Below are 40747 nucleotides of genomic sequence, written 5' to 3' on the forward strand. Positions count from 1 at the left end.
CTACAAAACCTCTAACAAGACAGTCTCCACCACCGGGAGTCGAAACATGCAGCGTTCCATTGCCACCGTGTCCTTGAGCGGTACCCTGCCGGAAAAACTCGAAGCCATTGCCGCCGCCGGTTTCGACGGGGTGGAGATTTTCGAGAACGACCTGCTCTATTACGACGGCAGTCCTCGGGAAATTAAACAGATGTGCGCCGATCTCGGGATCGCCATCACGCTGTTTCAACCGTTCCGCGATTTCGAAGGCTGCCGCCGCGACCGCCTGCCGCGCAATCTGGAGCGGGCCGAGCGCAAGTTCGACCTGATGCAGGAACTGGGCACTGACTTGGTGCTGGTGTGCAGCAACGCTTCCGCCGATTCCGTGGGTGATGAGCAAATCCTCGTCGACGACTTGCGCCTGCTGGCCGAGCACGCCGGTGCGCGTGGTCTGCGAATCGGTTACGAGGCGTTGGCCTGGGGCCGGCACGTCAACACCTGGCAACAGGTATGGAACATCGTTCGCCAGGCGGACCACCCAAGTCTGGGCGTGTTGCTGGACAGTTTCCACACGTTGTCGCTCAAGGGCGATCCGAGTGCCATCGCCGACATTCCCGGCGACAAAATCTTCTTCGTGCAAATGGCCGACGCGCCGATCCTGGCCATGGACGTGCTGGAATGGAGCCGGCATTTCCGCTGCTTCCCGGGCCAGGGCGAATTCGATTTGCCGGGGTTCCTCGCACCGATCATCAAAAGTGGCTACACCGGGCCGTTGTCGCTCGAGATCTTCAACGACGGCTTCCGCGCCGTACCGCCACGGGCCAACGCCGCCGACGGTTTACGTTCGTTGCTGTACCTGGAAGAGAAGACCCGCGAGCGGCTGGCGCAGGAAACCAAACCTGCGGCCAGCCCGGACATTCTGTTCGAGACGCCGAAGGCCAGTGAATACAACGGCATCGAATTTCTTGAGTTCGCCGTGGACGAAAGCCTCGGCGCCAGACTTTCTCATTGGCTGGAGCGGCTGGGCTTCGTCAAGGCCGGTCAACACCGTTCAAAAAGCGTGAGCCTGATGCGTCAGGGCGACATCAACCTGATTCTCAACTCCGAGCCCTACTCGTTTGCCCACAGCTTTTTCGAAGCTCATGGCCCGTCGCTTTGCGCCACTGCGGTGCGGGTCAACGACAGCGCCAGCGCGCTGGCCCGGGCCGTGGCTTACAAAGGTCAGCCTTATCGCGGACTGGTCGGCCCCAATGAGCTGGAACTGGCTGCGGTGCGCGCGCCGGATGGCAGCCTGATTTACCTAGTGGACCAGGACGCCGACGTCTACGGCACCGACTTCAATCTGCAACCGACGGAAACGGCCAGCGGTGGCCTCAAGCGCATCGACCACATGGCCATGGCGCTGCCGGCCGACAGCCTCGACAGTTGGGTGCTGTTCTACAAGAGCCTGCTGGATTTCGAGGCCGATGACGAAGTGGTGCTGCCCGATCCGTATGGTCTGGTAAAGAGCCGGGCACTGCGTAGCCGCGACAGTTCGATCCGCTTGCCGCTGAACATTTCCGAGAACCGCAACACCGCGATCTCACACGCGCTGTCGAGTTATCGCGGCTCCGGTGTGCATCACATCGCGTTTGACTGCGACGATATCTTTGCCGAAGTCCGTCGGGCCAAGGAGGCGGGCGTACCGCTGCTGGATATCCCGCTCAACTATTACGATGACCTGGCGGCACGGTTCGATTTCGACGACGAATTCCTCAGCGAACTGGCTTATTACAACGTGCTGTACGACCGTGATGCCCAGGGCGGTGAGCTGTTCCACGTTTACACCGAGCCGTTCGAAGGGCGGTTCTTCTTTGAAATCATCCAGCGCAAGAACGGCTATGCCGGTTACGGCGCGGCCAACGTGGCGGTGCGGCTGGCGGCGATGGCCAAATCCCGCAGCGGCGCCATTCGTCAGGCGAAGTTGTAGCAATTTCGTAAACGCGAGGTTAAACCGCTGCCGCGCGGCTTCCTTCACTGTGCCGTGCGGCTCATAATCGCCAGCCTGTGCAGTGATGGCCGTGAGCCCGCAATGACAATGACATCAGAACTCTCCGTAGCGCCCGACGAACCCTTGGCCGAGCCACGCAAGAGTCGCAAGAACAACCCGGAAAAGACCCGCGAGAACATTCTTCAAGAGGCCATTGTAGAGTTCGTCCAGCAGGGGCTTTCCGGCGCTCGCGTCGATGCGATCGCCGAGCGTATCCACACCTCAAAACGCATGATCTATTACTACTTCGGCAGTAAGGAACAGCTCTACATCGAGGTGCTGGAGAAGCTCTACGGCGATATCCGCAGCACCGAAAACCGCCTGCACCTGGCCGAACTGGCGCCGGTGGAGGCGATTCGGCGGCTGGTGGAATTCACCTTCGATCACCATGATCGCAATGTCGATTTCGTGCGCATCGTCAGCATCGAGAACATTCACAATGCCGAATTCGTGAAGCGCTCCGATGCGATCAAGGCGATGAACAACACCATTCTTGATTCACTGGGCGTGATATTGCGTCGCGGGGTTGAAGAGGGTGTGTTCCGGGCGGGGCTTGAGCCCTTGGATGTGCATCTGTTGATCAGTTCGTTCTGCTTCTATCGCGTGTCGAACCGCCATACTTTTGGTGAGATTTTTCAGATCGACCTGCCGGACGAAAGCATCAAGCAGCGTCATCGAGAGATGATTTGCGAGTCGGTGTTGCGATACCTGCAGGCCTGACGCCTTCGCGGGCGAGCCTCGCTCCTACAGGTTTTGCGTTGATCTGTAGGAGCGAGGCTTGGTCTGGGCGGCATTCCGACGAAGCTTTTCAGCTATTCATGCTTTGAAAATGCGCCAGCATTCGCTGTGCATCCGGCACCACGCCGCTGAACAATTCAAACGCCTTCACCGCCTGAAACACCGCCATGTTGCCGCCATCCAGTGTCCGGCATCCCAAGGCGCGGGCGTTGCGCAGCAGTTCGGTTTCCAGCGGGAAGTACACGATCTCTGCCACCCACAACTGTGGCCTTAGCAACTCCACCGGGACCGGCATGCCAGGCAGTTTTTTCATGCCCATGGGCGTGGTGTTTACCAGGCCGTCAGCCTGAGCCAGCGTGTTCGGCAAATCATGACCCGCCACGGCTCGACCAGCGCCGAAATGCTGATTGAGATTGTCCGCCAGACTCTGCGCGCGACTGATTTCCACATCGAAAATGCTCAGCCGCTGTACGCCTTCGCTCAACAGCGCGTGGGCCACTGCCGCCCCGGCACCACCGGCGCCCATCTGGACGACACGCTCAAGGGCAACGCCCTGCAAGCCACGGCGAAAACCTTCGGCAAAACCCAGGCAATCGGTGTTATGGCCGATGCGTCTGCCGTCCTTCAGCACCACCGTGTTCACCGCGCCGATACCGCGGGCTTCCGGCGACAATTCGTCGAGTAGGGGGATGATCGACTGCTTGCACGGAAAGGTGATGTTCAGGCCGGTGAAGTTCATACGTTCCGCCGCCATCAACAGGTCGGGCAGGGCGCTGCTGTCGAGTTTCAACTGATCGAGATCGATCAGGCGGTAGAGGTAACGCACACCCTGGGCGTCGCCTTCATGTTCATGCAGTGCGGGCGTACGGGACGCCTGAATGCCGGCGCCGATCAGCCCGGCCAGTACCGCGTTGTTCTGAGTCACGGCGTTCACCCTTTCAAGCGCAGGCTGAAATGCTCCAGCGCCAGGCGATAGCCGTGGCTGCCGAAACCGGCCATTACTGCGGTGGCAATGGCTGAAACAAAGGAGTGGTGGCGGAAAGGTTCACGAGCATGGACGTTGGACAGGTGGACTTCGATCACCGGCAATTCGCTGGCGACCAGGGCATCACGAATGGCGACCGAGGTGTGAGTCCAGGCGGCGGGGTTGATGACGATCCCGGCGCAACGACCGCGGGCGGCGTGAATCCAGTCGAGCAGTTCGCCTTCATGGTTGGTCTGGCGAAACTCCACCGCCAGGCCGAACTCTTCGGCGGCCCGGCCGCACAACGCTGCGATATCCGCCAGGGTTTCGTGGCCGTAGGTTGCCGGTTCACGGGTGCCAAGCAAGTTCAGGTTCGGGCCGTTGAGCACCAGAACGATAGGGTTCATCAGGGTCTCTCCACATATTATTTTTGGCATGGGCTGATGTTCCAGCCTGTGGAGATAAATTGTACTAGATGGTTAATTTGGTCAATTGAACAGGCGCCAAGACGGAGGTTAGTGTGCGGTGATCGGACGGTTTCGGCATCTCAACGCGGCAAATGCTCGATCAGAAAATCAATAAACGCCCGTAATCGCAGAGGCACATGGCGGCTTTGCGGGTAAAGCAGGGTGAATGGTCGTGACCGTCCGCCGTAAGGTTTGAGGATTTCCACCAGCGAGCCATCGGCCAGCTCTTTTTCGACGATAAAACGATAAGTCTGGAAGAGCCCCGCCCCATGTTTGGCCAGGGTCACACCGCCCAGCACGTCGTCGGAACAACTGAGATCGCCCTCGGCGAGGATTTCGCGCTGCACGCCATCGTCGTTGAACAGCCAGGCAATCCGCCGACCGCTGCTGGGCAAATCGTACTGGATGCATTCATGATTTTTCAGGTCATCCAGGGTTTGCGGCGTGCCCGCGCGCTTCAGGTAGTCGGGGCTGGCGATCATCACCAATTGCGCGTCCTCCAGTTGCCGGGCGATCAGCCCGGAATCCGGAATCGCCCGCACGCGGATGGCCAGGTCATAGCCTTCACCGACGAAATCGATGTTGCGATTGCTGATGTGCGACTCGACTTTCACCTGCGGAAAACGCTCCCGAAACGCCGGCAGCAACGGCAGGATCCGGTGATGCGCATACGTCGTGGGAATACTGATGCGCAAGGTGCCTGAAGGCTCTTGCTGCTGGCCCATCACTTCGCGCTGAGCCTCGACCAATTGCGCCAGCGCCTGACGACATTCTTCGTAATACCGGCGCCCGCTATCCGTCAGTTTGACACTGCGAGTGGTGCGCGCGAACAGCCGCACGCCCAGGCGTTCCTCCATGCGCGACACGGACCGACTCACCGCTGCCGGCGTCACGCCAGCGACCAGCGCGGCGGCGGTAAAGCTGCCCGCTTCGGCGGCGAGGCAAAACAGTTCGATGCTGCCGAGCTGAAGATCGTCGAATGTTCGCTGCATGATTGATTACACCGGGGATCAAATGGAGGGCCTGATGCAGTGTTTATCAAATTGCGGAAAGGATTGCTTACCATTTTTGCTCCTGGGTGCCGCTGGAAGCCTTGCTGGTCCGCGCATGCCATATCTCACCGAATGAGCACGCACAAAAAAGCCGTCGAAATGACGGCTGTTTTGTATTGCTCAGCAGCAATCAACGACGGGTCAACAACACCCCGGATTCCATGTGGTGAGTCCACGGGAACTGGTCGAACATTGCGCATTGGGTAATGCGGTGGGTGTCGTGCAACTGGGCGATGTTGGCCGCGAGGGTTTCCGGGTTGCAGGAGATGTACAGGATATTGTCGAAGCGTCGGGTCAACTCGCAGGTGTCCGGGTCCATGCCGGCGCGAGGCGGGTCGACGAAGACGCTGCCGAACTCGTAGCTCTTGAGGTCGATGCCATGCAGGCGACGGAACGGGCGAACCTCGTTCAGGGCTTCGGTCAGCTCTTCAGCGGACAGGCGCACCAGCGTGACGTTATCCACCGCGTTTTCGCTGAGGTTGCTCAGCGCCGCGTTGACCGAGGTCTTGCTGATCTCGGTGGCCAGCACTTTGCGTACGCGGGTCGCGAGCGGCAGAGTGAAGTTGCCGTTACCGCAATACAGTTCCAGCAAATCGTCCGGGCGGTCGCCGAGTGCGTCGTAAGCCCAGTTCAACATCTTCTGGTTCACGGTGCCGTTGGGCTGGGTGAACGCGCCTTCCGGCTGGCGGTAGCTGAACGTGCGGCCACCGACTTCCAGTTTTTCGACCACGTAATCATGGCCGATCACTTCGCGTTTGCCTTTCGAGCGACCGATCACGCTGACGTTCAAGTCGGCTGCCAGCTTCGATGCCGCCGCGTGCCAGTGTTCATCCAGCGGGCGGTGATAGCACAGGGTAATCATCGCATCGCCGGCCAGGGTGGTCAGGAACTCCACCTGAAACAGCTTGTGGCTCAGGGCCGCACTGGCTTTCCACGCGGCCTTGAGCTGCGGCATCAGTTGATTGATGCGCAGGCTGGCAATCGGGAACTCTTCGATCAGGATCGGCGTGCGTTTGTCTTCCTGGGAAAACATCGCGTAGTGACGCTCGCCGGCTTCACGCCACAGGCGGAATTCGGCACGCAGGCGGAAGTTCTTCAGCGGCGAATCGAACACTGCCGGCTCCGGTGCATCGAACGGGGCCAGCAGGTCGCGCAGGCGCGAGACCTTTTCTTCGAGCTGAACGGTGTAAGCCTGGGAATCAAAAGTCATGCGTTGAACCAACCCAACTTGATCACAAACAGAATCGACAGAATCACCAGCGCCGGGTTCAGCTCACGGCCGCGACCGGACAGCAGCTTGATGGCGGTCCAGGAAATGAAACCGAAGGCGATGCCGTTGGCGATGGAGTAAGTGAATGGCATGGCCAGCGCAGTGACCACGACCGGTGCGGCAACGGTGATGTCGTCCCAGTCTATTTCGGCCAGGCCGGAAGTCATCAGGACTGCGACGAACAGCAGTGCCGGCGCCGTGGCAAATGCCGGAACACTGGCGGCCAGTGGCGAGAAGAACAGCGCCAGCAGGAACAGGATCGCCACCACAATGGCCGTCAGACCGGTGCGGCCACCGGCGCTCACGCCTGCTGCGGATTCGATGTAGCTGGTGGTGGTCGACGTACCCAGCAACGAACCGGCCATGGCCGCGGTGCTGTCCGCGATCAGCGCGCGGCCCATTTTCGGCATGTGGCCGTCCTTGCCCATCAGGCCGGCGCGCTTGGCGACGCCGATCAGGGTGCCGGAGTTGTCGAACAGGTCGACGAACAGGAAGGCGAAGATCACGCTGACCAGACCGATGTCCAGTGCACCCTTGATGTCCAGTTGCAGGAAGGTCGGCGCCAGCGATGGCGGCATCGACATCACGCCGCCGAACGGGGTGAAACCGAGGGCAATCGACGCAATGGTCACGACCAGAATCCCGATCAGCACCGCACCACGCACGGCGAGGGCTTCAAGGGCAACGATCAGGGCAAAACCCAGGGTGGCGAGGATCGGTGCCGGTTGTTTCAGGTCACCGAGGCCGACCATGGTCGCCGGATTGCTGACCACGATGCCGGCGTTGTGCAGGGCGATCAGCGCCAGGAACAGGCCGATACCGGCAGCAATCGCCGAACGCAGCGGCAGCGGGATGCTGTTGATGATCCATTCCCGGATGCGGAAGATCGACAGCAGGAAGAAGCACACTGCCGAGATGAACACCGCGCCCAGTGCCACTTGCCAGGTGTGGCCCATGTGCAGGACCACGGTGTAGGTAAAGAAGGCGTTCAGGCCCATGCCCGGTGCGAGGGCGATCGGGTAGTTGGCGATCAGGCCCATGGTCGTGGAGCCGATGGCGGCTGCCAGACAGGTGGCGACAAACACCGCACCTTTGTCCATGCCGGTCTCGCCGAGGATGCTCGGGTTGACGAACAGAATGTAGGCCATGGCCAGGAAGGTCGTGACGCCCGCAAGAATCTCGGTCCGCACGTTGGTGTTGTGTGCCTTGAGTTGAAACAGCCTTTCCAGCATGTCTGCTCCCCGTGGCGCGCCCGGCGCCGTGAATGTATCGACCTCAACAGCAAAGCACAGACCGCTGCAGGCGCCTGGTAATTTTCTGTGGGTCGGAAAAAGCCGCGCATCATACCAGCCGCGTGGGGTTGTGGCTGCTTATGGTGGTGATCGTCGTCGATGTTTTGCGTTAAAGCCAAGTGCGCCATACTGCGCGCTGGTTTTGGGGGACATGGGGATTGCATGAAAAAGCGTCTGGTTAACGTATTTGGAGTATTGATTGCCTTGATGCTGGGGGCGCAAACCGCTTCGGCTGCCTCGGCGGCGCCGTTGAGCCAGGTCAAGGTGCTCAAGGTCGAGTCGCCGGCCTGTGGGTTTGAGGACATTGGCGAGGGGCAGGAGGCAACACGCTGCGATCACAGCGGGCCGAACATCAAGATCTACGTGCTGGAAGTCGGCTATGGCCGCAAGGCGCAAGTCGGGCTGGACGGTTTTGATGTGGACGGCACCCGAACCCCGATCTGCGCCTTTGATAACGGCAACCTGACCGATTGCACCGTCGGCAGAAAAACCGTGGGCTATCTGTATGTCTTCGATCTGGCCGGCAAGCAAGAAGGCACGTTCACCTTCAGCAACACGTCCATCAATGCGCCGGGCAACACGCTGTCGACGCAGCTTTACATCAAGTAACGGCCGGCTCGAACAAGGGGCAGGAAAGCTGACTACGCTTTAAAGATCATTCTGTGGATTGCGCCCATGACCTTTAGAGCCCTGATTACCCTCGCCGAGGGCATCGATGACCTGCAAACCGTGACGCTGATCGATGTGCTGCGCCGCGCCAAGGTTGAAGTGGTGGTGGCCAGCATCGAGGGCCGGCGCATGCTCACCTGTGCCCGCGGCACCCGCGTGACGGCCGATGCAATGCTGGTGGATTTGCTGGCCCAGCCGTTCGACCTGGTCGCGCTGCCTGGCGGTGCCGTCGGCGCGCAACATCTGGCCGGCCATCAACCTTTGCAGCAATTGATCAAGGATCAGGCGGCAGCCGGCCGTCTGTTCGCCGGCATCGCCGAAGCCCCGGCCCTGGCACTTCAGGCCTTTGGCGTCCTGCGTCAACGGCGGATGACGTGCCTGCCGACTGCCAGCCATCAACTGTCGGGTTGCAACTTCGTCGATCAACCGGTGGTGGTCGACGGCAACTGCGTGACCGCTCAAGGTTCCGGGGGCGCACTGGAGTTTGCCCTGACACTGGTGGAACAACTTTGCGGCAAGGCCATGCGTGCGACGGTGGCGGGGGAGTTGGTGGTTTAGAACGTGTCAGGCGTGAACGGCGAGGGGTTTGATGACCGGTTGCTCCCGCTGCTCTGCTTGCCAGAGATCGTAGTCGGTCTGAACCCCTAGCCATATCCGCGCCTTACCAATTCCGGCCCGCTCCAGACGGACTGCCAGGTCTGGACTGATCGGCGCATGGCCATGCAGCACCCGCGAAAGGTGAGGGCGTGCAAACCCCAAATGCCGGGCAAGTTCCGTCACGCTGATGCCCAGTTCGGGCAGGACGTCCATCAACAGTGTTTCGCCAGGGTGTGGCGGGTTGTGCATGGGCATGTCCTGCCTCCTGTCAGTGGTAGTCCAGATAGTCGACCAACTCGATATCCGAACCGATAAAACGAAAAATAACCCGCCAGTTTCCTGAAACGCTCAGTGACCAGAACTCGGCCAATTCGCCCCTGAGCGGGTGTAATCGCCATCCCGGTAAATCGAGGTCACCCGGTGCCATTGCGCGGTCCATGAATTGCAGCATCCGAGACAGACGCTTTGCATGGTCTGCCCGGATTCCACGCGTCGAACCTGTTTCATAGAAACCGCGAAGGCCTTTGTGCTGAAAGGATTTGATCATGGGTTGAGTGTAAGGCGTTACATTACACTCAATGCACTATCTATGTATTGCACCTGGTCGGCAAATTTGTGCTCTGCCTCAGTATTTCAAACCTTGGCTTCTTCCACTGGCACATGCATGCGATCCCGGTTGGCCAGGGTCGGAAACAGTTTGATCCAGACCCCGGTCACCACCAGCGTGCCGATGCCGCCCATGACCACCGCCGGCACGGTGCCGAACCAATGGGCGGTGAGACCGGATTCGAATTCGCCCAGCTGGTTCGAAGCGCCGATAAACAGGCCGTTGACGGCGCTGACCCGGCCACGCATTTCATCCGGGGTTTCCAGTTGCACGAAGGACGCGCGGATCACCATGCTGATCATGTCTGCTGCGCCCAATACGACCAGCACCGCCAGCGAGAACCAGAATGAAGTGGACAGGCCGAACGCAATGGTCGCGACGCCGAATACACCGACGGCGGTAAACATCACCCGACCGACCTTGCGATCCACGGAGAACCGCGCCAGCCACAGCGACATCAGCAACGCGCCCACTGCCGGAGCCGAGCGCAACAAGCCCAGGCCCCATGGCCCGGTCAGCAGAATGTCCTTGGCAAACACCGGCAGCAAGGCCGTCGCGCCGCCGAGCAGCACGGCAAACAGATCCAGAGAAATCGCCCCGAGAATGTCCGGTCGGCTGCGAATGAAGCGGATACCCGCCAGCAGCGAATCCAGGGTGGCCTTGCCTTTGTTCAATGGCGTTTGCCGCGCGGGCAGGTTGAGCATCAGCAGGCAGGCGATCACATAGAGAATCACGGTCGGGCCGTAGACCCAGACGCTGCCAAAGGCATACAGCAAGCCGCCGAGGGCCGGCGCGACGATGGTCGCCGATTGTTGGGCGGACTGTGCAGCGGCAACGGCGCGGGGGAACAGCGCGGAGGGAACGATACTTGGCAGCAGTGCCTGGGTGGTCGGCATCTCGAAAGAACGCGCGGCGCCGAGCAGAAACGCGAGGATGAAGATCATTTCCCGGGTGACATGGCCGGTGGCGCCGCCAATCGCCAACGTCAAGGCAATCAAGGCTTGCAGCGACTGACAGATCGCCGCGACTTTACGCCGGTCGTAGCGGTCGGCGACATGCCCGGTGTGCAACATGAACAGCACGCGCGGGGCAAACTCCACCAGGCCGACCAGGCCCAGATCCAGCACGTTGCCGGTCAGTTGATAGAGGTTCCAGCCGATGGCCACGGTGAGCATCTGAAAGCCGCTGGCGGTAAACACCCGGGCCAGCCAGAACGCGATGAAAGGGCGGTGATGACGTAACAGCAAAGGCGCTTGGCTGGGCATCGGAGGCAGATCTTGAGCGAGGGGAGGCCCGAGATTATCACCAACCTGTAACCAGAAGTTGCAGAGACGGGAAATTTAGTTAGCTAGACACCGATCCCGAAATCCCTGAAATCCCCTGTGGGAGCGAGCCTGCTCGCGATGGCGGCGTATCAGTCGATACCCATGTCGCCTGACACACCTCTTCGCGAGCAGGCTCGCTCCCACAGGAATGTGTTGCCAGCTATGACTGTGGCTATGAGGCAACCTGTCACGCGGCAAAAGACCACACCGTCCATCGCCAAAAACCGGACTACTCTTTTACCCATGCTTGATCCAGATCAAGGCCTTTGCGGAATTGATCTGGTGGCCAGATGGCCAGACTCCCTACGTGTGATGTTTGTAAAAAGAAGAACGAATTCAAATTCGCCACACTCCTATTCGTGGGGGCCGTGGGTGTAGGCCGCAAGCCTTCAGCCGGTATTACCTGACAGAGGAAGACTTATGTTCGGTTTGGAGGCGCTTGATCTCGCCCGAATTCAGTTCGCGTTCACCATCTCGTTCCACATCCTGTTCCCGGCCATCACCATTGGTCTGGCGAGTTACCTGGCGGTACTCGAAGGCCTGTGGCTGAAAACCAATAACGACACCTACCGCGATCTGTACCACTTCTGGTCGAAGATCTTTGCCGTCAACTTCGGCATGGGCGTGGTCTCCGGGCTGGTCATGGCCTATCAGTTCGGCACCAACTGGAGCCGCTTTTCGGACTTCGCCGGTTCCGTCACCGGGCCGTTGCTGACGTACGAAGTACTGACCGCGTTCTTCCTTGAAGCCGGTTTCCTTGGGGTCATGCTGTTCGGCTGGAACAAGGTCGGGCGCAATCTGCACTTCTTCGCCACGGTCATGGTCGCCATCGGCACGCTGATCTCGACCTTCTGGATTCTCGCGTCCAACAGCTGGATGCAGACCCCGCAGGGCTTCGAAATCGTCAACGGCCAGGTCATTCCAACCGACTGGCTGGCGGTGATCTTCAACCCGTCGTTCCCGTACCGCCTGATGCACATGGCGACGGCCGCGTTTGTCGCGACCGCATTCTTCGTCGGTTCCTCGGCGGCCTGGCATTTACTGCGCGGCAAAGACAACCCGGCGATCCGTACCATGCTTTCGATGGCCATGTGGATGGCCTTGATCGTCGCGCCGATTCAGGCGGTCATCGGTGACTTCCACGGTCTCAATACGTTGAAGCATCAGCCGGCGAAAATTGCCGCGATTGAAGGCCACTGGGAAAACCACGGCGATGAACCGACCCCGCTGATCCTGTTCGGCTGGCCGGACATGAAAGAAGAGAGGACCAAGTTCGCCGTCGAGATTCCGTACCTGGGCAGCCTGATCCTCACGCACTCGCTGGACAAACAGGTGCCGGCGCTCAAGGAGTTCCCGCCGGAAGACCGGCCGAATTCGACCATCGTGTTCTGGTCGTTCCGGATCATGGTCGGCTTGGGCATGCTGATGATCTTTACCGGTCTGTGGAGCCTGTGGCTGCGCAAAAGCGACAAGCTGTATACCTCGCGACCGTTCCTGTACCTGGCATTGTGGATGGGGCCGTCCGGCCTGATCGCGATCCTCGCCGGTTGGTTTACCACTGAAATCGGTCGTCAGCCTTGGGTCGTCTACGGCCTGATGCGCACGGCGGACGCGTCCTCCAATCACAGCTTCATGCAGATGAGCATCACGCTGATCCTGTTCGTCGTGGTCTATTTCGCGCTGTTCGGTGCCGGTCTGGGCTACATGATGCGCCTGGTGCGCAAAGGGCCGAAGATCGACGAAGGCAAGGAAACCAACGACGGTGGTCCCGGCCAGAAACGCACACCGGCGCGTCCCCTGTCTGCGGCTGACGATGATGGCGCCGAAAACGACCACAGCCCCAGCCTGACCAAGGAGATTTGAGTCATGGGTATTGATCTTCCGCTGATCTGGGCCGTGATCATCATCTTCGGCATCATGATGTACGTGGTCATGGACGGCTTCGACCTGGGGATCGGGATTCTCTTCCCGTTCATCCCGGGCAAGACCGACCGTGACGTAATGATGAACACCGTCGCACCGGTCTGGGACGGCAATGAGACCTGGCTGGTGCTGGGCGGTGCGGCGCTGTTCGGCGCCTTCCCGCTGGCGTATTCGGTGGTGCTCTCGGCGCTGTACCTGCCGCTGATTTTCATGCTGATCGGGCTGATCTTTCGCGGCGTGGCGTTCGAGTTCCGCTTCAAGGCCAAGGACGACAAGCGCCACCTCTGGGACAAGGCGTTCATTGGTGGCTCCATCGCCGCGACTTTCTTCCAGGGCGTCGCGTTGGGTGCGTTCATCGATGGGCTGCCGGTGGTCAACCGCCAGTTTGCCGGCGGGTCACTGGACTGGCTGACACCGTTCACGATGTTCTGCGGCGTGGCGTTGGTGGTGGCTTATGCGCTGCTCGGTTGCACTTGGCTGATCATGAAAACCGAAGGCAAGTTGCAGGAACAGATGCACAACCTGGCGCGGCCGCTGGCGTTCGTGGTGCTGGCGGTGATTGGTATCGTCAGCATCTGGACGCCGCTGGCTCACGCGGAAATCGCCGCGCGCTGGTTCACGTTGCCGAATCTGTTCTGGTTCCTGCCGGTGCCGATTCTGGTGTTGGTGACCATGTACGGCTTGATCCGCGCCGTGGCTCGCAATGCGCACTACACGCCGTTCCTGCTGACGCTGGTGCTGATCTTCCTCGGCTACAGCGGTCTGGGCATCAGCCTGTGGCCGAACATCGTGCCGCCGTCGATCTCGATCTGGGACGCCGCCGCACCGCCGCAAAGCCAGGGCTTCATGTTGGTCGGCACCTTGTTCATCATCCCGTTCATCCTGGGTTACACCTTCTGGAGCTACTACGTGTTCCGCGGCAAGGTCACCCATGAAGATGGTTACCACTAATCCTGTAGGAGCAAGCTTGCTCGCGATGGCGTCATCACTGACGCCATCAACCTTGAAGAGGAGGGTTGGAACGCCATGACTGGTAAACACACTTTGGAAGAAATCCAGGCGGCAGAGAAAAAGCCGCTCTGGCAGCGGCTCGGCTGGCTGGCGATGATCTGGACTGGCAGTGTGGTGGCGCTGTTCATCGTTGCGAGCCTGATGCGCATGTTCATGAATGCCGCAGGCCTGTCGACCCACTGAATTCGCAAAATCCCATCCCGATGCCTTGCGGCACGGATTTACAACCCTCCTGCGCTGGAGGGTTTTTTTTGTCCGGGATTATTTTCGGGCTTTGAGGATCACGAACTTCGGTGTGGCCGCCACTTGTTCGACGCCACGGAACAACCGCGCCAGTTTGCTGTGATAACCCAGATGACGGTTGCCGACGATGTACAGCGCGCCGCCCACCACCAGCGCTTCGCGCGCTTGCTGGAACATCCGCCAGGCGAGGAAATCGCCCACGACTTGTTGCTGGTGAAACGGGGGGTTGCACAGCACCACGTCCAGTGACTGCGGTTCCTGTCCGGCCAGACCATCCCCGGCACGCACGATCACGTCCCGGTCACCCAGCGCCGCGCGCCAGTTTTCGGCGGCCGATTGCACGGCCATGAAGGATTCGTCCACCAGCGTGTAGTGTGCCTGCGGGTTTTGCAGAGCGCTGGCAATGGCCAAAACGCCGTTACCGCAGCCCAGATCCGCGACCCGTGCCGCGCCGAGGTTTGTCGGCAAGTGCGGCAAAAAGGCTCGGGTACCGATATCCAGCCCTTCGCGACAGAACACATTGGCGTGGTTGAGCAGTTCAATCGCCGGCGCATCGAGCTGATAGCGAGTCGGGTAGGGCGACGTCGCGGGGGCTTTCGCTTCAGCGGTGGCCATTAACAGTCGAGCCTTTTTCACCGCCAGCGAGGCTTGAACCGGGCCGATGTAGCGCTCCAGCAAATCTCCGGCGGCGCGTGGCAGATGCTTGATCATCGCGCCGGCAATCACTTGGGCGCCGGGCGCCAGTTGGCTTTGCAGACGGATCAGTTGTTCTTCCAGCAAGGCCAGGGTTTTCGGTACGCGGATCAGGACCCGATCAAACGGGCCGCTAAACGCTTCGCTGGCAGGCACGCGAGGCACGGCATCAAATGCCTGAGCGTTACGGATCAGGTTTTTTTCCAGGCCCTGAAAGGCCAGGAACGAGTCGCCGCTGCTGGTCACTTGAACCTTGCCCGCGAGGCTGGCAGCCAATGCGCCAAAGCTGTCGTTGAGCACCAACACTCGAGTGTTCGCGCCCGGTTGTTGGTCGGCCAGATGATTGAGCAGGTATTCGTCGGCGGCATCAAACGCTTGCAGCGGTTCGTTCTGCTGTTCTGGCTGGCGGATCAGGTCGAGGCGGGCGAAGGTTGTTTCGAGCAAAGGCATGGGGCGGGGCTCTGGGTAAATCAACGGGTATCCCGCGGCCCAGGGGCGTTGTAGCGGGCGAGACCATCCGAGTGTACTGCGTCGTGGAGGTTCACACGTCATCACTCAGGAGGAGTCGCAAATGGTACGTTACTCGCAGGTTTTAATCGATCAACGTATCGAGGTGCTGTTGAGGTAGCCGGCCTTGATTGCAGCGATGATTGCCGCAATCTTGTTGCTGACCCCGAGTTTCAAAATCACGCTTTGAATGTGGAAATGGATGGTCCGTGCGCTCAGGTTGAGAATTCGCGCGCTTTCTTCAGCCGTCTTGCCGGCTGCCGCCAGTTCCAATACGTCGATTTCCCGTGGAGATAAATGCGCAGCGGGTGCTTTCAGCATTTTTTTGGGCAGCGATTGCGCGATCAGCGCATGAAGATGACGGCACATGAATACCGAGAAACCGAGGTTTTCATACAGCTCCAGGGCCGTGATCGGGCAATGGCTCCTTGCCAGGCTCAGAATGCTGCACAGGCCGCTCTCTTCGTCATGCAGCGATTGTGACCAGCCGTGCTGCAAACCATGCGTTTCCAGGGCCTCCCACAGGGAGGGAACCTTGGAGAAAAGAGTTTCGCTCCACATAATCGGCAACATTGAGTGATTGCAATGAGCCACTACCGGGTCCACCGAGCTTAAGTTTTTCTGTTCATAATATTTGTTCCAGATGGCTGGGTAATTGTTGTGCCGGATAGTGTTGAGCTGGTTGTTTTTTGTTTGATAAGTAGTTGAAAAAGCGAAAAATTTAAACCCGATGTTTTTCGTGAATTCAAGTGCGATCGGGTACGCGGCATCAATATGCTTCGTGCTCGATAGTTGGTTGAGTTGTGATTCCTTCCACCGCTCCATCATGTATCTCCATTTTACAATCTGCCGGGGTGCTGATTGGATCCAAAATCCTGCACGAGCCGAGTGTAGGATGAATCCTACTTAAAGGTGAGATTTTTTGGCTTTACTACGCTTTAAAAAATAAATATCAAGTTCTAATGGGGTTTTTAAAAATGCGGCGGGTTTTGAATGTTGAGTTTAATTTCATTAACCGTTTTATTAACTGAATGGTACGTCTAAAAGGATCAAGTACTATTTGTAATGTTCAGGTTGATAATAAAAGGCACTACAAATCGTCGGTGTTTGTTTTCCCCGCTTTGCGGGACACTGGATGCTATCTGTTGAATGGAGCGCCCCATGACCGCCAGTGCAGAAAAATTCACGCGCCAGACCCTGCTCGACGTCAAGCCGTTGACCCCGAGCCTGTTCACCCTGCGCACGACGCGGGATCCGGGTTTTCGTTTTCGTGCGGGGCAATTCGCCCGTCTGGGCGTGACCAAGGCTGACGGCAGCGTTGTTTGGCGCGCCTATTCCATGGTTTCTTCGCCTTATGACGAGTTCCTCGAATTCTTTTCCATCGTGGTGCCGGGGGGCGAGTTCACCAGTGAGCTGAGTCGGCTGGGCGTCGGCGATACGCTGCTGGTTGACCGCCAGGCCTTTGGATACCTGACGCTTGATCGCTTCATCGACGGGCGGGATCTCTGGTTGTTATCCACAGGTACGGGCGTTGCGCCGTTTCTGTCGATCCTGCAGGACTTCGAGGTCTGGGAGAGATTCGAGCGAATCATCCTGGTCTACAGCGTGCGCGAAGCCCGGGAGCTGGCGTATCAGGAACTGATCGCGGAATTGACGCAGCGTGACTATCTGGCCGAGTACGCGCACAAGTTTCAGTACATTGCCACCGTCACCCGCGAGCAGCATCCCGGTGCCTTGAATGGCCGGATCACCACCTTGATAGAAAGTGGCGAACTGGAGCGGGCAGCTGGCGTGGCACTGACGGCCGAGCATTCAAGGGGCATGCTGTGTGGCAACCCGCAGATGATCGATGACACGCGAAAACTGCTGAAACAGCGTGACATGCACTTGAGTCTCAGCCGACGCCCCGGGCACGTGGCGGTGGAAAATTACTGGTAAAAAAAACGGCGCCACGAAGGCGCCGTTTTTTTATCCGCATCGGATCATTAAGGCCGATTGTTCTGGGCCTTCAACAGATCGCGAATCTCACCCAACAGCTCTTCTTCCTTGGTCGGAACCGGCGGCAGGGTGGGCGCAACGGCTTCTTCGCGCTTCAAGCGATTGATGGCTTTGACGCCCATGAAAATCGCGAACGCGACGATGATGAAGTCGATCATGCTCTGGATGAATTTGCCATACGCCAGCACCACTGCGGGGGCGTCGCCGCTGGCGGCCTTGAGCGTAATGGCAAGATCACTGAAATCCACCCCACCGATCAGCAGGCCGATTGGCGGCATGACCACGTCGCCGACAAACGACGAAACGATCTTGCCGAAGGCGGCACCGATGATGATACCGACGGCCATGTCGACCACGTTGCCTTTTACCGCGAAGGCCTTGAACTCATTTAGCACGCCCATAGGTTATTTCCTTGTTACAGATGAGGTTGGTAACGCAGTGTAAATCAGCCAAATGGTTCTTGCCCGAAACAACTGCTTACAGCGCTTGCCTGCTATCGACCGGGGCAACGGTAAAAAGTTTTCAAAATGCCATCATTGGTGCATTGATCTGCGTTTTTCAGGTGTGTGCCCGCTATCCATCTGAAGGGGGGTGTTCATCATTCAGTCGCTTGCGCTGATCAGCGATGGAGGTGGTGGCAGTCATCAAAAGTGCGTGCGTCGCAGGAGCGACTTGTTGAGCGTAATGGGAAGTGCGCTATAAGTTTTACAGTGGTTAACTTCAAGTATAAGTTCTTGGCTCGCAAAATAGTGGCTGGAAAAACACAGGGTGCGTGATGCCGTAAAGCCATCGGTTTGATTGTCAGCATTAAACTCTTGGATTGTTGGGTGATGTTGTACGTTAAATTTACAGAGTGTTAAGAGTTGTACAGCTTTGTGAGTTTTGGATTTAACGTTGGTCGAGTTAATTTGGCTGCGCGTTGTACAAGTTATGAAAGTTGCAACGCTGTCGTTGTCTCGAGAATCGAACAAGTTGCCGCACAATTCCATTGGGCAACTCCGTCGCACTGATCCAGCCCAGCTGAGCTATCATCGCGGTTTTTGCCGGGAGTTCAGATGGCCAAGGCCAAGCGCATGTACGGCTGCACCGAGTGCGGCTCAACCTTCCCCAAGTGGGCCGGCCAGTGCGGCGAGTGCGGGGCCTGGAACACCTTGACCGAAACCATGGTCGAGAGCGGCGGTGCCGCAGCCCCCAGCGGCCGCACCGGCTGGACCGGCCAACAGGCACAGATCAAGACCCTGGCCGAAGTCAGCGTCGAAGAAATACCGCGCTTTTCCACCGCCTCCAGTGAGCTCGATCGCGTCCTGGGTGGCGGGCTGGTGGACGGTTCGGTGGTTTTGATCGGCGGTGATCCGGGCATCGGCAAATCAACCATCCTCTTGCAAACCTTGTGCAACCTCGCCAAGAGCATGCCGGCGTTGTACGTCACGGGCGAAGAGTCCCAGCAGCAAGTGGCCATGCGCGCCCGACGCCTGGGATTGCCGCAGGATCAACTGCGGGTCATGACCGAAACCTGCATCGAAACCATCATAGCCACCGCCCGGGTCGAAAAGCCCAAGGTCATGGTGATCGACTCGATTCAGACGATTTTCACTGAACAGCTGCAATCGGCACCGGGAGGCGTGTCCCAGGTGCGGGAGAGCGCAGCCTTGCTGGTGCGTTATGCCAAACAGAGTGGCACAGCCATTTTCCTGGTTGGCCACGTGACGAAAGAAGGTGCGCTGGCCGGACCGCGCGTGCTGGAGCACATGGTCGATACCGTGCTGTATTTCGAGGGCGAATCCGACGGTCGCTTGCGCTTGCTGCGGGCGGTGAAGAACCGTTTTGGCGCGGTCAACGAACTGGGCGTGTTCGGCATGACCGACAAGGGTTTGAAAGAAGTCTCCAATCCTTCGGCGATTTTTCTTACTCGTGCACAGGAAGAAGTCCCGGGCAGTGTGGTCATGGCAACGTGGGAAGGCACCCGACCGATGCTGGTGGAGGTTCAGGCGTTGGTGGATGACAGCCATCTGGCCAACCCGCGTCGGGTCACGTTGGGGCTGGATCAGAACCGACTGGCGATGTTGCTGGCGGTTCTGCATCGACACGGCGGCATTCCGACCCACGACCAGGACGTGTTCCTCAACGTGGTGGGCGGCGTGAAGGTGTTGGAAACCGCTTCCGACCTGGCGCTGATGGCGGCGGTCATGTCCAGCTTGCGTAACCGGCCATTGCCCCATGACCTGCTGGTGTTCGGCGAAGTCGGTTTGTCTGGCGAAGTGCGTCCGGTGCCGAGCGGGCAGGAACGCTTGAAAGAAGCGGCCAAGCACGGCTTCAAACGGGCCATCGTGCCCAAGGGCAATGCGCCGAAGGAGTCTCCGCCGGGATTGCAGATTATTGCCGTGACCCGCCTCGAACAGGCCCTCGACGCCCTGTTCGAATAACCCCAATCCTTGTAGGAGCCAGCTTGCTGGCGAAGGGGCCTTGAGTTGTTCTTGAGGCCGCCTTCGCCAGCAAGCTGGCTCCTACAAAGGGAGGGTCACACCTCTATAAGTGCGCCCAACTCGCGCTCCAGCTCCTGCGGATCCCCCAGATTGAGCTCGATCAATCGCCGCAGCCGCTCGATGGATTCCAGGCTGATGTATCGGCAAACGAATCCCAAATGGCGAGGATCGTCGTGCGTCAGTTGCACATCCATCTTGATGTCAAAGTCCTTGCTGAGATGAATGTCGACAGAAAACATCTTTTTCGGGTCGCCCAGCCACGGCTCGGGTCGCTCGATCAGTATTCCCTTGAGCGACAAGTCAATCAGCTTCACTGGCCAGATGAATTCCCCTTGGCAAAGCTCGGTTCGGGCATCGAACGCAATACGTTTGAAGCGGCGGCGATTGGCAGGGTGTTCGCTCATGTCTTATTCCTCTTAATGTCCGCTGACTATAGACCCGCATTGTCAAAGCCTGCCAGCTGACACGGGCGTCTAGACCAATGTCGGGTATGGCCTTTGCCGTCAGGAGAGCTAAACTCGGGGTGGCTGTCTTTCTTGTCCACCCTGGCTGGAATAAAAAAATGAAAAATAATAATAGCCCGCTACGCCACCTACCCTGGCTGCTGCTGGCAATCGTAGGAGCGTGCGCCCTTGGCGTAGTGGCATTGCGTCGAGGCGAGGCAATCAACGCCTTGTGGATTGTGGTCGCTGCCGTGGCCATTTATCTGGTTGCGTACCGTTATTACAGTCTGTTCATCGCTAACAACGTGATGCAACTCGATTCACGACGGGCCACCCCCGCTGTGCTCAACAATGATGGTCTGGACTACGTCCCGACCAACAAACACATTCTCTTCGGTCACCACTTCGCGGCCATCGCTGGCGCGGGGCCGTTGGTCGGTCCGGTGTTGGCGGCGCAGATGGGTTACTTGCCCGGCACGCTGTGGCTGATTGCCGGTGTGGTGCTGGCCGGTGCGGTTCAGGACTTCATGGTCCTGTTCATGTCCACCCGCCGCAACGGCCGCTCCCTGGGCGACATGGTCCGTGAAGAAATGGGCCGCATCCCCGGTACCATCGCGCTGTTCGGCTGCTTCCTGATCATGATCATCATCCTCGCGGTGCTGGCGCTGATCGTCGTAAAAGCCCTGGCCGAAAGCCCATGGGGTATTTTCACGGTGATGGCGACCATCCCGATCGCGATGTTCATGGGCATCTACATGCGCTACATCCGCCCGGGCCGCATCGGTGAGATCTCCATCGTCGGCGTGCTGTTGCTGCTCGGTTCGATCTGGCTCGGCGGGCAGATTGCCGCGGACCCGGTCTGGGCCAAAGCCTTCACCTTCACTGGCGTGCAGATCACCTGGATGCTGGTCGGTTACGGTTTCGTGGCCGCCTCGTTGCCGGTGTGGCTGATTCTGGCGCCGCGTGACTACCTGTCGACGTTCCTCAAAATCGGCACCATCATCGCGCTGGCGATCGGCATCCTGGTCACCATGCCCGAGCTGAAAATGCCGGCGCTGACCCAGTTCATCGATGGCACCGGTCCGGTATGGAAAGGCGGCCTGTTCCCGTTCCTGTTCATCACCATCGCCTGTGGCGCGGTCTCGGGTTTCCACGCGCTGATCTCCTCCGGCACCACGCCAAAACTGCTGGATAACGAGGTCAACGCCCGTTACATCGGTTACGGCGGCATGTTGATGGAATCGTTCGTGGCCATCATGGCGATGGTTGCCGCTTCGGTGATCGAGCCAGGCGTGTATTTCGCCATGAACAGCCCGGCGGCCGTCGTCGGTGGTGACGTGGTCGCGGTTGCACAAACTGTCAGCAGCTGGGGCTTTGCAATTACCCCGGAAGCGCTGCAAACGGTGGCCAAGGACATCGGTGAAACCACCATCCTGGCCCGCGCCGGCGGTGCGCCGACCCTGGCGGTCGGTATTGCGCAGATCCTGCACAGTGTCCTGCCGGGTGAAAACACCATGGCGTTCTGGTACCACTTTGCGATCCTGTTCGAAGCGCTGTTCATCCTGACAGCGGTAGACGCCGGCACCCGTGCCGGTCGCTTCATGTTGCAGGACTTGCTCGGCTCCTTCGTGCCGGCGCTGAAACGCACCGAATCCTGGACCGCCAACCTGATCGCCACCGCCGGTTGTGTGGCGATGTGGGGCTGGTTGCTGTATCAGGGCGTGATCGATCCGCTGGGTGGCATCAACACCTTGTGGCCGCTGTTCGGCATCTCCAACCAGATGCTGGCCGGTATCGCGCTGATGCTCGGCACCGTCGTGCTGATCAAAATGAAACGCCAACGCTACGTCTGGGTGACCATGCTGCCTGCAGTCTGGCTGCTGATCTGCACCACCACTGCCGGCTTCATCAAGCTGTTCGACGCCAACCCGGCGATCGGCTTCCTGTCGCTGGCCAAAAAATACAGCGATGCGCTGGCCAACGGTCAGATCCTCGCCCCGGCCAAGGACATCACCCAGATGCAACACGTGATTTTCAACGCCTACACCAACGCAACGCTGACCGCGCTGTTCCTGTTCGTGGTGTTCAGTATCCTGTTCTATGCACTCAAGGTCGGCATTGCCGCCTGGGGTAAAAAAGAGCGTACGGATAAAGAATCACCATTCCAGGCCTTGCCGGACGCGTAATCGAGGATTGCAGCATGTTCAATGACCTGAGTCGCCTCGGTAAATACCTCGGTCAGGCCGCGCGCCTGATGGTCGGCATGCCCGACTACGACAACTACGTCGAGCATATGCAGACCAAACACCCGGACAAACCGGTGATGAGCTACGAAATGTTCTTTCGGGAACGTCAGGAAGCCCGTTACGGTGGCAAGGGTGGGCCGAAGTGCTGTTGACCCGGTTGTCGGGTTAACAGCAATCCCTGTGGGAGCTAGCCTGCTGGCGATGGCGGCTGAACATTCAACATCACTGTTGATTGACAGTCCGCCATCGCTAGCAGGCTAGCTCCCACATTTGTTTTATGTTGTTTTCTAATTCTGTAAAGCAGGAGACTCCAGTTGTCCTCTCCCATCCCCGTCACGATCCTCAGCGGCTTCCTCGGCGCCGGCAAGACCACGCTGTTGCGCCACCTGCTCAAAGCCGAGCACGGCCTGAAAATCGCCGTGATCGAAAACGAATTCAGTGACGCCGGCATCGACACCCAACTGTTGGGCGACGAGCCGGTGCAGGTGATGACGCTGTCCAACGGCTGCGTCTGCTGCACCATCCACACCGACCTGACCAAGGCGCTCTACCTGTTGCTCGAACGCCTGGACAGTGGCGAAATCGCCTTCGACCGTCTGGTGATCGAGTGCACCGGCCTGGCGGATCCGGCACCGGTGGCGCAAACCTTCTTCATCGACGAAGAACTGCGTGAGCGTTACATCCTCGACGGCATCATCACGTTGGTCGATGCAGCGCACGCCGACGTACACCTGACCCAAACCATCGCCCAGGCGCAGATTGGTTTTGCCGACCGCTTGCTGGTGAGCAAACGCGATCTGGTGGACGAGTCGACCTTCACCGCGTTGAGCGAGCGCCTGACCCGTATCAACCGTCGCGCGCCGATTCGCGTGGTCGACCACGGCCAGATCGATCTGGCCGAACTGCTCGATGTGCGCGGCTTCAACCTCAATGCCGACCTGGGTGGCGGCGTGAGTTTGCGCCCAGTCAGCAAAGCGCCTTCCATCGACCGCATTTCCAGCCTGGTGCTGCGCACCGACAAGCCGCTGGATATCGACAAGCTCAGCGAATTCATGAACGAACTGCTGGAAGAGCATGGCAAGCAGTTGCTGCGCTACAAAGGCGTGCTGAACATCCTTGGCGAGCCGCGGCGCATGGTGTTTCAGGGGGTGCTGAAGTTGTATGGCTTCGACTGGGACACGGAGTGGGCAGAGGGCGAGGCGCGGGAAAGTGTGATTGTGTTTATTGCCGATGAATTGCCGGAAGAGAAGATCCGCGAGGGGTTTGCGCGGGTGGCGGCGGATTGAATCGTTTCGTTCGTCAGTGATAACGCCTTCGCGGGCAAGCCTCGCTCCTACAGTCGGTGATATCCGTAGGAGCGAGGCTTGCCCGCGAAAGCGGTCTAACCAGCAACACGATCCTGACTAAGCCCAAGTCCTGGGTTCAGCAGTATTTCCTCAAGATCATCCAGGTGCCCGCTCAGCAGCGAGACCGCCTTCACCGCATCCCCACGCGCCACCGCATCCAGAAGTGCGGAATGCACCCGCCAATCGCAATAACCCTCCGCCGATACATCAAACTGCGCAATCGCCAGCGAAGTCAGTGGCACCAGGCTGCCCAGAAAATGCGCCAACGGTGCATTCCCCGCCATTTCGGCCAGCTGCAGATGAAACGCCCCCGCCAACCTGATCGCCGAGCCATGCGCGGCACATTGGCGCTCGCGATCAATCAACCCACGCAGACACTTCAAGCCTTGCGCACGGGGCTGCTGGCACGCCAGCCGCACCACCGTGGTTTCGGTCAGCCGCCGCGCATGCAGCGTCTGCCGGACTTGCTCATGATCGAGCGCAGCGACTCGGGGGCGATGGTGAGTGCGCAACACGATGATCTGCTGATGGGACAGCTGCGTCAGCACCCCGCGCATGTCACTGCGGCGAGCGCCGAACATCTGCGCCAGGCTTTCTTCGGTAAAGCGACTGGCCGCATCGATGCGCTGTTCAAGAATGGCGTCGAAGACTCGCGAGTAGAGATCATCCGTCGGCGCGGGAAAGGGCAGGGCAACAAGAGTTTGCGCTGAAGCGAAGCTGTTCATGGCCTGTCTCCGGTTCCAAGAGGGTTCAACTGCCGAGGTTGTCGTCCGGGATATTCAATTCGATGCCCATCCGCTGGCCTTCGCGAAGAATGTGCCGACGCATTTCGGCACTCGCCAGGGCGCTGTTTTTGCTGCGGATCGCGCGTACCACGGCTTCGTTTTCTTCGAGGCGTTCGGCCAGATGCTCGGGGGAGTTGCGCAGCACCTCGGCGCTTTGTTTGAGGGCGTTGCTGGTCTGCTGTACCACGCTCTGGAAAATCGGGTTCGAGGTCAGCGTGAACAGCTCTTCGTGGAACGCGATGTAGGCGTTGACCCCGGCTTCGCTGTCGTTCGCCTCCAGGGCTTCGCGCATGTCCATCAGGGTCAGGCGCAATTGCCCGACTTCCTTGCTGCTGATCGACTGCGCCACCAGGCCGACGATAAACGGCTCAAGGGTGTAGCGCAGTTGCAGCACGTCTTCCAGGCTCGCACCGGCCACTGCACTGTCGTGGCTTTGGCTGTCTGTCAGTTGGGCATCGAGCACCACCACGCCTTTGCCCGGCATCGAGCGCACCAGGCCGAGGGTTTCCAGGACGATGACCGCCTCGCGCAGGCTCGGGCGGCTGATGCCCAGTTGCTCGGCCAGTTCACGTTGCCCCGGCAGCATCTCGCCGGAGCGCCATTGCCCACGTGCCAGCGCAGCACGAAGTTTTTCCACTACTGAATTTACGACGGTTGACGAGGTAATCACTGTTCGCTCCAAGTCGCGATAATGTGCCTGCCCATAGGCAGGCACACGTTGTTTAAAATTCCTGCTGGTGCGCGGGCGCGACCGGTTTTCGAGGCTGGAAGGTATAACCCACCTGACCGGAAAGCACCTTGTTTGCGCGTTGGATATCGATGTCTTTTTCCCATCGGGCGATGGCCACGGTGGCGACGCAGTTGCCGATCAGGTTGGTCAGCGCGCGGCCGATGCCCATGAACCAGTCCACCGCCAATACCAGCACCAGACCGACCACCGGAATCGCCGGGATGGCTGTCAGTGTCGCTGCCAGAATCACCAGCGCCGAGCCGGGAATCCCGTGAGCCCCTTTGGAGGTGATCAGCGACACCAGCAAAATGGTCAGCAAATCAGTCATGGCCAACGGCGTACCGGTGGCATTGGCGATGAACACAATGGCCAATGTCAGGTAGATCGAAAAACCGTCGAGGTTGAATGAGTAACCGGTGGGAATCACCAACCCGACTGTTGAACTGCCGATGCCCAGATGTTCGAGCTTGCGCATGATTTGCGGCAGTACGGCGTCGGACGAAGCGGTGCCCATGACGATCATCAGTTCTTCGCGCAGGTATTTGAGCAGCGGCCACATGCGCAGGCCGGACAGGCGCATCACCAGGCCGAGAATCAGCGTCACGAACGCGACACACGTCAGGTAGAAAAGACCGACCAGACTGCCTAGGTGTTGCAGGGAGTCCAGGCCATATTTGCTGGTGGTGAAGGCAATCGCGCCGAACACGCCGATCGGCGCCAGGCGCACGATCATGCCCATGATGCGGAAGATCACGTGGCTCAGCTCATTGATCAGCCGGGAAATGCCCGACGCGGCTTCGCCCACCAGGTTCAGTGCGCTGCCGAACAGCACTGAAAACAGCAGGACCTGCAGGATGTTGTTGTCGGCGAAGGCGCCGATCACCGAGGTCGGAATCAGGTCCATCAGGAACTGTGTGGTGGTGTGCATGTGCTGGCCGCGCTGGGCGATGTCGCCCATGTCGGCGGCAGACAGCTGCTCCAGATGAATGTTCGCGCCGCTGCCGATGCCGGTGCTGAAGGCGAACACCAGGCCAATCACCAGGGCGATGGTAGTCAGCACTTCGAAGTAGATCACCGATTTGAGGCCGATGCGCCCGACCTTCTTCAGGTCGCCGGCACCGCTGATGCCGCTGACCACCACGCAGAACACGATCAGGCCGATGAGCATCTTGATCAGTTTGATGAAACCGTCGCCGAGGGGTTTGAGCTGGGCGGAGTATTCAGGAAGGGTCAGCCCGCAGACGATGCCGAGCACCAGTCCGAGAACCACTTGAAGGAAGATTGAACGCGAGCACCATCTGAGCATGGGAGGAATCCTGGTCGGTGTCCTGGCTGCCGTGCGCTGCGCGCATCAGATTCAGGACTTAATTATTGTGGTCTTACCGGTATGTCCAGTGCAGGCGCAGTCTACGCTGGATTTTTTTACGATTACAAGTGAAAACCTGAGAATTGGCATGACCGGTCTGACCAGTGGCGTTAACGGTCAACGTCAAAACCCTTGTTGGCGCCAGTTTGTCTGCGATAGCGGCGCAAGGTCAGTTCATGCATGGCCATCTAGTTGTAAATGAATATTTTATTTTGGCGTTAGCACACTAAGCTCGAGTGAATTTAGTTTGTTGTGATGAAGTTGGATTTCTGTTTTGTTAAATTCGGAAAATATTTTTAGTTTCGGTTTTGTTGTCTTTTTCTTTTGGATGAGGTTCATTTGTTTCAGGGTGTATGAATGTCGTTGATTTTTATATTGACGCTCATGTAGGCGTCAGGGTTGATCGTCGATCAAGTGGCTTACATTTGGTTTTATTTAACGGCTGGGTGACGTCGGGCTGTGAGTGATAACTTCAACTCTCGCCAACTAGGGCGACTTGTTTTTTATCAGGAGAAGTCTCATGCAAGAACACATTATGGATCTGTCCGGTGAACTGGATGTCGAGTTCGAAGCTTATGTAAATTCTGGTGGTGCCAGCATCATCGGTGGAGAAGCCATCTGCACCATGGTTTCGTGCGAGACCCTGGGCTGCACCGTTATCGGCTGCACCTGCTGATCCTCAAATAATACAGGGCGGGTCTCTGGCCCGCACTGTTCGTCGAGAGTGGCTGGCAATGTTGACTGATGTTTTGAGCTTCAATGAACGTCTGGTTGGGGGTGTGAAAACAGCGTTCGACCATGACGCCCTGCGCAAGACCCTCGAACTTTTGCACAAGGATGATAAAGCCGTTCGGCGATATTTTGGTTTCGATCGGCGAGCACTTATGGAAGAGTGTCATCGCATTTCATTGTCGGCACATAATAAAGAATCTTCAGCGGTTGAAGTGCTCGATCAGAAGATAAAAGATGTTGCTTCGTTGTCGTTCGAGAGCGAGCTTGATAGTCATGAGGCGTTCAGTGTTTTTTATGCGCGCTGGTATGCGTACTTGAAGTTTGTTTTTGAAAATGATCAAAAATACAATTCTATTTGTGGCTGGGTTAATACAGAGTCTTTTCTTCCCGGTATTCGATTGCATATAACGGCCTTGGTGAAAGGCTTGTCGGAGAAGTCGCTGGTTTACCAGTTAAACAGCCAGATCGCCGAAGGTGTCGATCTGGATTTACAGGGATTTGACCAAGCCATGGCGGGCGATGGATTCAGCTCGTTCCTCAGCTCATACCCGGTGCTGACCCGCTTGCTCATGGTGCGAATCGAAGATACGGTGGCCTACCTGTACAAGGTGATCGGGCATTTCGCGGACGATAGCCAACGACTTAAAACCACTTTCGCATTGCCCGACACACGGATCGATTCGATTACCCTCGGTCTCGGGGATTCCCATGCCAATGGCGAAACCGTCTGCTGCCTGCAGATCGGCAACCAGGCACTGATGTACAAGCCCAGGAGCAACCGTGAAGCAATGTTTTACGGCGAATTGCTCAGGCAACTGCATGAGCGCAGCGGTGAGGCCTGTTTCTCCGTTTACGTGCCGATCATGGTGTCGCTGGACAATCATTGCTGGATTGAAAAAATCGACAACCTGGCCTGTGAAACCCACAGCGACCTGTCACTTTTTTTTCAGCGTCTGGGCGCCCAAGTCGCGGTGATTCATGCGTTGAACGGCATCGACTTTCACTATGAAAACATCATTGCCTGCGGTAGCAGCCCGGTGATGATCGATCTGGAATGCCTGTTCACGCCGGTCATGGTCGACTTGAGGGTCAATCTGCCTCATAGCCGTGCGCTGTTCAAAACCATCAAGCTCAACAGCCAATCAGTGTACGCAAGCGGATTCGTGCCTAATTCGCCGGACTCCGACAATGACTACAGTGGTCTGAGCTGCCAGCAACAGTTCGTTGCCAAAAAAAGACAGCTGGTCCGTGAACAGCGTTTCTACCGTTTGAAACCCATCGACGCCCAAAGCCGCCCGGTCATTCGGCACCTGCCCGTTTTCGAAAGCCGGACATATTCGGTCACGGATCATAAGGACGCCTTTTTTCGCGGCTTTGAGGCGGGTTACGACGAGATGATGAACCACCGCGGTGCGGTGCTTGAGTTGCTCGAACAGCATGCCCAGTCGTTGAAAACCCGGGTTCTGATCAAAAATACCCAGCGTTATGCTGATTTCATCGGGATGATGCTCCATCCACGGTTTACCCGCTGTGGGCTTCAGCGGGATCTTTTACTGGCAACCTTATGGTCGGAGCTGAACGAAACGCTCAATGACTACGGGATTCCCAGGCATGAAATCAGCGATCTGGCGAAGGCCAACTTTCCTTGTTTTACCTTGCCCTTACTGTCCAATAGCTTGCTGGACGCGCATGGGCAAGCCGTAGCTTCTTTGGCCATTGAGCGCCCGTTCGACAGTTGCCGCCGCAAGTTGGAAAACCTTTCGCCCGAACACAAAGCCTTTCAGATACACATCGTGCAGATGTGCCTGTTTCCTGTGGCCAATGAAGCCTTGCCACTCAACCGGGAGCATCACCTCAAAACAGCGCCTGACCTGAGTCGGGCGCACTACCTTGAACACGCGATGACCATTGCCGGAATCATTGAGCGAACGCGTGTCGAGGGCGAGGAGGGCGATGTGGCTTGGACGTTCATGGATACGCACCCGCGTACCCGGCGCCACTTCATTTCGCCCATGGGTAGTGGTTTGTACAACGGGATGGGAGGCCTGGCGATTTTTTACTTGAGCCTGTTCAGGGCCAGCGGTGCGACGCGTTATCTGCAAGAGGCTGAGCGGATCCTCGTGGGCATCAGTAAATCCCAAGGGCATTTTGCAAGCGAGCTGACCGTCAGCGCCTATTTCGGCTTGACCTCCTACTTATACGTGCTGGTCAACTACCAGATCATGACCGGCCGCCAGACGTATCAGGCAAGCATCGACGAAACAGTGCTCCAACTGGCCGACTTTCCCCGTGAGGGTGATGAGTTCGACTTCATTCACGGCTGGTGCGGCGCGGTGACGGTTCTGGTGAATCTCTACCAATTGGAGAAACGCGAAACGTTGCTGCCCTTGATCGAAAAGTTCTCGCAAGCCATTCAGTCAGCACTGACGCTGGACAATGGAACGCTGTTGCTCAAGGCAACGGGCAAGCCGCTGTTGACGGGTTTCTCCCATGGCATTTCAGGCGTTCTGCACGCGTTGGGAAAAGTCTGGGAGGTGACGAAAGCGCCGGGTTTGGCCGAGCTGATCGCGCAGGTGTTGCAGGCAGAAAACCGCCTGACAATCGATGGTTTCTGGCTTGATCTGCGTGAAACCGCGAAGTCAGCGTCCACCGTCAAATGGTGTCATGGCGATGCCGGCATCCTCATTTCCAGACGCGGGCTGACTCGGACGCTGGGTGAGGCGCTGGACGCCGACACCAGGACAGTGCTCGAGCAGGATGCCGAACGGTGTGAGCGTCATCTCTGGGAACAGGGCCTGGGGTCTGGTTACAGTCTGTGTCATGGCGATTTCGGCAATCTGATGTGCTTGCTCAGACTCTATCGCGACACATGTAATGAGCAAGGTATCGCTCGGGTAAATCGAGCACTCTCACAGCTGGCCCAGAACTTCTTCAATGAAGATTTTCTGGATGAACGCACCATCCCTGATCCGGGCCTGATGCTCGGGATCGCGGGCGTTGGTCAGGCGCTGTTGCATGCTGTGGCAGACGGTTTGCCTGATGTGTTGTCTCTCGAGTTTGCAAGACCGGTTTCTGCCTGAGCGGCACAAAACCCAGGCGAAAAAAAACCGGCCATCACTGGCCGGTTTTTTCTAACTACGGTCTAGCGGTGCAATTAAGCGCCGTACACCGGCAGCTTCTTGCAGATAGCCTTGACCTTCTCACGAACGGCGTCGATCACCGCTTCGTTGTTCAGGTCAGCCAGGATGTCGCAGATCCAGCCGGCCAGCTCTTTGCACTCTGCTTCCTTGAAGCCGCGAGTGGTCACAGCCGGAGTGCCGAAGCGCAGGCCGGAGGTGACGAACGGGGAGCGTGGATCGTTTGGCACGGAGTTCTTGTTCACGGTGATGAATGCTTTGCCCAGAGCGGCGTCAGCGTCTTTACCGGAGATTTCCTGCTTGATCAGCGACAGCAGGAACAGGTGGTTTTCAGTACCGCCGGAAACCACGTCGAAACCGCGCTCGATGAAGACGCTGGCCATGGCCTGGGCGTTTTTCACCACTTGTTGCTGGTAAGCCTTGAACTCAGGCTGCAGCGCTTCCTTGAAGCAGATCGCTTTGGCAGCGATCACGTGCTCCAGCGGGCCACCCTGGGCGCCCGGGAATACTGCGGAGTTCAGCTTCTTCTCGATGTCGGCGTTGGCGCGAGCCAGGATCAGGCCGCCACGTGGACCGCGCAGGGTCTTGTGCGTGGTGGTGGTCACGACGTCAGCGAATGGCACCGGGTTCGGGTAGACGCCAGCGGCGACCAGACCGGCCACGTGGGCCATGTCGACGAACAGGTAGGCGCCAACCTTGTCAGCGATTGCGCGGAAGCGCGGGAAGTCGAGGATCTGCGAGTAGGCAGAGAAACCGGCCACGATCATTTTCGGCTTGTGCTCAACGGCCAGGCGCTCGACTTCGTCGTAGTCGATCAGGCCATTGGCGTCGATGCCGTACTGAACGGCGTTGTACAGCTTGCCGGAGGACGAAACGCTGGCACCGTGGGTCAGGTGACCACCGTGAGCCAGGCTCATGCCCAGGATGGTGTCGCCCGCTTGCAGCAGGGCCAGGTAAACGGCGCTGTTGGCTTGCGAACCGGCGTGCGGCTGAACGTTGGCGTAATCGGCGCCGAACAGTTCTTTGGCACGGTCGATGGCCAGTTGCTCAACGACGTCGACGAACTCGCAACCACCGTAGTAGCGCTTGCCCGGGTAGCCTTCGGCGTACTTGTTGGTCAGTACCGAGCCTTGAGCTTCCATCACCGCAGGGCTGGTGTAGTTTTCCGAAGCGATCAGCTCGATGTGTTCTTCCTGGCGCTGAGCTTCTTGCTCCATGGCGGCAAAAAGATCGGCGTCGTACTTGGCAATAGTCAAATCACGGCTGAACATGGCGGTCCTCAAGGATCGGGGCAGAAAAGGGGGGCATTCTAACCCAATGGGATTTAGATGGCATATGAAAGGGCATCATGTCGCAGACAAGTGGTGTTCATGCAGGAATCGGCGGCGATCGTGCCGGCCTCTTCGCGGGCAAGCCTCGCTCCTACAGTCGGTGATATCCGTAGGAGCGAGGCTTGCCCGCGAAGGGGTCATCTGCAGCACTACAAATTTCAGTCGAACATGAAGAGCGCATCATTACTGAACTGCGCTTCAAACCGTCCCGCCGGCATCGGCCGCCCGAACAGGTAACCCTGAACCTCATCACAGCCATGCTCACGCAGGAAGTCCAGCTGCTCATGGGTTTCCACGCCCTCGGCGATCACCGCCAGGTTGAGGCTGTGGGCCATGGCAATGATCGCCCGGGCGATCTGCGCGTCCTGTTCACCCGACGGCAAGCCATCGACAAAGGTACGGTCGATCTTCAGCACGTCGATCGGGAACTGCTTGAGGTAGTTGAGCGACGAATAACCGGTGCCGAAGTCGTCGACCGCGATGCTCAGCCCGAGGTTTTTCAGCCCGGCCAGAATCTGCATCGCCTCGCTGACTTCGCGCATCAGGATACTTTCGGTCAGCTCCAGTTCCAGGCACGCCGGTGGCAGGCCTGTTTCCTTGAGGATGGTGGCGATCCGTGTGCCGAGCTGGCCGTCGGAGAACTGCCGGGCAGAGATGTTGACCGATACCTTCGGCACCCGCACCTTGGCCTGATGCCAGGTCTTGAGCTGACGGCACGCCTCGCTGATCACCCAGTCGCCGACGTCCACCACCAGACCCAGTTCTTCGAGCACCGGAATGAAATCCCCCGGCGGCACCAGGCCACGGCGCGGATGACGCCAGCGCAGCAAGGCTTCGGCACCGGTCAGGCGTTTGCCGTCGCCACTGAATTGCGGCTGGTAGTACAGAACGAATTCGTTCTGTTCCAGGGCGTGACGCAAGTCGCTTTCCAGCTCCAGGCGCTCGAGGGCACTGGCGTTCATGTCCGCCTGATAGAACTGGAAGTTGTTCTTGCCGCGTTCCTTGGCGTGATACATCGCGGTGTCGGCGTTCTTCATCAGCTGACTGAGTTCGTTGCCGTCCTGCGGGCTCAGGGCGATGCCGATACTGGCGGTGACGAAGAATTCGCGGCCTTCAAGCACGAACGGTTTCACCAGGCTGGCGAGAATCTGTTCGGCCACGTGAATCGCCCGATTGAGGGCGATTTCACGGTTGGCCCGCGGTTGCAGGAGCAAGGTGAATTCATCGCCGCCCATACGCGCCACGGTGTCGTCGTCATCGACGCAACCGAGCAGGCGCGTGGCCATTTCCTTGAGCATGCGATCGCCGGCGGCGTGGCCCAGGGAGTCGTTGATCGGCTTGAAACGGTCGAGGTCGAGGAACATCAGCACCACCCAGGACTTCTGCCGTTCCGCCGATTGCAGCGCGGTGTGCAGGCGGTCCTGGAACAGCGTGCGGTTGGGCAGGTGCGTCAGGGCGTCGTAATAGGCGAGGCGGTGAATCCGTTGTTCACTGGCCTTGCGCTCGCTGATGTCGCTGAAGAAACACACGTAACTGGCCAGATCGCCTTCATCGTCGAGCACCGCCGTGATGCCGACCCACGCCGGGTAATGCTCGCCGTTACGACGCCTGAGCCAGACTTCGCCTTCCCAGGTGCTGTGCTGGTTCAATTGCTTGAGCACATAGCGCAGGTGCGCTTCCTGCTGCTCGTCGACGGTCAGCATGTTCGGCAACTGGTCGAGCACTTGCTCCACCGCATAGCCGCTCACGCGACTGAACGCTTCGTTGGCCTGCACGATGTAGCCTGCCGGGTCGGTGATCAGGATCGCCGACGTCGAGTGTTCGAATACCGTGGCCGCCATGCGCAGGTCTTTCTCGGCGCGGCGTTGCTGGCTGATGTCGCGACCGACACCGAGCACGCCTTCGAAGGCACCGTGTTCGTCCCAGACCAGCACCAGCCGCAACTCGATCGGAATCTTGCGCCCATCGGCACGCAAGCAGTCGAACAGGAACAGTTGGGTCTGCACCTGGCTGCGCAACAGCGCCAGTTGGTCGGGTTTGCCCAGCGCTTTGCTGACGCGGTCCATCAGGTTGTAGATGCCGGTCAACTGTTGCGGGTTGGCAATGGTCGACTGCCAGCCGTTCTGGAAAATCCAGTCGGTGTCGTAGCCCAGCACGGCTTGCACTGACGGGCTGACGTAGTTGAGCGAGAGCTTGCTGTCGGTGGAGAAAATCACGTCGCTGATGCTTTCGGCGAGCATCCGGTAGCGCTGCTCGCTGTCGCGCAGGGACTCACTGGCCTCGATCTGCTCGGTGATGTCCTTGGCCACGCCGATGATCCGTGTGACCTGGTCGTGTTTGTCCCGCGCCAGCGCCTGTTCACGAATATCGAAACGCCGCCATTTGCCGTTGCGGTGACGGAAGCGCAGTTGGCATTGCAGCAATTGCGTATAGCCCGCGTGCCGCTGGGTCTGTCGCGCGCGGTGGTAGTGGTCGGCATCTTCGGGGTGCAGCAGGATTTCCCAGAAGTACTCGCCCATCTGGTGCAGCTCGGTGCGGTTGTAACCGAGTGTCTGGCCCAGGTGGTGGTTGCTGAAGATCATGCGCTGGCTGATCACGTCCTGGACGTACAAATGATCCGGCACGGTGCGCACCACGTCGGACCAGAACCCTTCACGCTCAAGCAGCGACAGTTCGATGAGCTTGCGACTGGTGATGTCGCTGATGCTCAGGATCACCGCTTTATAGTCGTCCTGGTTTTCCGGCAGGCGCATCACCAGCCACAGGTGCTGATCGCGGCCATTGGCGTCTTGCAGTTTTATTTCCAGCTCGAACTGTTTCTGCTGATTGAGTACCGCTTCGAGCACTTGATTGCCGATGGCGGTGCCATCCAGCGGATTGCCGTCGATCAGCAACTTCCAGGCTTGTTCACAGGAATTGACGTTGAGCAGTTGCAGGGCGACCTGGTTGACCTCGGTGATGCGCAGTTCCTGCAACAGCTGCTGGCGCTGTTCCGGGGTTTCCAGCCAGGTTTGCAGGTGTTCGGTGCTGAGCAACTGGTTTTTGTCGAAGACGTTCTTGAGGCCAGACACATCGAGCACACACAGGGCGACGCCGGTGCCTTCGAAAATATCCTGATAGCGCCGGCGACCTTCACTCACCTGGCGCTGACGGCGGCGTATGTTCAACAGGGCGATCAGCGGCAGCAGAGAGAGCGCCAGCCCCAACAGGCATTTACCGATAAACGCCGGCAGCAGTTCTTCGATCACGCGTTGGCGGTCGAACAACCCGCGCAGTTGCCAGTCGCTGCCGGTCAGGGGGACCGTCAGCACGCTGTTGGCCACATCATTCGCGGTCAGCTCGCTCGGCTTGGCCAGGGGCTGTGAATCATCGCGGCTGATGACCTGGTGATTGACGCGGTTTTCCACCAGCCACATTGGGCGGATGCCGGCCTCGCCTGGTTTGGTCAGTGATGAGAAAAAGCTCGGCGTCAGGCGCAGGACCCAATAGCCCCGAGAGCTGCCGCTGGCTTGATGCAGCAACAGGTGCACCACCGAACCGTTATCGGCGTTGCTGAAATAATGTGCCTGGGTACGGCTGCGGCGTACCAGTTCGACGAGGTAGTCGGCGTCGTCGCTGTCGGCGGTGGTGTCGCTGATGACTTTTCCTGAGGGGCTCAACAACGCGAGGCTGCGCAGGTCGGGCAAGGACTTTTGCAGCTTGCGCAGCAGCTCCTGCTGTTCGTCGGCGCTTTGCGGCTGTTCGACGATCGGTAGCAGGTTGAGGGCGATCTGCGCATTGAGCGACATGTTCAGGCTGACTTGCGCCGCCAGATCGGCGGTGTAGTCGATGGTGTATTGGCGCTGGTTTTTCTGGGTTTCGCGCAGCTGATCCAGCAGTTGCCAGAACAGCAACGCGAGCAGCAAAAGCACGAGTGTCGCCAGCGCACCCTTTAATGTTCCGCGCAGGGGGGAACCGGGCACAGCAGTCGGTGCACGGGTGGTCAAGGGCGGAGTGACATTAGACAAACTGTAATCCTGCGATTTAGCTGGACTGGCGCGACGTGCACTATAAGCCGGACGCCCGGAGGGCGGCTAGCATGCCTTGAGTTGTGGCAAAGTGCCAGACCCTCCCGGCTGGACTGCCTTCTGTCAATAAGGTAGCTTTGCCGGTTACGCGGGAGCGTTCCAGCTCCTAGAATCAGGTTTTTTCAGCGCGCAGCATTGATACCTATCAGTCGTCGACGCGCACGGCCTGGCCGGGCATCGCCTGCGCTCCAATCATTCATCTGTCACTGACCCAAGGTTCTCCATGGCTCAATACGTCTTCACCATGCATCGGCTGGGCAAAGTTGTTCCGCCGAAGCGGGAAATCCTGAAAAACATTTCGCTGTCCTTCTTCCCCGGCGCCAAGATCGGCGTGCTCGGCCTCAACGGTTCGGGTAAATCCACGCTGCTGAAAATCATGGCCGGCGTCGACACCGAGTTCGAGGGCGAAGCCCGTCCGATGCCGGAGTTGAACATCGGTTACCTGCCACAGGAACCGATCCTGGACCCGACCAAGACCGTGCGTGAAGTGGTCGAGGAAGCGGTCAGCGTGATCAAGAACGCCCAGGCACGCCTGGACGAGGTCTACGCGGCTTACGCTGATGAAGATGCCGACTTCGACAAACTGGCCGCCGAACAGGCCAAGCTCGAAGCCATCCTGCAAGCCAGCGACGGTCACAACCTGGATCGCCAGCTGGAAGTCGCCGCCGATGCGCTGCGCCTGCCGGCCTGGGATGCCAAGGTCGAATTCCTTTCCGGTGGTGAAAAGCGTCGTGTGGCCCTGTGCCGCCTGCTGCTGTCCGCACCGGACATGCTGCTGCTCGACGAACCGACCAACCACCTGGACGCCGATTCCGTCGCCTGGCTGGAACACTTCCTCCACGACTTCCCGGGCACTGTCGTTGCGATCACGCACGACCGTTACTTCCTGGACAACGTTGCTGGCTGGATCCTCGAGCTCGACCGCGGCGCCGGTATCCCGTACGAGGGCAACTATTCGGGTTGGCTTGAAGCCAAGTCCGATCGTCTGGCCCAGGAGTCCAAGCAGCAGTCGGCCCACGAAAAAGCCATGAAGGAAGAACTGGAGTGGGTGCGCAAAGGCGCCAAGGCCCGCCAGTCGAAATCCAAGGCACGTCTGCAACGCTTCGAAGAAATGCAATCGCAGGAATTCCAGAAGCGTTCGGAAACCAACGAGATCTACATCCCGGCCGGTCCGCGCCTGGGTGACAAGGTCATCGAGTTCAAGAACGTTTCCAAGGGCTATGGCGATCGCGTGCTGATCGACAACCTGTCGTTCTCCATGCCTAAAGGCGCCATCGTCGGCGTGATCGGCGGTAACGGTGCCGGTAAGTCGACGCTGTTCCGCATGCTGATGGGCAAGGAACAACCGGATTCGGGCAGCATCGAAGTCGGCGAAACCGTGCAACTGGCCTGCGTCGATCAGAGCCGCGAAGACCTGGACGGCAGCAAAACTGTGTTCCAGCAAATCTCCGACGGTTCGGATCAGATCCGCATCGGCAACTACGAGATCCCGTCGCGTACCTACGTCGGTCGCTTCAACTTCAAGGGCGGCGATCAGCAGAAGTTCGTCAAGGACCTGTCCGGTGGTGAGCGCGGTCGCTTGCACCTGGCCCTGACCCTGAAAGAGGGCGGCAACGTCCTGCTGCTCGACGAACCGTCCAACGACCTCGACGTTGAAACCCTGCGTTCCCTGGAAGAAGCCCTGCTGGACTTCCCGGGCGCCGCCATTGTGATCTCTCACGATCGGTGGTTCCTTGACCGCGTCGCGACGCACATCCTGGCGTACGAAGACGATTCGCAAGCGGTGTTCTTCGAAGGTAACTACACCGAGTACGAAGCCGATCGCAAGAAACGCCTCGGCGAAGCGGCTTCCCAGCCGCATCGTGTACGGCACAAGAAACTGGCCTGATTTCGGGTTGGTTGCATAAAAAACGGAGCCTTCGGGGCTCCGTTTTTTTATGGGTTTTTTCAGGTACACCGAGGTGCATTCATCGCGAGCAAGCTTTGCTCCTACAGGGGACGCGATCAACTGTAGGAGCAAAGCTTGCTCGCGAAAGCGGAATCACTACTGGTGCATGATCCAATTTGTGAATCCCTTTTTAGGTGCGGAATCAGCCTGAAAATGGAGGTTATTTATATCCTGCGCACCATTTAATTTCATAAACGCGACATTTTGCTCTATTACTGTGCGCACTCCGTTTGCTAAAGTCCGGCCCAATCTCTTCCAACGACAATAAATTTGCCGAGACTTTTCCATGATCGAATCCGTCGAAACCTTCCTTGCCCGACTGAAAAAACGCGACCCGGACCAACCTGAATTCCACCAGGCCGTCGAAGAGGTCCTGCGCAGTCTGTGGCCATTTCTCGAAGCCAATCCGCATTATCTGACCTCCGGCATTCTGGAGCGGATCTGCGAGCCGGAGCGGGCGATTGTGTTCCGTGTTTCCTGGGTCGACGATCACGGCAAGGTGCAGGTCAATCGCGGTTTCCGCATCCAGATGAACAGCGCGATCGGTCCGTACAAGGGCGGCTTGCGTTTCCATCCTTCGGTGAACCTCGGCGTACTGAAATTCCTCGCCTTCGAACAAACCTTCAAAAACTCCCTGACCTCGTTGCCCATGGGCGGTGGCAAGGGTGGCTCGGACTTCGACCCGAAAGGCAAAAGCGACGCGGAAGTCATGCGCTTCTGCCAGGCCTTCATGAGCGAGTTGTACCGTCACATCGGTGCAGACGTTGACGTGCCGGCCGGCGACATCGGCGTGGGTGCCCGCGAGATCGGTTTCCTGTTCGGCCAGTACAAGCGCCTGAGCAACCAGTTCACCAGCGTGCTGACCGGCAAGGGCCCGAGCTATGGCGGCAGCCTGATTCGTCCGGAAGCCACCGGTTTCGGCTGCGTGTACTTCGCCGAGGAAATGCTCAAGCGCAGCGGTGAAGCCGTCGAAGGCAAGCGCGTAGCGATCTCGGGTTCCGGCAACGTTGCGCAGTACGCGGCGCGCAAGGTCATGGACCTGGGCGGCAAGGTGATTTCGCTCTCGGACTCCGAAGGCACGCTGTACTGCGAGGCGGGTTTGACCGAAGAACAGTGGCTGGCGCTGTTGGAGCTGAAAAACGTCAAGCGTGGACGGATCAGCGAGCTGGCCACGCGTTTCGGTCTGGAGTTCCGTGCGGGTCAGTGCCCGTGGGATCTGGTGTGCGACATCGCGCTGCCCTGCGCCACTCAAAACGAACTGGATGCCGAGGCCGCGCGCACGTTGCTGCGCAACGGCTGCATCTGCGTGGCGGAAGGCGCGAACATGCCGACCACCCTGGACGCCGTGGACCTGTTTATCGAGGCCGGGATTCTGTTCGCGCCGGGCAAGGCGTCCAACGCCGGCGGTGTCGCGGTGAGCGGGCTGGAGATGTCGCAGAACGCCATGCGTCTGCTGTGGACCGGCGGGGAAGTGGACAGCAAGCTCCACGGGATCATGCAGTCGATCCACCATGCGTGCGTGCATTACGGCGAAGAGAACGGCCGCATCAACTACGTCAAAGGCGCGAACATCGCCGGTTTCGTCAAAGTCGCCGACGCCATGCTCGCCCAGGGCGTGGTTTAAGCCGGTTCGATGCGGATGATTTCGATCGTCTGATCGCCCGCCGGGCGTTGCCACAGCACCTCGTCGCCGAGTTGCGCCCCAAGCAATGCCCGGCCCAGCGGTGAACCCCAGTTGATCAGGCCCGCAGACGCGTCGGCCTGGTCTTCACCGACCAATTGCACGGTTTGCTCGGTGCTGTGCTCGTCGGCGAAGGTCACGCGGCTGCCGATCTGCACCTTTTGCGTTGAACTGGCGGCGGTCACGACCTGAGCGCTTTGCAGGCGCTGATTGAAGTAGCGCAAATCCCGCTCAAGGTCCACCAGGCGTTGCTTGTCGGCCTGCTCGCCTTGGGCCGATTGTTCATTGTGCAATTGTTGCAACCCGGCAACTTTTGCCTGCAACTGGGCAAGGCCTGCGGGCGTGACGTAATTGGGCTGCGTGCTGACCTGCCGTTCGACGGGCTGATCAACTTGCGCGGCGGCGTTATCTTCATTGACGAAGGCGCGACTCATGGTTTCCTCCCGTTATAGGGTTTAGGCCATGGTCACAGGCTTTTAGTTTCGGCGGATGTCTGTCAGCGACTCATTGCGAGCGAAACGCACGGGCGGCGTCCTGATCTTTCTGCTGTTGCCAGGCTTTTTCACGTTCGTCCCAGTGATGGCTGCGATAGTCCTCGCGGTCTTCGCTTTCGCGCATGGCCTGGCATTGGCGGAAACCATCGCTCCAGCCTTCGGCGTATGGCTTGTCCTTGAGATACCGCGGCACGTTCTTGCGAAATTCACCGGTGATCGCCCCGGCAGCCTGTCGACCACTGCTGCAGCCGTCATCGAAACCATCGGCGAATGCCGGAGGATAACCCTTGGCAATCAGGTCTTCGTGAGTCGTCTGGCAACCCGCGCACAACAGCAACACACCCATCATACCCACACAACGCCACATCTCGGACTCCCGGCCGTTCAACGGCCTATGGTTCAAGTCTAGAAGTGCATTCGTGAGACCTTCGTGAAAGGCCTGTGATGAATCCGTTGAACAACACAGATCCCTTGTAGGAGCCGGCTTGCCGGCGATGGCATCAACACGGTCGTTCAGTTACTCCGCGGTGACGCCATCACCTGTAGGAGCCGGCTTGCTGCGGGCGGCGTTCCGACTGTCTATTATACACATCT

The 40747-nt window shown here is 58.8% G+C and carries 35 protein-coding genes; 16 read left to right on the top strand and 19 right to left on the bottom strand.

Features of this window, described 5'->3' with window-relative positions; all coding sequences use genetic code 11:
- The first annotated feature begins 46 nt into the window (after positions 1–46).
- Together quiC and KGA82_RS19095 are read left to right on the top strand one after the other, a co-directional pair.
- A complete protein-coding gene (gene quiC, locus KGA82_RS19090; RefSeq protein WP_223451839.1) occupies positions 47–1948 on the top strand; it encodes a 3-dehydroshikimate dehydratase QuiC in 1902 nt (633 codons plus the stop codon).
- 102 nt (positions 1949–2050) lie between these two features.
- Complete coding sequence (locus KGA82_RS19095; RefSeq protein ID WP_192228022.1) at positions 2051–2728, top strand: TetR/AcrR family transcriptional regulator; 678 nt, start codon at positions 2051–2053, stop codon at positions 2726–2728.
- Between the two features lie 88 nt (positions 2729–2816).
- Here the strand turns inward: KGA82_RS19095 and KGA82_RS19100 are convergent, their stop codons facing one another.
- The 5 genes from KGA82_RS19100 to KGA82_RS19120 all read right to left on the bottom strand — a co-directional run bounded on the left by KGA82_RS19100 (position 2817) and on the right by KGA82_RS19120 (position 7731).
- A complete protein-coding gene (locus tag KGA82_RS19100; RefSeq protein WP_207285507.1) occupies positions 2817–3671 on the bottom strand; it encodes a shikimate dehydrogenase in 855 nt (284 codons plus the stop codon).
- Positions 3672–3676: 5 nt separating this feature from the next.
- Positions 3677–4117, bottom strand: a complete 441-nt coding sequence (aroQ, locus tag KGA82_RS19105) for a type II 3-dehydroquinate dehydratase (protein ID WP_008028918.1) — start codon at positions 4115–4117, stop codon at positions 3677–3679.
- Positions 4118–4257: 140 nt separating this feature from the next.
- A complete protein-coding gene (locus KGA82_RS19110) occupies positions 4258–5169 on the bottom strand; it encodes a LysR family transcriptional regulator (protein ID WP_008028916.1) in 912 nt (303 codons plus the stop codon).
- A gap of 190 nt (positions 5170–5359) precedes the next feature.
- Complete coding sequence (trmA, locus tag KGA82_RS19115; protein WP_008028912.1) at positions 5360–6439, bottom strand: tRNA (uridine(54)-C5)-methyltransferase TrmA; 1080 nt, start codon at positions 6437–6439, stop codon at positions 5360–5362.
- The gene (locus KGA82_RS19120; RefSeq protein WP_008028910.1) at positions 6436–7731 is read right to left on the bottom strand and encodes an NCS2 family permease; all 1296 of its coding nucleotides are present in this window, start codon (positions 7729–7731) and stop codon (positions 6436–6438) included. Before KGA82_RS19120 ends, trmA begins: the two co-directional genes overlap by 4 nt.
- A 222-nt stretch (positions 7732–7953) precedes the next feature.
- On the opposite strand from KGA82_RS19120, the gene KGA82_RS19125 reads away from it, so the two are divergent.
- Positions 7954–8400 carry a DUF4879 domain-containing protein gene (locus KGA82_RS19125; protein ID WP_008028908.1) on the top strand — a complete coding sequence of 149 codons (447 nt, stop codon included), beginning with the start codon at positions 7954–7956 and terminating at the stop codon, positions 8398–8400.
- 66 nt (positions 8401–8466) lie between these two features.
- Complete coding sequence (locus KGA82_RS19130; RefSeq protein WP_008028906.1) at positions 8467–9018, top strand: DJ-1 family glyoxalase III; 552 nt, start codon at positions 8467–8469, stop codon at positions 9016–9018.
- A gap of 6 nt (positions 9019–9024) precedes the next feature.
- Here the strand turns inward: KGA82_RS19130 and KGA82_RS19135 are convergent, their stop codons facing one another.
- The 3 genes from KGA82_RS19135 to KGA82_RS19145 all read right to left on the bottom strand — a co-directional run bounded on the left by KGA82_RS19135 (position 9025) and on the right by KGA82_RS19145 (position 10929).
- On the bottom strand, positions 9025–9312 hold the full coding sequence (locus KGA82_RS19135; protein ID WP_207285512.1) for a HigA family addiction module antitoxin: 288 nt from the start codon (positions 9310–9312) through the stop codon (positions 9025–9027).
- Positions 9313–9325: 13 nt separating this feature from the next.
- Positions 9326–9604 (bottom strand): type II toxin-antitoxin system RelE/ParE family toxin, encoded by a 279-nt coding sequence (locus KGA82_RS19140; RefSeq protein WP_223451840.1) that lies wholly within the window; start codon positions 9602–9604, stop codon positions 9326–9328.
- Positions 9605–9690: 86 nt separating this feature from the next.
- Positions 9691–10929, bottom strand: coding sequence for an MFS transporter (locus KGA82_RS19145; RefSeq protein ID WP_207285513.1), 1239 nt, complete (start codon positions 10927–10929; stop codon positions 9691–9693).
- A 480-nt stretch (positions 10930–11409) separates the two neighbouring features.
- On the opposite strand from KGA82_RS19145, the gene KGA82_RS19150 reads away from it, so the two are divergent.
- The 3 genes from KGA82_RS19150 to KGA82_RS19160 all read left to right on the top strand — a co-directional run bounded on the left by KGA82_RS19150 (position 11410) and on the right by KGA82_RS19160 (position 14106).
- Complete coding sequence (locus tag KGA82_RS19150; protein ID WP_008040295.1) at positions 11410–12852, top strand: cytochrome ubiquinol oxidase subunit I; 1443 nt, start codon at positions 11410–11412, stop codon at positions 12850–12852.
- A 3-nt stretch (positions 12853–12855) separates the two neighbouring features.
- The gene (gene cydB, locus KGA82_RS19155; RefSeq protein ID WP_008028900.1) at positions 12856–13863 is read left to right on the top strand and encodes a cytochrome d ubiquinol oxidase subunit II; all 1008 of its coding nucleotides are present in this window, start codon (positions 12856–12858) and stop codon (positions 13861–13863) included.
- A 75-nt stretch (positions 13864–13938) separates the two neighbouring features.
- Entirely contained in the window at positions 13939–14106 is a 168-nt protein-coding gene (locus tag KGA82_RS19160; protein ID WP_192418926.1) for a DUF2474 domain-containing protein, read from the top strand.
- Between the two features lie 78 nt (positions 14107–14184).
- Here the strand turns inward: KGA82_RS19160 and KGA82_RS19165 are convergent, their stop codons facing one another.
- Together KGA82_RS19165 and KGA82_RS19170 are read right to left on the bottom strand one after the other, a co-directional pair.
- Positions 14185–15309, bottom strand: coding sequence for a methyltransferase (locus KGA82_RS19165; protein ID WP_223451847.1), 1125 nt, complete (start codon positions 15307–15309; stop codon positions 14185–14187).
- A 150-nt stretch (positions 15310–15459) separates the two neighbouring features.
- A complete protein-coding gene (locus KGA82_RS19170; RefSeq protein ID WP_223451885.1) occupies positions 15460–16191 on the bottom strand; it encodes a helix-turn-helix transcriptional regulator in 732 nt (243 codons plus the stop codon).
- 336 nt (positions 16192–16527) lie between these two features.
- Here KGA82_RS19170 and KGA82_RS19175 point away from each other — a divergent pair, with 336 nt between their 5' ends.
- Positions 16528–17304, top strand: coding sequence for a ferredoxin--NADP reductase (locus KGA82_RS19175; protein ID WP_223451849.1), 777 nt, complete (start codon positions 16528–16530; stop codon positions 17302–17304).
- Between the two features lie 47 nt (positions 17305–17351).
- Here KGA82_RS19175 and mscL read toward each other — a convergent pair whose 3' ends face one another.
- Complete coding sequence (gene mscL / locus KGA82_RS19180; RefSeq protein WP_008028892.1) at positions 17352–17765, bottom strand: large-conductance mechanosensitive channel protein MscL; 414 nt, start codon at positions 17763–17765, stop codon at positions 17352–17354.
- A gap of 654 nt (positions 17766–18419) precedes the next feature.
- Between mscL and radA the strand changes: the two genes are divergently transcribed.
- The gene (gene radA / locus KGA82_RS19185) at positions 18420–19787 is read left to right on the top strand and encodes a DNA repair protein RadA (protein WP_008028888.1); all 1368 of its coding nucleotides are present in this window, start codon (positions 18420–18422) and stop codon (positions 19785–19787) included.
- A 95-nt stretch (positions 19788–19882) separates the two neighbouring features.
- Here the strand turns inward: radA and KGA82_RS19190 are convergent, their stop codons facing one another.
- Complete coding sequence (locus KGA82_RS19190) at positions 19883–20251, bottom strand: PilZ domain-containing protein (protein WP_008040322.1); 369 nt, start codon at positions 20249–20251, stop codon at positions 19883–19885.
- A gap of 158 nt (positions 20252–20409) precedes the next feature.
- Between KGA82_RS19190 and KGA82_RS19195 the strand changes: the two genes are divergently transcribed.
- The 3 genes from KGA82_RS19195 to yjiA all read left to right on the top strand — a co-directional run bounded on the left by KGA82_RS19195 (position 20410) and on the right by yjiA (position 23822).
- Positions 20410–22476: a carbon starvation CstA family protein gene (locus tag KGA82_RS19195; protein ID WP_008028884.1), complete on the top strand. Its 2067-nt coding sequence runs from the start codon at positions 20410–20412 to the stop codon at positions 22474–22476.
- A gap of 14 nt (positions 22477–22490) precedes the next feature.
- Complete coding sequence (locus KGA82_RS19200; protein ID WP_007895266.1) at positions 22491–22688, top strand: YbdD/YjiX family protein; 198 nt, start codon at positions 22491–22493, stop codon at positions 22686–22688.
- A 162-nt stretch (positions 22689–22850) separates the two neighbouring features.
- Positions 22851–23822, top strand: coding sequence for a GTPase (yjiA, locus tag KGA82_RS19205; RefSeq protein ID WP_192228012.1), 972 nt, complete (start codon positions 22851–22853; stop codon positions 23820–23822).
- Between the two features lie 95 nt (positions 23823–23917).
- Here the strand turns inward: yjiA and KGA82_RS19210 are convergent, their stop codons facing one another.
- From KGA82_RS19210 to KGA82_RS19220, 3 genes are read right to left on the bottom strand one after another with little or no spacing between them, the layout of a single operon-like run.
- Positions 23918–24607 carry a GntR family transcriptional regulator gene (locus KGA82_RS19210; protein WP_223451851.1) on the bottom strand — a complete coding sequence of 230 codons (690 nt, stop codon included), beginning with the start codon at positions 24605–24607 and terminating at the stop codon, positions 23918–23920.
- Positions 24608–24632: 25 nt separating this feature from the next.
- Positions 24633–25337: a FadR/GntR family transcriptional regulator gene (locus KGA82_RS19215; RefSeq protein ID WP_008040325.1), complete on the bottom strand. Its 705-nt coding sequence runs from the start codon at positions 25335–25337 to the stop codon at positions 24633–24635.
- 52 nt (positions 25338–25389) lie between these two features.
- Complete coding sequence (locus KGA82_RS19220; protein WP_192418941.1) at positions 25390–26703, bottom strand: C4-dicarboxylate transporter DctA; 1314 nt, start codon at positions 26701–26703, stop codon at positions 25390–25392.
- A 580-nt stretch (positions 26704–27283) separates the two neighbouring features.
- Between KGA82_RS19220 and KGA82_RS19225 the strand changes: the two genes are divergently transcribed.
- Positions 27284–27439 (top strand): hypothetical protein, encoded by a 156-nt coding sequence (locus KGA82_RS19225; RefSeq protein WP_223451853.1) that lies wholly within the window; start codon positions 27284–27286, stop codon positions 27437–27439.
- A 58-nt stretch (positions 27440–27497) separates the two neighbouring features.
- Entirely contained in the window at positions 27498–30575 is a 3078-nt protein-coding gene (gene lanM, locus KGA82_RS19230) for a type 2 lanthipeptide synthetase LanM (RefSeq protein ID WP_223451860.1), read from the top strand.
- A gap of 74 nt (positions 30576–30649) precedes the next feature.
- On the opposite strand, the gene glyA is transcribed toward lanM, so the two are convergent.
- Both glyA and KGA82_RS19240 read right to left on the bottom strand, forming a co-directional pair.
- Positions 30650–31903, bottom strand: coding sequence for a serine hydroxymethyltransferase (gene glyA, locus KGA82_RS19235; protein WP_008028869.1), 1254 nt, complete (start codon positions 31901–31903; stop codon positions 30650–30652).
- Between the two features lie 218 nt (positions 31904–32121).
- Entirely contained in the window at positions 32122–35970 is a 3849-nt protein-coding gene (locus tag KGA82_RS19240; RefSeq protein ID WP_223451873.1) for a bifunctional diguanylate cyclase/phosphodiesterase, read from the bottom strand.
- Between the two features lie 283 nt (positions 35971–36253).
- Here KGA82_RS19240 and ettA point away from each other — a divergent pair, with 283 nt between their 5' ends.
- A complete protein-coding gene (gene ettA, locus KGA82_RS19245) occupies positions 36254–37918 on the top strand; it encodes an energy-dependent translational throttle protein EttA (RefSeq protein ID WP_008037925.1) in 1665 nt (554 codons plus the stop codon).
- A 346-nt stretch (positions 37919–38264) separates the two neighbouring features.
- Positions 38265–39602 (top strand): NADP-specific glutamate dehydrogenase, encoded by a 1338-nt coding sequence (gene gdhA / locus KGA82_RS19250; protein ID WP_223451879.1) that lies wholly within the window; start codon positions 38265–38267, stop codon positions 39600–39602.
- On the opposite strand, the gene KGA82_RS19255 is transcribed toward gdhA, so the two are convergent.
- Positions 39599–40093 carry a GreA/GreB family elongation factor gene (locus tag KGA82_RS19255; RefSeq protein ID WP_223451881.1) on the bottom strand — a complete coding sequence of 165 codons (495 nt, stop codon included), beginning with the start codon at positions 40091–40093 and terminating at the stop codon, positions 39599–39601. The two genes, gdhA and KGA82_RS19255, sit on opposite strands and share 4 nt — an antisense overlap.
- A 70-nt stretch (positions 40094–40163) precedes the next feature.
- Positions 40164–40520 (bottom strand): hypothetical protein, encoded by a 357-nt coding sequence (locus tag KGA82_RS19260; protein WP_223451883.1) that lies wholly within the window; start codon positions 40518–40520, stop codon positions 40164–40166.
- Positions 40521–40747 lie beyond the last annotated feature (227 nt).

Source organism: Pseudomonas sp. BF-RE-22, assembly GCF_019956155.1.
Lineage (GTDB): Bacteria > Pseudomonadota > Gammaproteobacteria > Pseudomonadales > Pseudomonadaceae > Aquipseudomonas > Aquipseudomonas migulae.

Coding starts and splice junctions, on each gene's coding strand:
- gdhA (WP_223451879.1), top strand. CDS start 38,265: ATGATCGAATCCGTCGAAACCTTCCTTGCCCGACTGAAAAAACGCGAC.
- KGA82_RS19120 (WP_008028910.1), bottom strand. CDS start 7,731: ATGCTGGAAAGGCTGTTTCAACTCAAGGCACACAACACCAACGTGCGG.
- radA (WP_008028888.1), top strand. CDS start 18,420: ATGGCCAAGGCCAAGCGCATGTACGGCTGCACCGAGTGCGGCTCAACC.
- KGA82_RS19135 (WP_207285512.1), bottom strand. CDS start 9,312: ATGCCCATGCACAACCCGCCACACCCTGGCGAAACACTGTTGATGGAC.
- KGA82_RS19130 (WP_008028906.1), top strand. CDS start 8,467: ATGACCTTTAGAGCCCTGATTACCCTCGCCGAGGGCATCGATGACCTG.
- KGA82_RS19200 (WP_007895266.1), top strand. CDS start 22,491: ATGTTCAATGACCTGAGTCGCCTCGGTAAATACCTCGGTCAGGCCGCG.
- KGA82_RS19255 (WP_223451881.1), bottom strand. CDS start 40,093: ATGAGTCGCGCCTTCGTCAATGAAGATAACGCCGCCGCGCAAGTTGAT.
- KGA82_RS19260 (WP_223451883.1), bottom strand. CDS start 40,520: ATGTGGCGTTGTGTGGGTATGATGGGTGTGTTGCTGTTGTGCGCGGGT.
- KGA82_RS19110 (WP_008028916.1), bottom strand. CDS start 5,169: ATGCAGCGAACATTCGACGATCTTCAGCTCGGCAGCATCGAACTGTTT.
- KGA82_RS19160 (WP_192418926.1), top strand. CDS start 13,939: ATGACTGGTAAACACACTTTGGAAGAAATCCAGGCGGCAGAGAAAAAG.
- KGA82_RS19195 (WP_008028884.1), top strand. CDS start 20,410: ATGAAAAATAATAATAGCCCGCTACGCCACCTACCCTGGCTGCTGCTG.
- KGA82_RS19125 (WP_008028908.1), top strand. CDS start 7,954: ATGAAAAAGCGTCTGGTTAACGTATTTGGAGTATTGATTGCCTTGATG.
- KGA82_RS19175 (WP_223451849.1), top strand. CDS start 16,528: ATGACCGCCAGTGCAGAAAAATTCACGCGCCAGACCCTGCTCGACGTC.
- lanM (WP_223451860.1), top strand. CDS start 27,498: ATGTTGACTGATGTTTTGAGCTTCAATGAACGTCTGGTTGGGGGTGTG.
- mscL (WP_008028892.1), bottom strand. CDS start 17,765: ATGGGCGTGCTAAATGAGTTCAAGGCCTTCGCGGTAAAAGGCAACGTG.
- aroQ (WP_008028918.1), bottom strand. CDS start 4,117: ATGAACCCTATCGTTCTGGTGCTCAACGGCCCGAACCTGAACTTGCTT.
- KGA82_RS19140 (WP_223451840.1), bottom strand. CDS start 9,604: ATGATCAAATCCTTTCAGCACAAAGGCCTTCGCGGTTTCTATGAAACA.
- KGA82_RS19145 (WP_207285513.1), bottom strand. CDS start 10,929: ATGCCCAGCCAAGCGCCTTTGCTGTTACGTCATCACCGCCCTTTCATC.
- glyA (WP_008028869.1), bottom strand. CDS start 31,903: ATGTTCAGCCGTGATTTGACTATTGCCAAGTACGACGCCGATCTTTTT.
- KGA82_RS19150 (WP_008040295.1), top strand. CDS start 11,410: ATGTTCGGTTTGGAGGCGCTTGATCTCGCCCGAATTCAGTTCGCGTTC.
- KGA82_RS19190 (WP_008040322.1), bottom strand. CDS start 20,251: ATGAGCGAACACCCTGCCAATCGCCGCCGCTTCAAACGTATTGCGTTC.
- KGA82_RS19210 (WP_223451851.1), bottom strand. CDS start 24,607: ATGAACAGCTTCGCTTCAGCGCAAACTCTTGTTGCCCTGCCCTTTCCC.
- KGA82_RS19220 (WP_192418941.1), bottom strand. CDS start 26,703: ATGCTCAGATGGTGCTCGCGTTCAATCTTCCTTCAAGTGGTTCTCGGA.
- trmA (WP_008028912.1), bottom strand. CDS start 6,439: ATGACTTTTGATTCCCAGGCTTACACCGTTCAGCTCGAAGAAAAGGTC.
- ettA (WP_008037925.1), top strand. CDS start 36,254: ATGGCTCAATACGTCTTCACCATGCATCGGCTGGGCAAAGTTGTTCCG.
- KGA82_RS19170 (WP_223451885.1), bottom strand. CDS start 16,191: ATGGAGCGGTGGAAGGAATCACAACTCAACCAACTATCGAGCACGAAG.
- cydB (WP_008028900.1), top strand. CDS start 12,856: ATGGGTATTGATCTTCCGCTGATCTGGGCCGTGATCATCATCTTCGGC.
- KGA82_RS19095 (WP_192228022.1), top strand. CDS start 2,051: ATGACAATGACATCAGAACTCTCCGTAGCGCCCGACGAACCCTTGGCC.
- KGA82_RS19225 (WP_223451853.1), top strand. CDS start 27,284: ATGCAAGAACACATTATGGATCTGTCCGGTGAACTGGATGTCGAGTTC.
- KGA82_RS19165 (WP_223451847.1), bottom strand. CDS start 15,309: ATGCCTTTGCTCGAAACAACCTTCGCCCGCCTCGACCTGATCCGCCAG.
- quiC (WP_223451839.1), top strand. CDS start 47: ATGCAGCGTTCCATTGCCACCGTGTCCTTGAGCGGTACCCTGCCGGAA.